General features: G+C 70.5%; 52 protein-coding genes and 1 pseudogene (1 of these 53 cut by a window edge). 22 read left to right on the top strand and 31 right to left on the bottom strand.

Annotated features, from left to right (window positions below):
* From HQ603_RS13420 to HQ603_RS13400, 5 genes and pseudogenes are all read left to right on the top strand, one after another.
* Window positions 1-432, top strand: partial view of a pentapeptide repeat-containing protein gene (locus HQ603_RS13420; protein ID WP_222685017.1) — the 3' portion only. It extends 402 nt beyond the left edge of the window; 432 of the gene's 834 nt are visible here — the last part of the coding sequence; the start codon falls outside the window, past its left edge; its stop codon occupies window positions 430-432.
* Window positions 429-2615 (top strand): annotated as a pseudogene (secA2, locus tag HQ603_RS13415) (accessory Sec system translocase SecA2); the annotation flags it as partial. The gene HQ603_RS13420 and the pseudogene secA2, both read left to right, overlap by 4 nt.
* Window positions 2616-2830: 215 nt before the next feature.
* On the top strand, window positions 2831-4639 hold the full coding sequence (locus HQ603_RS13410) for an N-acyl-D-amino-acid deacylase family protein (RefSeq protein WP_222685015.1): 1809 nt from the start codon (window positions 2831-2833) through the stop codon (window positions 4637-4639).
* Window positions 4636-5241, top strand: a complete 606-nt coding sequence (locus HQ603_RS13405) for a TetR/AcrR family transcriptional regulator (protein WP_308126521.1) — start codon at window positions 4636-4638, stop codon at window positions 5239-5241. Before HQ603_RS13410 ends, HQ603_RS13405 begins: the two co-directional genes overlap by 4 nt.
* Window positions 5238-6101: an alpha/beta fold hydrolase gene (locus HQ603_RS13400; protein ID WP_222685014.1), complete on the top strand. Its 864-nt coding sequence runs from the start codon at window positions 5238-5240 to the stop codon at window positions 6099-6101. Before HQ603_RS13405 ends, HQ603_RS13400 begins: the two co-directional genes overlap by 4 nt.
* Here the strand turns inward: HQ603_RS13400 and HQ603_RS13395 are convergent.
* From HQ603_RS13395 to HQ603_RS13370, 6 genes are all read right to left on the bottom strand, one after another.
* The gene (locus tag HQ603_RS13395; protein ID WP_308126520.1) at window positions 6092-6898 is read right to left on the bottom strand and encodes an SDR family oxidoreductase; all 807 of its coding nucleotides are present in this window, start codon (window positions 6896-6898) and stop codon (window positions 6092-6094) included. The two genes, HQ603_RS13400 and HQ603_RS13395, sit on opposite strands and share 10 nt — an antisense overlap.
* A 104-nt stretch (window positions 6899-7002) precedes the next feature.
* Window positions 7003-8115 (bottom strand): ABC transporter ATP-binding protein, encoded by a 1113-nt coding sequence (locus tag HQ603_RS13390; protein ID WP_222685013.1) that lies wholly within the window; start codon window positions 8113-8115, stop codon window positions 7003-7005.
* A gap of 11 nt (window positions 8116-8126) precedes the next feature.
* Entirely contained in the window at window positions 8127-9008 is an 882-nt protein-coding gene (locus HQ603_RS13385) for a carbohydrate ABC transporter permease (protein ID WP_222685012.1), read from the bottom strand.
* On the bottom strand, window positions 9008-9955 hold the full coding sequence (locus HQ603_RS13380; protein WP_222685011.1) for a carbohydrate ABC transporter permease: 948 nt from the start codon (window positions 9953-9955) through the stop codon (window positions 9008-9010). The genes HQ603_RS13385 and HQ603_RS13380 overlap by 1 nt, the downstream gene beginning before the upstream one ends.
* Entirely contained in the window at window positions 9955-11304 is a 1350-nt protein-coding gene (locus HQ603_RS13375) for an ABC transporter substrate-binding protein (RefSeq protein WP_222685010.1), read from the bottom strand. Before HQ603_RS13375 ends, HQ603_RS13380 begins: the two co-directional genes overlap by 1 nt.
* A gap of 7 nt (window positions 11305-11311) precedes the next feature.
* A complete protein-coding gene (locus HQ603_RS13370) occupies window positions 11312-12334 on the bottom strand; it encodes a sugar-binding transcriptional regulator (protein ID WP_222685009.1) in 1023 nt (340 codons plus the stop codon).
* A gap of 69 nt (window positions 12335-12403) precedes the next feature.
* Here HQ603_RS13370 and HQ603_RS13365 point away from each other — a divergent pair, with 69 nt between their 5' ends.
* Together HQ603_RS13365 and HQ603_RS13360 are read left to right on the top strand one after the other, a co-directional pair.
* Window positions 12404-13426, top strand: a complete 1023-nt coding sequence (locus HQ603_RS13365) for an NAD(P)-dependent alcohol dehydrogenase (RefSeq protein WP_222685008.1) — start codon at window positions 12404-12406, stop codon at window positions 13424-13426.
* Window positions 13423-14913, top strand: a complete 1491-nt coding sequence (locus tag HQ603_RS13360; protein ID WP_222685007.1) for a mannitol dehydrogenase family protein — start codon at window positions 13423-13425, stop codon at window positions 14911-14913. The genes HQ603_RS13365 and HQ603_RS13360 overlap by 4 nt, the downstream gene beginning before the upstream one ends.
* On the opposite strand, the gene HQ603_RS13355 is transcribed toward HQ603_RS13360, so the two are convergent.
* The 5 genes from HQ603_RS13355 to HQ603_RS13335 all read right to left on the bottom strand — a co-directional run bounded on the left by HQ603_RS13355 (window position 14910) and on the right by HQ603_RS13335 (window position 20839).
* Complete coding sequence (locus HQ603_RS13355; RefSeq protein ID WP_222685006.1) at window positions 14910-16034, bottom strand: ROK family transcriptional regulator; 1125 nt, start codon at window positions 16032-16034, stop codon at window positions 14910-14912. The genes HQ603_RS13360 and HQ603_RS13355 overlap by 4 nt on opposite strands.
* Window positions 16031-17443 carry a sugar ABC transporter permease gene (locus tag HQ603_RS13350; protein WP_222685005.1) on the bottom strand — a complete coding sequence of 471 codons (1413 nt, stop codon included), beginning with the start codon at window positions 17441-17443 and terminating at the stop codon, window positions 16031-16033. The genes HQ603_RS13355 and HQ603_RS13350 overlap by 4 nt, the downstream gene beginning before the upstream one ends.
* Window positions 17440-18234 carry an ATP-binding cassette domain-containing protein gene (locus HQ603_RS13345; protein ID WP_222685004.1) on the bottom strand — a complete coding sequence of 265 codons (795 nt, stop codon included), beginning with the start codon at window positions 18232-18234 and terminating at the stop codon, window positions 17440-17442. The genes HQ603_RS13350 and HQ603_RS13345 overlap by 4 nt, the downstream gene beginning before the upstream one ends.
* A 5-nt stretch (window positions 18235-18239) precedes the next feature.
* Window positions 18240-19361 carry a sugar ABC transporter substrate-binding protein gene (locus tag HQ603_RS13340; RefSeq protein ID WP_222685003.1) on the bottom strand — a complete coding sequence of 374 codons (1122 nt, stop codon included), beginning with the start codon at window positions 19359-19361 and terminating at the stop codon, window positions 18240-18242.
* Window positions 19362-19435: 74 nt separating this feature from the next.
* Window positions 19436-20839 (bottom strand): xylulokinase, encoded by a 1404-nt coding sequence (locus HQ603_RS13335; RefSeq protein ID WP_222685002.1) that lies wholly within the window; start codon window positions 20837-20839, stop codon window positions 19436-19438.
* A gap of 64 nt (window positions 20840-20903) precedes the next feature.
* Between HQ603_RS13335 and HQ603_RS13330 the strand changes: the two genes are divergently transcribed.
* Complete coding sequence (locus HQ603_RS13330) at window positions 20904-21599, top strand: TetR family transcriptional regulator (protein ID WP_308126519.1); 696 nt, start codon at window positions 20904-20906, stop codon at window positions 21597-21599.
* On the opposite strand, the gene HQ603_RS13325 is transcribed toward HQ603_RS13330, so the two are convergent.
* Entirely contained in the window at window positions 21583-23622 is a 2040-nt protein-coding gene (locus HQ603_RS13325) for an acyltransferase family protein (RefSeq protein ID WP_222685001.1), read from the bottom strand. The two genes, HQ603_RS13330 and HQ603_RS13325, sit on opposite strands and share 17 nt — an antisense overlap.
* Before the next feature lie 152 nt (window positions 23623-23774).
* On the opposite strand from HQ603_RS13325, the gene HQ603_RS13320 reads away from it, so the two are divergent.
* Window positions 23775-24932, top strand: coding sequence for an acyl-CoA dehydrogenase (locus HQ603_RS13320; protein ID WP_222685000.1), 1158 nt, complete (start codon window positions 23775-23777; stop codon window positions 24930-24932).
* 60 nt (window positions 24933-24992) lie between these two features.
* Here HQ603_RS13320 and HQ603_RS13315 read toward each other — a convergent pair whose 3' ends face one another.
* Genes HQ603_RS13315 through HQ603_RS13305 form a run of 3 tightly spaced genes read right to left on the bottom strand, consistent with a single transcriptional unit; the run spans window position 24993 to window position 26600 of the window.
* The gene (locus tag HQ603_RS13315) at window positions 24993-25352 is read right to left on the bottom strand and encodes an RNA-binding S4 domain-containing protein (protein WP_068144612.1); all 360 of its coding nucleotides are present in this window, start codon (window positions 25350-25352) and stop codon (window positions 24993-24995) included.
* Window positions 25349-25840, bottom strand: a complete 492-nt coding sequence (locus tag HQ603_RS13310) for a metallophosphoesterase family protein (protein ID WP_222684999.1) — start codon at window positions 25838-25840, stop codon at window positions 25349-25351. The genes HQ603_RS13315 and HQ603_RS13310 overlap by 4 nt, the downstream gene beginning before the upstream one ends.
* Window position 25841: 1 nt before the next feature.
* On the bottom strand, window positions 25842-26600 hold the full coding sequence (locus HQ603_RS13305; RefSeq protein ID WP_222684998.1) for an SDR family oxidoreductase: 759 nt from the start codon (window positions 26598-26600) through the stop codon (window positions 25842-25844).
* Window positions 26601-26693: 93 nt separating this feature from the next.
* On the opposite strand from HQ603_RS13305, the gene HQ603_RS13300 reads away from it, so the two are divergent.
* Window positions 26694-27095, top strand: a complete 402-nt coding sequence (locus HQ603_RS13300) for a VOC family protein (protein ID WP_222684997.1) — start codon at window positions 26694-26696, stop codon at window positions 27093-27095.
* A 35-nt stretch (window positions 27096-27130) separates the two neighbouring features.
* Here HQ603_RS13300 and HQ603_RS13295 read toward each other — a convergent pair whose 3' ends face one another.
* Window positions 27131-27958 (bottom strand): lysophospholipid acyltransferase family protein, encoded by an 828-nt coding sequence (locus tag HQ603_RS13295; protein ID WP_222684996.1) that lies wholly within the window; start codon window positions 27956-27958, stop codon window positions 27131-27133.
* 121 nt (window positions 27959-28079) lie between these two features.
* Here HQ603_RS13295 and HQ603_RS13290 point away from each other — a divergent pair, with 121 nt between their 5' ends.
* Complete coding sequence (locus HQ603_RS13290) at window positions 28080-29465, top strand: NAD(P)/FAD-dependent oxidoreductase (protein WP_308126518.1); 1386 nt, start codon at window positions 28080-28082, stop codon at window positions 29463-29465.
* A gap of 15 nt (window positions 29466-29480) precedes the next feature.
* Window positions 29481-30284, top strand: coding sequence for a UbiA family prenyltransferase (locus HQ603_RS13285; protein WP_222684994.1), 804 nt, complete (start codon window positions 29481-29483; stop codon window positions 30282-30284).
* Between the two features lie 28 nt (window positions 30285-30312).
* Here the strand turns inward: HQ603_RS13285 and HQ603_RS19255 are convergent, their stop codons facing one another.
* Window positions 30313-30678: a hypothetical protein gene (locus tag HQ603_RS19255; RefSeq protein WP_371831053.1), complete on the bottom strand. Its 366-nt coding sequence runs from the start codon at window positions 30676-30678 to the stop codon at window positions 30313-30315.
* A 194-nt stretch (window positions 30679-30872) separates the two neighbouring features.
* Here HQ603_RS19255 and HQ603_RS13275 point away from each other — a divergent pair, with 194 nt between their 5' ends.
* Window positions 30873-31802, top strand: coding sequence for a pirin family protein (locus HQ603_RS13275; RefSeq protein ID WP_222684993.1), 930 nt, complete (start codon window positions 30873-30875; stop codon window positions 31800-31802).
* On the opposite strand, the gene HQ603_RS13270 is transcribed toward HQ603_RS13275, so the two are convergent.
* From HQ603_RS13270 to HQ603_RS13260, 3 genes are all read right to left on the bottom strand, one after another.
* Window positions 31793-32581, bottom strand: coding sequence for a putative protein N(5)-glutamine methyltransferase (locus HQ603_RS13270; protein WP_308126517.1), 789 nt, complete (start codon window positions 32579-32581; stop codon window positions 31793-31795). The genes HQ603_RS13275 and HQ603_RS13270 overlap by 10 nt on opposite strands.
* Window positions 32578-34014: a maltokinase N-terminal cap-like domain-containing protein gene (locus HQ603_RS13265; protein ID WP_222684992.1), complete on the bottom strand. Its 1437-nt coding sequence runs from the start codon at window positions 34012-34014 to the stop codon at window positions 32578-32580. The genes HQ603_RS13270 and HQ603_RS13265 overlap by 4 nt, the downstream gene beginning before the upstream one ends.
* 215 nt (window positions 34015-34229) lie before the next feature.
* The gene (locus tag HQ603_RS13260) at window positions 34230-34598 is read right to left on the bottom strand and encodes a VOC family protein (RefSeq protein WP_222684991.1); all 369 of its coding nucleotides are present in this window, start codon (window positions 34596-34598) and stop codon (window positions 34230-34232) included.
* A 63-nt stretch (window positions 34599-34661) separates the two neighbouring features.
* On the opposite strand from HQ603_RS13260, the gene HQ603_RS13255 reads away from it, so the two are divergent.
* On the top strand, window positions 34662-35117 hold the full coding sequence (locus HQ603_RS13255; protein WP_222684990.1) for a MarR family winged helix-turn-helix transcriptional regulator: 456 nt from the start codon (window positions 34662-34664) through the stop codon (window positions 35115-35117).
* Window positions 35118-35170: 53 nt separating this feature from the next.
* Window positions 35171-37150, top strand: coding sequence for a M13 family metallopeptidase (locus tag HQ603_RS13250; protein WP_222684989.1), 1980 nt, complete (start codon window positions 35171-35173; stop codon window positions 37148-37150).
* 22 nt (window positions 37151-37172) lie between these two features.
* Here HQ603_RS13250 and HQ603_RS13245 read toward each other — a convergent pair whose 3' ends face one another.
* From HQ603_RS13245 to HQ603_RS13225, 5 genes are all read right to left on the bottom strand, one after another.
* Complete coding sequence (locus HQ603_RS13245; RefSeq protein ID WP_222684988.1) at window positions 37173-38255, bottom strand: ABC transporter ATP-binding protein; 1083 nt, start codon at window positions 38253-38255, stop codon at window positions 37173-37175.
* An 18-nt stretch (window positions 38256-38273) separates the two neighbouring features.
* Window positions 38274-39602 carry an ABC transporter substrate-binding protein gene (locus tag HQ603_RS13240; protein WP_222684987.1) on the bottom strand — a complete coding sequence of 443 codons (1329 nt, stop codon included), beginning with the start codon at window positions 39600-39602 and terminating at the stop codon, window positions 38274-38276.
* Between the two features lie 42 nt (window positions 39603-39644).
* Entirely contained in the window at window positions 39645-40517 is an 873-nt protein-coding gene (locus HQ603_RS13235) for a carbohydrate ABC transporter permease (protein ID WP_222677006.1), read from the bottom strand.
* Complete coding sequence (locus HQ603_RS13230) at window positions 40514-41440, bottom strand: carbohydrate ABC transporter permease (RefSeq protein ID WP_222684986.1); 927 nt, start codon at window positions 41438-41440, stop codon at window positions 40514-40516. Before HQ603_RS13230 ends, HQ603_RS13235 begins: the two co-directional genes overlap by 4 nt.
* Before the next feature lie 149 nt (window positions 41441-41589).
* On the bottom strand, window positions 41590-42537 hold the full coding sequence (locus HQ603_RS13225) for a L,D-transpeptidase (RefSeq protein WP_222684985.1): 948 nt from the start codon (window positions 42535-42537) through the stop codon (window positions 41590-41592).
* 201 nt (window positions 42538-42738) lie between these two features.
* Between HQ603_RS13225 and HQ603_RS13220 the strand changes: the two genes are divergently transcribed.
* On the top strand, window positions 42739-44058 hold the full coding sequence (locus HQ603_RS13220) for an EAL domain-containing protein (RefSeq protein WP_308126516.1): 1320 nt from the start codon (window positions 42739-42741) through the stop codon (window positions 44056-44058).
* Between the two features lie 69 nt (window positions 44059-44127).
* On the opposite strand, the gene HQ603_RS13215 is transcribed toward HQ603_RS13220, so the two are convergent.
* Entirely contained in the window at window positions 44128-45138 is a 1011-nt protein-coding gene (locus HQ603_RS13215) for a zinc-binding metallopeptidase family protein (protein ID WP_222684984.1), read from the bottom strand.
* Between the two features lie 154 nt (window positions 45139-45292).
* Between HQ603_RS13215 and HQ603_RS13210 the strand changes: the two genes are divergently transcribed.
* Together HQ603_RS13210 and nhaA are read left to right on the top strand one after the other, a co-directional pair.
* Window positions 45293-45853: a Dps family protein gene (locus HQ603_RS13210; RefSeq protein ID WP_222684983.1), complete on the top strand. Its 561-nt coding sequence runs from the start codon at window positions 45293-45295 to the stop codon at window positions 45851-45853.
* Window positions 45854-45969: 116 nt separating this feature from the next.
* On the top strand, window positions 45970-47793 hold the full coding sequence (gene nhaA / locus HQ603_RS13205; protein ID WP_222685046.1) for a Na+/H+ antiporter NhaA: 1824 nt from the start codon (window positions 45970-45972) through the stop codon (window positions 47791-47793).
* Here nhaA and HQ603_RS13200 read toward each other — a convergent pair.
* Window positions 47790-48875, bottom strand: coding sequence for a DNA polymerase domain-containing protein (locus HQ603_RS13200; protein WP_222684982.1), 1086 nt, complete (start codon window positions 48873-48875; stop codon window positions 47790-47792). The genes nhaA and HQ603_RS13200 overlap by 4 nt on opposite strands.
* Window positions 48875-49921 (bottom strand): ATP-dependent DNA ligase, encoded by a 1047-nt coding sequence (locus HQ603_RS13195; RefSeq protein WP_222684981.1) that lies wholly within the window; start codon window positions 49919-49921, stop codon window positions 48875-48877. The genes HQ603_RS13200 and HQ603_RS13195 overlap by 1 nt, the downstream gene beginning before the upstream one ends.
* Before the next feature lie 52 nt (window positions 49922-49973).
* Here HQ603_RS13195 and lppU point away from each other — a divergent pair, with 52 nt between their 5' ends.
* Window positions 49974-50576: an LppU family putative lipoprotein gene (gene lppU, locus HQ603_RS13190; protein ID WP_222684980.1), complete on the top strand. Its 603-nt coding sequence runs from the start codon at window positions 49974-49976 to the stop codon at window positions 50574-50576.
* Between the two features lie 6 nt (window positions 50577-50582).
* On the top strand, window positions 50583-51947 hold the full coding sequence (locus HQ603_RS13185) for an MFS transporter (RefSeq protein ID WP_308126515.1): 1365 nt from the start codon (window positions 50583-50585) through the stop codon (window positions 51945-51947).
* Between the two features lie 2 nt (window positions 51948-51949).
* On the opposite strand, the gene HQ603_RS13180 is transcribed toward HQ603_RS13185, so the two are convergent.
* Complete coding sequence (locus tag HQ603_RS13180; protein ID WP_222684979.1) at window positions 51950-52567, bottom strand: sigma-70 family RNA polymerase sigma factor; 618 nt, start codon at window positions 52565-52567, stop codon at window positions 51950-51952.
* A gap of 233 nt (window positions 52568-52800) precedes the next feature.
* Here HQ603_RS13180 and ilvD point away from each other — a divergent pair, with 233 nt between their 5' ends.
* On the top strand, window positions 52801-54537 hold the full coding sequence (gene ilvD / locus HQ603_RS13175; RefSeq protein ID WP_222684978.1) for a dihydroxy-acid dehydratase: 1737 nt from the start codon (window positions 52801-52803) through the stop codon (window positions 54535-54537).
* 149 nt (window positions 54538-54686) lie between these two features.
* Window positions 54687-55148: a DUF6764 family protein gene (locus HQ603_RS13170; RefSeq protein ID WP_222684977.1), complete on the top strand. Its 462-nt coding sequence runs from the start codon at window positions 54687-54689 to the stop codon at window positions 55146-55148.
* Between the two features lie 175 nt (window positions 55149-55323).
* On the opposite strand, the gene HQ603_RS13165 is transcribed toward HQ603_RS13170, so the two are convergent.
* A complete protein-coding gene (locus HQ603_RS13165; RefSeq protein ID WP_222684976.1) occupies window positions 55324-55995 on the bottom strand; it encodes a S1 family peptidase in 672 nt (223 codons plus the stop codon).
* Window positions 55996-56050: 55 nt separating this feature from the next.
* On the bottom strand, window positions 56051-56389 hold a 339-nt coding region (locus tag HQ603_RS13160), incomplete at its 5' end, for a DUF6319 family protein (RefSeq protein ID WP_222684975.1).

Here is a 56389-nt window from a genome sequence, read left to right as displayed (position 1 = left end):
GCCGTCGTCACCCGCCTCGTCGGTGACGACCTCGACGTGATTCTGGCGGCGAACGTCGACCTCATCCACGCCGCGGTCGGCGGGGTTCTCGCCGAGGTGAGTGCCGAGGTCCGCGCGTCGTACCTCGCGGACCCGGACCGGTCGACCGGGGTGTCCCCCGGACGGGATCTCGCCGGAGCTCGGCTGCGCGGGCGTCGCCTGTGCGGAGCGGACCTGCGGGGCGCATGCCTCATCGGCGCGGACCTCCGGGACGCCGACCTCACCGCGGCCGATCTCCTCGGGGCCGACCTGCGGGACGCCCGGTTGGACGGCGCCGACCTCACCGCGGCACTGTTCCTCACGCCGTCGCAGGTGAACGCGGCGCACGGAGACGCGGCGACGGCGCTGCCGTCATCACTGTCGACGCCGCTGCACTGGCCGGGCCAGGCATGACCGTCGGTAGCCTGGCGGTCATGGCGTCACGGTTCTGGTCCCTGCTCGGTCGGTCGGTCGCGAAGGGACACGCGCGGTCGCGTCGAGCGGTGGAGGACTCCGGGTCGGTCGACGTCGACACGGTGACCGCCGAGGCGCTCCGTGAAAAGTTCGACCTCCCGCGGTTCCTCGCTCTCGCCCGGGAGTCCGCCGACTCCGCGATCGGACTGCGCCCGTTCGACACCCAGCTCTACGCGGCCGTGCGGCTGCTCGAGGGCGACGTGGTGGAGATGGGCACCGGCGAGGGCAAGACGCTCGCCGGGGCGATTGCCGCGGCCGGGTACGTCCTGCAAGGTCGCAGCGTGCACGTGGTGACCGTCAACGACTTCCTCGCCCGGCGCGACGCCGAGTGGATGGGGCCGTTCCACCGGGCCCTGGGCATCGACGTCGGCTTCGTCGCGGCGGACTCCACCGCCGACGAACGACGCCGCGCCTACGCCTGTGCGGTGACCTACGCGTCGGTCAACGAGATCGGATTCGACGTTCTCCGTGACCATCTGGTGGACGACCCCGCCGATCTCGTCGCCCCCACCGCGGACGTCGCGATCGTCGACGAGGCCGATTCGGTCCTCGTCGACGAGGCGCTGGTACCACTGGTCCTGGCCGGCGGCACCGAGCAGGACGGCGGCGCGGACGACGTTCTGGACGCCGTGCGCACGCTCGATCCCGACACCGACCACGCCACGGACGCCGAGCGTCGCAACGTCTTTCTCACCGACGCGGGGGCGGAGAAGGTCGAGGCGGCGCTGGGCGGCATCGATCTCTACAGCGAGGAGCACGTCGGAACCACCTTGGTGCGAGTCAATCTCGCGCTGCACGCGCAGGTGCTCCTGCGCCGCGACGTCGACTACATCGTGCGCGACGGGCGGGTGCAGTTGATCGACGCGTCCCGCGGGCGGGTGGCGGATCTGCAGCGCTGGCCCGACGGGCTGCAGGCGGCGGTCGAGGCCAAGGAGGGTCTGCGGCGCACCGACACCGGCCGCATCCTGGACAGCATCACCGTGCAGGCCGTGATCGGGCGCTACCGGCGGGTGTGCGGCATGACCGGTACGGCTCTCGCTGCGGGAGAACAGCTTCGGTCGTTCTACGGACTGGGCGTGTCGGTGGTGGAGCCGAACGAGCCGCTGATCCGCCTCGATCGACCGGACCGGGTCTACGCGACGGCCCCCGAGAAGACCGCGGCGGTGGTCACGACGGTCGCGGAGGCCCACGCCGAGGGTCGGCCCGTCCTGGTGGGCACGCACGACGTGGCCGAGTCCGAGGCGTTGTCGGAACGGCTGGCGGCACACGGGATTCCGGTCACCACCCTCAACGCCAAGAACGACGCCGAGGAGGCGGACATCGTCGCCCGCGCCGGGGAACGCGGGGCGGTGACCGTCTCGACGCAGATCGCGGGACGGGGCACCGACATTCGCCTCGGTGCGGGCGTGCGCGAGCTCGGCGGCCTGTTGGTGGTGGGCACCGGGCGCTTCGTCACCGAGCGCCTCGACAACCAGCTGCGCGGGCGCGCGGGCCGGCAGGGCGACCCGGGTGAGTCGGTGTTCTTCGCGTCCTGGGACGACCCCCTGGTCACCTCCTTCCTCGACGCGAAGGACCGGCCGGGCACCCCCGACGCGTCGGGCTTCGTCGCCGCACCGGCCGCGGCGTCCCGCATCGACCACGCCCAGCGCATCGCCGAGGGCGCCATGCTCGCCACCCACTCCTCGACGTGGCGCTACAACCGTCTGACGGCGCAGCATCGCGACATCCTCGACACCCGTCGTCACGCCCTCCTCACCACCGACGAGGCGTGGGATCTCCTCGCCGGCCGCCACCCGGAGCGGGCCGAGCAGCTCGCCGAGGACGTGCCGCACGACGTGCTGGTCGTCGCCGCGCGGCGCATCGTGCTGCACCACCTCGACCGCGCCTGGAGCGACTACCTGGCGCACCTCGCCGACGTCCGGGAGAGCATCCACCTGCGCGCCCTCGGCCGGGAGAACCCGCTCGACGAGTTCCACCGCATCGCGATCGACGCCTTCGCCGAGGTGCAGTCGCGGGCTCTGGACGAGTCGGACCGCACCTTCCGCACCGCCGACATCGGTCCGGACGGGGTGGACCTGGAGTCGCTGGGGCTCGTGCGGCCGTCGTCCACCTGGACCTACGTGCGGGAATCGGAGCGTCCGTCCTTGTTCTGACCGCCCGTCCCGGGTGGTCCGTGCTGCACCGGAGCACACAGGTGCGCCCGATCGACGGGATCCCGGCCGTCGCGGCGACGTCTGTGCGGCGAGGCATGGCGCGCCCGCCGACCGTTCTCGGCGAACCATTGCGAGCGAGCACTCGCTTTCTGTAGCGTGACGCCATCCCACGTGATGGAGGTCACATGAGCGGCTACGACGTCATCCTGTCCGGCGGCACGGTCTTCGACGGGAGCGGCGGGCCCGGCGTCCGCGCCGACGTCGGCATCACCGACGGGGAGGTCCGCGCCGTGTCGTCGACCCCGCTCGAGCCCGGCCCCGACACCGAGGTGATCGACGCCGCCGGACAGTGGGTGATGCCGGGCTTCGTGGACGTGCACACGCACTACGACGCCGAGGTGCTCGTCGGCCCCGGCCTCACCGAATCCGTTCGCCACGGCGTGACGACGGTCCTGCTGGGCAACTGCTCGCTGTCCACCCTGTACTCGACACCCGTCGACATCGCCGACCTGTTCAGCCGCGTCGAGGCGCTCCCCCGGGACCACGTGCTGAAGGCCGTCGACACGCACAAGACGTGGTCGAGCCCCGAGGAGTACATCGCCGCGCTCGAGCGTCTCCCGTTGGGCCCCAACATCGCCGCGCTCGTGGGCCACTCGGACCTCCGGGCGAAGGTCATGGGCCTCGACCGGTCCACCGACCCGAGCCAACGGCCCACCCGCCGGGAGAGCGCGCAGATGGCCGAGGCGCTCGACCGTGCGCTCGACGCCGGCCTGCTCGGCCTGTCGACCATGACCAACCCGTGGGACAAGCTCGACGGCGACCGATACCGCTCGCGCTCCCTGCCCTCGTCGTACGCGTCGTGGTCGGAATTCCGCCGGCTGCACCGCATTCTGCGTCGCCGCGGTCGGCTCCTGCAGTCGATCCCGAACCTCAACACCAAGTACGACATGATCTTCTTCCTGGGTGCGGCCACGGGCCTCGGGCGGAAAGCGCTCAAGGTGTCCCTGCTGGCGGCCGCCGATGCCAAGGCCTCGCCCTGGATCCACCACATCTTCGGTCCGCTCGCAGCGCTGGTGAACGGGCCCGGACGCGGGGACTTCCGCTGGCAGCACCTGCCCACCACGTTCGACGTCTACTCCGACGGGATCGACCTGGTGGTCTTCGAGGAGTTCGGTTCCGGCCGCGCCGCGCTGCACCTGCGAGAAGAGCTGGGCCGCAACGAGTTGCTGCAGGACGAGGCGTACCGACGGTGGTTCCGCGCGGACTTCGAGAAGAAGTTCTCCTCCCGCGTGTGGCACCGCGACTTCGCCGACGCGCAGATCACCGAGTGCCCCGACGCGTCCGTGGTGGGCAAGAACATCGCCGAGGTGGCCGCGGAACGCGGGATCCACGTGGTCGACGCGTTCCTCGACCTGGTAGTCGAGCACGGACGAAAGCTGCGCTGGCACACCACGATCGCCAACCATCGCCGCAAGCAGATGGACAAGCTGATCACCCGACCGGGCGTCACGGTCGGCTTCTCCGACGCCGGCGCGCACCTGCGGAACATGGCGTTCTACAACTTCGGCATTCGCCTGCTGCGTCGGGTGCACGACGCGCGGGAGGGCTTCCTCACCGTCGCGCAGGCCGCGCACAAGCTCAGCGGCGAGTTGGCGGACTTCTACGGCGTCGACGCCGGCCACCTGCGCATCGGGGACCGGGCGGACATCGTCGTGGTCAACCCGGCCGGCCTCACCGACGACGTCGACGCGTACCGGGAGGAGACCATGCCGGAGTTCGGCGGTCTGAGCCGCATGGTGAACCGCAACGACGACGCGGTCACCGCGACGCTCGTGGGCGGGCGGGTGGTCTACCGCGGCGGTCGGTTCGCGTCGTGGTTCGGCGTCTCCGAGCGCGCGGGACAGTTCCTGCGCGCCGGAGTCCGGACGCCCGCCGCAGGTATCACCCGGCGACCGGCCCCTGCGGGCGACGCCCGCCGATCGGCGGCGGTGTGAGGCGGACCCAGGAGGAACGTCGCACCGCCACCGTCGGCAAGCTGCTCGACGCCACCATCGCCTCGCTGTGCGAGAAGGGCTACGCCGCGACGACGGTCAACGAGGTGGTCACCCGCGCCGGCCTGTCCTCGGGTGCGCTGTTCCGGCACTTTCCCACTCGGCTCGATCTCGTGGTGGCCGCGGCGGACGAGGTGCGCCGCCGCCAGTTCGAGGAGTTCCGCACCGGTCTGTCGTCTTTCGGCGCAGCGTCGGTCGAGCACTGCCTGACCCTGCTGCGCGCGGCGTGCCGGGCGCCGATCAACGGCGCCTGGTACGAGCTGCTGGTGGCGGCCCGCAGCGATCCCGACCTGCGCGAGCGGCTGGTGCCGTTCACCGAGCGCTACCACCGCGAGATCGTCGCCCTCGGGCGCACGCTCCCCATCGCCGGCACGTTGCCGCCGGCCGAGGTGGATACCGTGCTGTTCTCGGTGGTACTCCTCCTCGACGGAGAGGCCCTCTCCGCCGTCGTGCACCCGCAACCGGAGCAGGAGGACCTGCGGCTCGCCCTCGTGGCGCGGTTGCTGCGCGGCGAGTCCCTCTATCGGCGGAGCGAGGCGAGTTGACCACCCACCAGGAACCACCCCGGCCGCACACGCAGTGGACGGTCCGGTCCACCGGCGCCACCGTCGCGGTCGTCGAGTACGGCCGCCGCGACGCGGACACCTCCGTCGTCCTGGTTCACGGCTATCCGGACGATCACCGCATGTACGAGCCGCTGATCGCCGCGATCGGCGACCGCGCCCGGGTGATCGCGTACGACACCCGCGGCGGCGGCGACACCGTCGTCGACACTCCGGACCGCACGTCGTCCTACGCCATCGAACGGCTGGCCGAGGACTTCTGGGCGGTGGTCGACTCCATCCCGGATCGCGACGGCCCGGTCCACGTGTTCGCGCACGACTGGGGGTCGGTTCAGATGTGGGAGCCGTTGCGCGACAGTCGGGCTCGCGGTGACGTCGCCTCCTACACCTCGGTGTCCGGACCCAGCCTCGACCATCTACGGGAGGTGTCGCGTCGGCGGGGTCTGCGCCCCTGGCAGTGGCCGTCGCTGCTCGGTCAGCTGGGTCGATCCTGGTACGTCTGGGGCTTCCACGTTCCCGTGCTGGGCAAGTACGTGCCGACGGCGTTCGTGAATGCCGGGCCGAACGACCCGGCCCCCGCGGCCACACCGGAGAACATGGCGCGCGGTGTGGAGCTGTACCGCGCCAACATCGTTCGCCGCATGATCTCCGGTCCGGCGCCGCGATGCGCCGTGCCGACGACGATCGTCGTTCCCCGGCGGGACCGCTTCCTGTCCCCGCACCTCGTCCAGGACGTGGAACGGTGGGCGCCCGACCTCCGCATCGTCGAGGTCGACGCCAAGCACTGGTGGCCGTGGACCCACCCCCGCGACGCGGCGGAACTGCTGCTCGGTCAGGCGTAGGGCCCGCGCCGGAACCCACCCTCGGAGTCGACGACCTGCCCGGTGATCCACGCGGCGTCGTCGGTGCAGAGCCAGGCGATCAGCCGCGCGGCGTCGTCAGGGGTGCCGATGCGGCCGGTCGGGAAACGAGCCGCCACGGCGGCGTGGTCGGCGGGCGACAGGTAGCCGGTGTCGGTCGGGCCGGGGTTGACGGTGTTGACCCGGATGCCGGCGTCGGCCAGTTGGTCGGCGATGGTCGTCGTCACCCCGGCGAGCGCCGCCTTGGCCGCGGCGTACGCGATCTCGCCGGGCATCGGCCCGAGGTGCTGGCCGGAGGTGAGGAAGACGATCGAGCCGGGTCGATCCGGGACGTGGCGCGCCGCGAACCCCTGGGCCAGCAGGATCGACGTGCGCGCGTTCACCGCGAAGTGTCGGTCCAGCGCGGCGGCGGTCAGTGCGCCGAGCGGTCCGTCCGAACCGGACAGGGCCTGATTGCAGACGAGGATGTCGACTGCGCCGAATTCCGCTGCGCCGCGGTCGATCAGCGCCTCGGGCGCATCGGGGTCGGTGAGGTCACCGGACACGTCCAGGAGCCGGGCGCCCGCCGTGAGCCGGGAGCGCACGCTGTCCACGACCGCCGCGACGTCGTCACCGCCCCACGGTTGCTCGTCGTCGTGGGGTGAGTGGTGGTGGCACACGACGTTCGCCCCGAACTCCGCGAGCCGGCGGGCGACGGCATGGCCGATCCCTACCCGCCTGCTCACCCCGGTGACCACGGCGGTGCGACCGAGCAACAGGTACGGGTCTCGCACGCTCACGCCGGCCAGTACACCAGACCGCGCGAGTATCGCCACACGATCGGCGCGGAATCCGCGGATTCGCGGATCGGCATCCGATCGTGTGGCAGAACTCGCGCCGACCCCTACGCCCCGATGCGCTCACCGGTCTCGGGATGGAACAGGTGCGCCGTGCCCTCCCGCTTCCGGAGCGTCACCGTCTCACCGATGCGCGCCGGGGCCCGCTGCGGGGACCGCGCGACGATGGTGGCCGAGGTGCCGTCGACCGCCCGGATCTCCCGGTCGGGGAAGCTCGCGTAGAGATAGCTCTCGTTGCCCAGCTCCTCCACCAGATCCACCTGCACCAGCAGCCCGTCGTCGTCCGCGCTGCCGATCTCGAGCTGCTCGGGCCGCAGACCCAGGGTCACCTCGTCCAGACCGGCCGCCGCGATGGCGGTCAGCTGATCGCGCTCGAGCGCCACGAGGCGCTCGCCCACCTGTACCCCACCGGACGCGACGGGCACCGTGAACAGGTTCATGGCGGGCGAACCGATGAAGCCGGCCACGAAGGCGTTCACCGGGTGGTCGTACAGCTCGGTGGGCGACGCGAACTGTTGCAACCGACCGTCTTTCAGGATCGCGACGCGATCGCCCATCGTCATGGCCTCGACCTGGTCGTGCGTGACGTACACCGTGGTGGTGCCGAGTCGTCGCTGCAGAGCGGCGATCTGCGTGCGGGTCTGCACGCGCAGCTTGGCGTCGAGGTTGGAGAGCGGCTCGTCCATGCAGAACACCTGCGGCTCGCGCACGATCGCCCGACCCATGGCGACGCGCTGACGCTGACCACCGGAGAGCTTGCCGGGCTTGCGGTCCAGATACTCGGTGAGGTCGAGCAGCTTCGCGGCCTCCTGCACCTTGCGATTGCGCTCCTCGAGGCCGACGCCGCGCATCTTCAGCGCGAAACCCATGTTCTCCCCGACGGTCTTGTTGGGGTAGAGCGCGTAGTTCTGGAACACCATCGCGATGTCGCGGTCCTTGGACGGCACGCCGACCATGTTCTTCCCGCCGATCTCGATGGCACCGCCGTCGATCTCCTCGAGGCCGGCGAGCATGCGCAGCGCGGTGGACTTGCCGGATCCCGACGGCCCCACCAGGACGACGAACTCGCCGTCCTGGATGTCGAGATCGAGCGAGTCGACGGCCAGTTTGTCCGCGCCCTCGTAGATGCAGGACGCGTTCTTGTACGAGATTGCAGCCATGATCGTTTCTCCTACTTGATGGCGCCGAAGGACAGGCCGCGCACGAGCTTGTTCTGCGCGAACCATCCGGCGAGGACGACGGGAAGGGCTGCGAACGTCGCAGCGGCGGAGAGCTGGGCCCAGTACAGGCCCTGCCCGGTGATGAAGCCGACCAGGTAGACCGGAATGGTCTGGGCCTGAACGGCGGTGAGGTTCACGGCGAAGAAGAACTCGTTCCACGAGAAGATGACGCAGATCAACGACGTCGCCGCGATTCCGGGCGAGACCAACGGCAGGATGACCTCCCGCACCGACGTCCACAGCGAGGCTCCGTCCATGCTCGCGGCCTCGAGCAGCTCGCTCGGCACCTCGAGGAAGAACGAGCGCATCATCCACACCGCGATCGGCAGGTTCATCGCCGTGTACAGGACGATCAGCGCCCAGATGTTGTCCAGCAGGCCGATGTCGCCGACGATCACGTACAGCGGCACGATCGCCGCGACGACGGGAAGCATCTTGGTCGAGATGAAGAAGAACAGCACGTCCTGCGTCTTCTTCACCGGACGCAGCGACAACGCGAACGCGGCCGGAACTCCCAGCAGGAGAACGAGAAGCGTCGAGACCACGGTGGCGAACGCCGAGTTGGCGAGCGTGGTGCCGATCCCGCTCTCGAGCACCCCGCGGTACTGATCGAGGGTGGGCGTGAAGAAGATCTTCGGGGTGGAGGTGTAGGCGTCCGCCTCCTGCTTGAACCCGGTGATCACCATCCACAGCACCGGGAAGAAGAAGGCGATGCCGGCGATCCAGGCAACGAGGGACCAGATCGACCCCGGTCCCCATGTCCGCTTGCGGGACACCGGGGCGGACGTGCTCGGGGCATTCCGGTCGGTGCCCCGCTCGGTGGTGGTGCTCATCAGGCCGCCTCCTCTTTCCCGCTGAAGCTCGTGAAGATCAGTCGCAGCGCCAGGGTGCTGACGACGATGGTGGCCACCACGGTGACGACGCCCATGGCCGCGGCCTGCCCGATGTCGAAGCCGAGGAACGCCCGTTGGTAGATGTAGAACGGCAGGTTGGACGACGCGACGCCCGGGCCACCGGACGTCATCATGTAGACGGCGTCGAAGGTGTTGATGAGGTAGATCGCACCGAGGACCGCGCCGAGTTCGATGAAACGCCGCAGGTGCGGCAGCGTCAGCTCGCGGAACAGGGCGATCGGCCCGGCGCCGTCGACCCGCGCGGCCTCCGCGATGTCCTTCGGCATGGACTGCAGACCCGCGAGGATCAGCAGCATCATGAACGGGGTCCACTGCCAGACCAGGTTGGTCATGACCGCGGCGAGCGGGAAGCGCGAGACCCAGTCGATCTCGCCCACCCCGAAGGGACTCAGGACGAAGTTGATCAAGCCGAACACCGGGTCGAACATGGTGGTCTTCCAGATCAGCGCGCCGGCGACCGGGGTCACGAGGAACGGGGTGATGAGCAGCGTGCGAACGAGACTGCGCCCGATGAACTTCCGATCGAGCAGCAGTGCGAGCGCCAGACCCAGCACCACCGAGATGAGCACCGTGCCCACGATCATGATCACGGTGTTGAACGCGACCGTCCGGAACTGGCTGTCCCGGAACACGTCGACGTAGTTGTTCAGGCCGTTGAACTCTCGCGATCCGGGACGCACCAGGTTCCACGACTGCGTCGAGTAGTAGAGCGTGAACAGGAACGGGATCTGCGTGACGACGATGGCGAACACCATGGCGGGCAGCAGCGGCCCGCGGCGGCGCCACCCCTCGGCCTTCGAGATCACCCGTTCTCGCGGAACGACGGTGGACTCGGTTCTCCCCGAGTCGACTTCGGTCGCGGTCATCACTGATCCTCCTGGTACGTCTTGCCGACCACCTCGGCGTACTGCTGCGCCTGAGCGAGCGCGTCCTGGACGCTGATCTGTCCTGCCACCGCGGCGCTGATCTGTTGGCTGACCCGCGTGCCGAGATCCTGGAATTCGGGGATCGTGAGGAACTGGACTCCGGTGTAGGGCACCGGGTCCACCGTCGGGTCCTGCGGATCGGCCCCGTTGATCGAGTCCAGCGTCACCTGACCGAACGCGGCCGACGCCTCCCGGTACTCCGGGATCTCGTAGGTGGACAACCGACTTCCCGGCGGCACGCGCTCCCACCCGAGCTCGGTACCGACCTTCTGCAGGTACTCCCTGTTCGTCATCCACGAGACGAACTTCCAGGCGTCGTCCGCATTCTCCGACGTCGTCGGGATCCCGAGCGCCCACGAGTACAGCCACCCGTTGTCGCCCTTGACCGCCGACGGCGCCTTCGCGTAGCCGATCTTGCCGACGACGGTGCTCGACGTCGGATCCTCGAGGACCGACACCGCCGAGGTGGCGTCGTACCACATGGCCGTGTTGCCCTGGGCGAGCTGCGTTCCGCATTCGCTGAAGCCGCTCGTCGCCGCGCCGGCCTGCCCGTGTGCTCGCACCAGGTCGACGTAGAACTGCACGGCCTGCTCGACCTGCGGGCTGTCCAGCTGCGCGTTCCAGTTCTCGTCGTACCAGCGTCCGCCGAACGCGTTGATCACGGTGTTCAGCGGAGCGAGCACCTCACCCCAGCCGGGCTTGCCGCGCAGGCAGATACCCGACATGCCGGGGCGGTCGAGCGCCGCGGCGGCCTCGGCGACCTGATCCCAGGTGGGCTCGGCCGGCATCGTGATGCCCGCCTCCTCCATCAGATCCTTGCGGTACATGAGGAACGACGATTCGCCGTAGAACGGAACCGAGTACATGCTGCCCTCGTAGGAGAGCGACTCCTTCAGCGACGGGATGAAATCGTCCTCGTCGTAGCCCGGGGTGGCCTGCGCGTACTCGGACAGGTTGGTCAGCCACCCGTTCTCGGCCCACTGCGGCGTCTCGTAGTTGCTGATCATGACCACGTCGAACTCACCGCCGCCCGTGGCCACCGACGCCGTGATCTTCGCGCGGGCCTCGTTCTCGGACAGGGACACGAACTTCAGGTTCACACCGGGGTTCTCGGCCTCGAACTCCGGCGCGAGCGAGATCGCGTCGGACATCTGCGAGTTCGAGACGATGGCCACGGTGATGGTCGTGCCGTCACCGTCACCGCCGAACGATCCCGCGCCCGCGCAACCGCTCGCCGTCAGCACGGTGGCTGCGGCGAGGGCGACGAGTGGGACGAATCGTGATGTCACGTCGGTACTACCTCGATTCCTTCGTGGGGGTGCTGCCGGGCTCGTCGAGAAGGTCGAGAGCGCAGGCGATATCGGTCACCAGGACGGTGGCCAGGCGGCCGCGCAGAGCGGCCCGGACGGCGGCGTGCTTCCGCGCGCCGCCGGAGATGAGCAGAGTGGTGGCGCAGTTCCGGATGTCGTCCAGCGGGACCGAGACGGTGCGGTCGGCCAGCGAGCCGCCGACGTCGGCACCGTCGGCGTCGAAGAACCGCCCGCCGATCTCGCCGACCGCACCGAGGCGGTCGAGTTCGAGCAGCAGATCCGCGTCGAGGAAACTGCCCTCGAACAGCGTCGTCGAGGTCGAGACCGGGCCGAGGCCGAAGAACATGAGGTCCGCGGTGCGGCCGGCGTCGAGCGCCTTGGACATCAGCGAATCCTGCTGCAGCGCCACGACGGTCGCGGGGTCGGCGTACAGCGGGGCGTTGAGCCGCATCGGCGACGCCTGCAGTTGTTCGGCGCAGCGCGCGAGCACGAAGTCGACCCCGGTCTGGTAGTCCGCCGTGCTCATGGACCCGTCCAGCTGCACCACCCGGGCGCACCGACTGCCGCGGCCCTGCAGCGCCTGTGCCACCGCGACCGTCTCCGGCCCCCAGGTGAAGCCCAGGGTGTGAGTGGGCTGTACGCGCCGGGTGAGCACCCCCGCGGCCGCTCGGCCCACCGCGTCGTACCGCCCGCCGGCGTCGTCGATGCTCGACGTGACCACCAGCGCCTCGTCTAGTCCGTACCGCTCCTCGAGCCGCCGTTCGAGGTCGGTGTGCACCGAGCCGCTGATCTCCTCCGGAACGTGGATCTCGATGCGCACCAGCCCGTTCGCCCGCGCACGAGCGACCAGCCGGCCCGCCGTGGGCCGAGAGACGCCCAGCTTGGCGGCGATCTCCGCCTGGGTCGCGCCCTCGACGTGGTACATCGTCGCCGCACGCAGCGCCAGCCTCAGCTCGTCGCTCCCGTTCGGCGTCGTCACGATGTCGCTCCCGACCGTCGGGGTGAGCATCTGCTCACCTGGTGTTCATCTGCTCACTTACGCTAACATCGAGGTGTGATCCACACAACAGTCGAGTCCATGCGTGCTGCAGTTCTCACCGAGCCCGGGCATCTGGAGACGCAGACGCGGCCCGTCCCGGCCCCGTCGGCCGGCGACGTCCTGATCCGCGTGGCCTCCGTCGGGGTCTGCGGCTCGGACACGCACTACTACCGGGAGGGCCGCATCGGGGACTTCGTCGTGGAATCCCCGCTCGTCCTCGGCCACGAGGCGTCGGGCGTGATCGTCGCCGTCGGCGTCGGCGTCTCCCCCGAGCGCGTCGGATCGCGGGTCTCCATCGAGCCGCAGCGACCCGACCCGCACAGCCGCGAGACGCGGTCGGGCCGCTACAACCTGTGCCCCCACATGGAGTTCTACGCGACCCCGCCGGTGGACGGAGCCCTCTGCGAGTACGTGACCATCGGATCGGAATTCGCGCACGACGTTCCGGACTCGGTGTCCGACGACGCCGCGGCCCTGTTCGAACCCCTCTCCGTCGCCATTGCGACCGCCCGTAAGGCCGGAATCACCGGGGGCTCGCGGGTTCTGATCGCCGGCGCCGGCCCCGTCGGGCTGCTCACCGCTCAGGTAGCCCGGGCGTTCGGAGCGACGGAGATCGTCGTCTCCGACGTCTCGACCACCCGACGCGACGGCGCCGGCCGGTACGGCGCCACCCGCGTGATCGACCCGGCCGCCGAGTCGGTCCACGGCCTCGACGTCGACGCCTTCGTCGACGCGTCGGGCGCACCCCGTGCCGTCCAGGACGGGCTACGCGCCGTGCGTCCCGCGGGCACCGTCGTGCTCGTGGGCATGGGCGGCGACGAATATCCGCTTCCGGTGTCGGTGATCCAGAACCGCGAGCTCTGGGTCACCGGCGTCTTCCGTTACGCCCACACCTGGCCCACCGCTCTGGACCTGGTCCGCACCGGCCGCGTCGACCTCGACAGCATGGTCACCGCCCACTTCGACCTCGATCACGTCGAGGACGCGCTGAACCACGACCGCACCGACGGCAGCATCAAGGCCGTCGTCACCGTGACCCCCAGTCAGGAGACCCTCTCGTGAAGCTGTCCGCCGCCGCCCTCGACCGGCTTCCCGACGACGTCGACGTGCCCCGCTACGACCGGTCCGCGATCACCACCGGCATCGTGCACTTCGGTGTCGGCGGCTTCCACCGCGCGCACCAGGCGATGTACGTGGATCGACTGCTGCGCACCGACTTCGAGTCCGCGTCCCGGTGGGGCATCTGCGGTGTGGGTGTGCTGCCGGGCGATCGCCGGATGAAGGACGTCCTGGACGCCCAGGACTGCCTCTACACCCTGGCGCTCCGGCACGCCGACGGATCGTGGGACACCTCGGTGATCGGATCGATCACCGAATACCTCTTCGCGCCGGACGATCCCGAGGCGGTGATCGAGAAGCTCGCGCACGCCGACACCCGCATCGTCTCCCTCACCGTGACCGAGGGCGGGTACAACTTCTCGGCCACCACGGGTGAGTTCGACGCCGAGAACCCGTCCGTCCGAGCGGATCTCGCTCCGGGCGCGGTGCCGGGCACCACCTTCGGACTCGTCTGCGAGGCCCTGTCGCGCCGGAAGGCCCGCGGTCTCGCGCCGTTCACGATCATGTCGTGCGACAACATCGAGGGAAACGGCCACATCGCCCGGTCGACCTTCACCGCGTTCGCGCGTCTGAAGGATCCCGCACTGGCGCAGTGGATCACGGACAACGCCCGGTTCCCCAACTCGATGGTGGATCGCATCACCCCCGTGACCACCCCCGACGTCGTCGACGAACTCGCCGCGCGGTACGACCTGGAGGACGCCTGGCCCGTCGCCGCGGAACCGTTCACCCAGTGGGCCCTCGAGGACTCCTTCACCCTCGGACGGCCGGCGTTCGAGGACGTCGGTGTGCAGGTGGTCGACGACGTCACCCCGTACGAGCTGATGAAGCTGCGGCTGCTCAACGCGAGCCACCAGGCCCTCTGCTACGTCGGGTACCTCAGCGGGTACCGGCTCGTCCACGACGTCACGCAGGACCCGCTGTTCGCCCGGTTCCTGTTGCGCTACATGGACGAGGAGGCCACACCCACCCTGCAGCCGGTGCCCGGAATCGATCTCGCGGACTACAAGCGCACACTGATCGAGCGCTTCTCCAACCCGGAGATCCGGGACACCGTGGCGCGCCTGTGCGCCGAGTCGTCCGACCGGATCCCAAAGTGGCTGGTGCCCGTGGTGCGCGCGAACCTCGACTCCGGCGGTCCGATTACGCTGTCCGCAACCGTGATCGCCAGCTGGGCGCGCTACGCCGAGGGCGTCGACGAGCAGGGCGAGCCCATCGAGATCGTCGACCGGCTGAAGGACTCACTGGTGCCGACGGCCCGATCGCAGCACGACGACCCGCTCGCATTCGTGCGCAACCGGGACTTGTTCGGCGACCTGGTCGACGACGAGCGTTTCAGGGCCGCCTACCTCGCCGCGCTCGACGGATTCCACACGCGCGGAGCCCGCGCCGTCGTCGAGGAGCTCGTGAACCGACCCGATCGCACCTAGAGGCGCGGGAGTACCTGCGCGAAGGCCAGTTCCGCCGCCCCGATGACCGAGATGCGGCGGCCGAGGCTCGACACGTGCAGGGCCACGCCGTGCTGACGGCCGACCAAGCAGTCGTTCACCGCGGCACGGACGTGGTCCATCACGGACGGCACCCCCAACACGTCCGCGAACAGTCCGCCGAAGACGACGGCGCGGGGATCGACCATCGTGACGATGGTGCACACCCCGGTGGCGAGGTCCTCGACGTACGCGTCGGGAAGCGCACCGCCGCGAGCGGCGAGGTCCGCGATGGCCCGCGCCAGGGCGGCGGGGCGGGCCGGGCCGGCCAGCCCGAGCGCGTCGCGCAACGCCTCCTGGCCGACCGAGAGCTCCCAGCAGCCGTCGCTGCCGCAGCTGCACCGACGGCCCCGGCGGGTCGCCCGCATGTGGCCGACCTCGCCGGCGTATCCACCGGACCCGCCCAGCAGCGTTCCGGCGCCGATGATTCCGGCGCCGACACCGAACTCCGCGAACAGGTACACCACGTCGTCGATTCCGCGGGCGCAGCCGCGCGTGTGCTCGGCGACGGCGCCGAGGTCGGACTCGTTGGCCACGGTGCACGTGGCCCCCACGGCGTCGCCGACCAGCCGGCCCAGCGGCACGTCGCGCCACCCGAGGTTGGGAGCGACTCGCACCATGCCGTCCGAGGACCGGACCAACCCCGGCACCGCGACGCATACCGCCCGCGGCGGGGTACCGACGCGCGCCGTGAGGTCCTCGGCCGCCGCCGCGATCCGGTCGACCAGGTCGCCGGGCGCCCGGCCCGCCCCGGTCTCGTGGTCGATCTCCGCGAGAGTCGTTCCGCCCCAGCCGATCGCGGAGAACGCGACCCAGTCGACGGCGGCGTCCACCGCCAGCACCCACGCCGACTCGGCGACGGGGTCGACGACGAGCGACGGACGTCCCGCGCCGCCGCCCGTGGACGGGTGCTCGGTGACCAGACCGTCGGCCACGAGGTCGTCGACGAGGGACTTGACCGTGCTCCGATTCAGCGAGAGGTCCTCGGCGAGTTCCGCCCTCGTCCGCGCGCCACCGAGGTGGACGGCACGGACGAGGGCGGAACGAGCGGAGCGGTCTCTCACCGACCCGTCGGTGCGCGGCGTCGGGACAGCGCGTCGACGCTGGCGGCGAGCAGCAGCACCAGGCCGGTGACGATGGAGACCACCGCGGCCGACTGCCCCTGCAGGCGCAGGCCGTTGTCGATCACGGCGATCACCGCCGCGCCGATGACCGCGTCACGCACGCGGCCCCGACCGCCGAACAGCGAGGTGCCACCGATGACGGCCGCACCGACCGCGAACAGCAGCGTGTTGCCGCCGCCCGCCTGCGGATCCACCGAGCCGACCTTCGACGCCGCCACGATCGCCCCGAGTGCGGCGATGGTGGAGCTGACGACGAACACGCTCATCCGAATCCGGCGGACGTCGATACCCGCACGCCGCGACGCCTCGGCGTTGCCGCCGACCGCGTAGACGTGCCGGCCGTACGACGTGCGGTCGAGCACGAACGTCGCGAGCACGAGCACCGCCAGCACGATCGGCACCACGTACGGGATGCCGGCGATCGACAGCACCGCCGGGTTGGGGCTGCGGTTGACCGTCATCGCCCACGTCGCCAGCGCCGCGAAGACTGCCAGCGCGGCGATCTTCACCAGCAGCAACGCCGTCGGCGGGGCGGTGAGCCCCTTCTTCAGCCGAGTGCGCTGACGCCCGAGGTTGATCGCCGCGAACCCGCCGACCACCACCACGAACAGCACCCAGCTCGCCCACACCGGCAGGGACCGGTTGGCCACGGCGAACAGCACCGGGTTGTCCGAGATGCCGAGCGTGCCGCCCTCGCCGATCAGCTGCAGGACCACACCGCCCCAGGCCAGGAACAGCGCCAGGGTGACCACGAAGGACGGAATGCCGACCCGCGAGACCAGGAATCCGGTGAGGCAGCCGATGGACGCGCCGACGCAGATCGCGAGCACGATCTCGATCCACGGGTTCGCCGGAACCCCGAGCACCGCGATCAACAGCGCGATCGCGGCGGGCACGATGGCCACCCACAGACGGGTCAGTCCGGCCAGCACTCCGGCGAGCACGAGCACCAGGCAGAAGGTGTAGAACACCCCGGATCCCATGCCGCCGAGCAGGTTTCCGCCCTCGGTGTAGTGCAGTGCGAGCACCGCCGCCGCCACCCCGGAGCCCGTGCCCGCCGAGAGGTCGATCTCGCCGAGCAACAGCACGAACACCAGGCCCATGCCGATCAACGCGGTCGCGGCCCCCTGCGAGAGCAGGTTGGCGACGTTGTTGAGCGTGAGGAACTGCTCGGAGAGCGACGAGAACACCACGAGCAGCACGACCAGCCCGGCGAGGGCCGGGAGAGCGCCCAGTTCTCCGCCGCGCAGACGCGCGACGTAGTCCTGCCCGGCCTGCCCGAGCGTCCGACGCTCGGTGTCCATCGAGAAGTCCGAGCGCGCTCGGTCCTGTTCCGGTGCGGCGGTCATATCGTCACCGCCTTCGCCTCGGCGGACGGCAGGCCGATGTCGCCGCTCCGACCGGTCGTGATGAGTTCGACGATCTGCGGAACCTTGACGTCCGCCGTCCGCACCTGTGCCGCCATGCGGCCCAGGAAGAGCGCCGCGACGGAGTCCGACACCTCCACCACGTCGTTCATGTTGTGGCTGATGAGCAGCACGCCGACGCCCGAATCCGCCAGTCGCCGAACCAGATCGAGCACCTGACGGGTCTGGGCGACACCCAGGGCCGCGGTGGGCTCGTCGAGCAGCACCACCTTGGACTCCCACAGCACCGACTTCGCGATCGCGACGGTCTGGCGCTGTCCGCCGGACAGCGCCGCCACCGGGGTCCGCACCGACTTCACGGTGCGGACCGACAGCGACGCGAGCGTGTCACGCGCCGCCTGCTCCATCGAGGCCTCGTCGAGCAGTCCCTTGGCCGTGCGTTCGCGGCCGAGGAACATGTTCTGCACGATGTCGAGGTTGTCGCACAGCGCGAGGTCCTGATAGACCACCTCGATGCCGAGCGCCGCGGCGTCCTTCGGGTTGGACACCGACACGGGCTCGCCGCCGAAGCGGACCTCGCCCGAGTCGGTGCCGTGGATGCCGGCGATGCACTTCACCAGCGTCGACTTGCCCGCACCGTTGTCCCCGACCAGGGCGGTGACCTCACCCGCCCGGACCGTCAGGTCCACGTCGTGCAGCACGTGCACGGGGCCGAAACTCTTGTTTATCTCCCGCAGTTCGAGCACCGGGGGAGCCTGGACGGTCTCCGCCATGCCGGTCAGGAGATGCCCGCGTCGGCGCACGCCTGTGCGACGTCGCCGGTGCACAGCGCGTCGGCCGTGACGGCACCGCCGTCGACGGCGACCTTCACGTTGTCGCGCGTGATGGTGACCGGGTCCAGCAGGACCGACTTCACCTGACGGTTGCCCTCGGGGTCCTCCGACGTGGCGGTCGCCTTCGCGTCGGCCGCGGCGGTGTCGCCGTTGGCCAGGTCGATCGCCAGCTCCGCCGCGGCCGCCGCTTCCTTGGCGACGTCCTTGAACACGGTCATGCACTGATCGCCGCGGAGCACCGCGCGCAGGCCGTCCTCGGTCGCGTCCTGCCCGGTGACGGGCACGGTGCCGTTCAGGCCGTTCTTCTGCAGCACGGTGATCACGGCGCCGGCCAGACCGTCGTTGGCGGCGAGAACGCCGTCGACGCGACCGCCGTTGGCGGTGAGCAGCTGCTCGAACGTGGTGGCACCGACCTGATTGTCCCACTCGGGAATGGCCTGGTCACCCGCCAGCCGGAGCTCGCCGGAGTCGTACTTCGGCTGCAGCACCTCGAGCGCGCCGGCCTTGAACAGCGTCGCGTTGTTGTCCGTCGGCGAGCCGCTGATCTGGATGATCTGGGCGCCCGGCTTCGCGCCGACGCAGTCGACCAGGCCCTGACCCTGCAGGTTGCCGACGGTGGTGCTGTCGAAGGAGACGTAGTAGTCGGCCGAGCCGCCCAGCGTCAGGCGGTCGTAGTCGATGGTGGCGACGCCGGCCTCGGTGGCCTTCTTCTGCACGGCCGCACCGGATTCCGACGACAGGTTGCTCATCAGGATCACCTTGGCGCCCTGGCTGATCATCGAGTCGGCGATCGACGAGAACTTGGTGGTGTCGCCCTCGGCGTTCTGGATGATCGGGTCGAGACCCGCGTCGCTGAGAGCCTTCTGCAGGAGCGGACGGTCCTGGGACTCGTACCGCGCGGAGGACTTCGTGTCGGGGAGGATGACCCCGACCTTGGTGCCGCCGTTGTTCGATCCGCCGCTGTCTCCGCTGCCGGTGTCGCCGCCGCTGGAGTTGCTGCCGCACGCCGTGAGTGCCATGACGAGACCGACGCCCGCCGCGGTGAGGGCGAGCTTGGTGTTCTGCATCGATCGTCCCTTCGGTTGTATGTTGCGAAGCACAACATATTCCCGCGGGTGTGATCCACGCAATAGGGCTCCTGTCAGGTGTTGCGCGCCACTCCATCGGTGAGATCCCGAACCTCGGCGTACCGCGCCCGCACGTCGGGGGTCGGCTCCGCCTCGTAGCGAGGCCGGTCGGCGACGCTCCACACCGGCGGCTCCGCGCCGCCGGCCAGCACCCACGCCGCCTGCCGCGCCGCCCCGTCCGCCACGTACTCGCCCGGCGCCGGGACGTCCACCGGCATCCCGAAGATCGCCGGCGCCAGCCGCCGCACCGCCTCGGACCGCGCGCCCCCACCCACCATCAGCACCCGGCGCACCGACGCGCCCTGATCGCGGAGGTGGTCGATGCCGTCCGCCAGGCTGCACAGCAGACCCTCCACCGCGGCGCGGGCCAGGTGCCCCGGCGTCGACGTGCCGAGCCGCAGGCCGTGCACCGCGCCGGTCGCGTCGGGACGGTTCGGGGTGCGCTCGCCTTCGAGGTACGGCACCATCACCAGCCCCTCGCTCGCGGTCGACAGCGCCAGCCGGGACAGCTCGTCGTGGTCCACCCCGAGCAACCGGGCCGTCGCGTCCAACACGCGCGCCGCGTTCAGCGTGCACACCAACGGCAGTTGGCGGCCCGTCGCATCCGCGAATCCCGCGACCAAACCCGACGGGTCCGCCGCGGTCGCCGTCGTGACGGCGGAGACGACGCCCGACGTCCCGATCGACACCACCAGATCGCCCTCGCCGGCGCCCAGAGCCAGTGCGGCAGCGGCATTGTCACCCGTTCCCGGCCCCAGGATTGCGCCCGACGCGGTGGTCCCGATCCGCTCCGACGGACTCGCGACCCGGGGAAGACGCGGACGCCGTCCACGGAACGCCAGCTCGAGCAGATCGAGTCGGTACTCGCCCGTCGCGGCGGAGAAGTACCCGGTACCGCTGGCGTCGCCCCGATCGGTCACCAGCGCGTCCGGATTCGCCGCGCCGCCCAGCTGCCACGTCAACCAGTCGTGCGGAAGACACACGGCCGCAGTCCGATCCGCGTTCTCCGGCTCGTGATCGGCGAGCCAGCGCACCTTCGACGCCGTGACGGCCGCGACGGGCACCACCCCCACCGCGTCCGCCCACGCCTGCCCGCCGCCGAGCTCCGCGACCAGGTCACGGGCAGCGTCGGCGGAGCGAATGTCGTTCCACAGCAGCGCCGGACGCACCACCTCGCCGTCCTCGTCCAGACACACCATGCCGTGCTGCTGCGCCCCGACCGCCACAGCGGCGACGTCGTCCAGTCCGCCCGCGGCGTCGACGGCCGTGTGCATCGCGTCGCGCCAGTGCCGGGGATCGATCTCGGTGCCGTCCGGATGCGACGCGCGGCCCTCGCGGACCAGCGCGCCGGAATCGGCGTCGCGAACAACGACTTTGCAGGACTGGGTGGAGGAATCGACACCCATAACCAACGCCACGACTGGTCCTCTCCCGTACCGCTTCGAGCCCCCGGCCTGCAGGGTTTCACGCTACCGTGGTCCCGTGCCCGCCCACGACGAGTCCGGCGAATCGGACCGATTCCGACTCGACGTCATGAGTGCCGCACTCGAACTGTTCGAGAAGCGCGGCTTCGACGCCACCACCGTCGACCAGATCGCCGACCGCGCCGGAATCTCCCGCCGTACCTTCTTTCGCCAGTTCGGCTCGAAGGACGACGTGGTGTTCGTCGACCACGACGTCACGCTCGCCGCGGTGCGAGACTTCCTGGCCCACAGCGAACTCTCCCCGTACGACGCCGTCTGCGACGCCGCGGCGCAGGTCTACGAGCGTTTCGCCGGAACCCCCGACACCACGCGTCGGCGGTACCGCGTCGTGCAGGCCGTACCGGCGCTTCGCGAGCGGGAACTGGTGATGGTGCTGCGGTACGAGCAGGTCTTCGTCGGCACCCTCCGGGACCGCACGCCGGACGCCGATCCCTTGACCACGGTGCAGTTCGCCGCCGCCGTGACGGCCACCCACAACTACCTGCTGCGCCGGTGGCTCCGCGACGCGACGGCCGTCTCCGCCGCCGACGTGCGCACCGCCCTCGCCGCCGTCCGGGCGCGCTTCACGGCACCCACGGCACACTCCGCGCCGACCGCCGGGCCCACCGTCGCGATCCTGCCGGCGGGCGTGCATCCGGACGACGTCACCGCCGTCCTCACCCGGCACTTCGGCGCCGTCACCACCACCGAGTGACGTCGCCGACCGTGCGGTCCACCACCGGCACGAGCGACCGCACGTAGGACACCGACAGGTGGTGGGAATCGTGGTAGATCAGCACGTTTCCCTCGACGACGCGGCAGCGGTCCGCCCGACAGACCGCGTCGGAGAAGTCCACCGGCACCACGCCGGGGAACGGTGCCGACGCGTCCGCGGCGGGGTCGACCTCCGCCAGCACCTCCGCCCTCGGCAGACCGCAGGACTCGGCGTCCCCGCCGTCGGCGAGGCAGTCCGCGGCGCGGTAGGGCACCCCGTCCACGCTGAGCCACGGGGTGTCGCGGATGCCGATCACCGACAGGCCCGCCGCCTCGAGGCGACCCCACACGTCGGTGTACGCGGTCGGGGTCACGTCGCCGAACTCCGTCGGCGACGGGCGCGTCGAGGTGGTGACCACCCAGTCGGGTCGCTCGTCGGCCAGACGCGTCAGCACGTCCTCGGACCAGTCGCGGCAGTCCGGGTACGGGTTGCCCTCGAGCAGCAGCGGTTCCCCGATGTCGAGCGGGCAGCCCATCTTCAGATACGTCACGACGGCGACGCCGCGGGCACGCCCGATCTCGTCGAGGGCCGGCAGCCAGTGCTCGGCGTGCGATCCTCCCGCCAACGCGAGGGTGCGGTCGGCGTCCGGATCACCGTAGGTGCAGGTGATCACCTCCCGCTGGGTCATGTCGGCGATGCAGCCGTCGAGGGTGGACTGCGGCAGGTCCATCGCGGCGTCGAGCACGGTCGGCCGCATCGGCGCGTCGGGCACGTCGGCGCCGTCCGTCAACGCCGCCGCGCCGGGGTACAGGCGCGCGTCCAGGGTCGAGTCGGTCGGTCCGGTCGTCCGCTGCAGATAGCCCTGCCAGGTGGTCGCCGTCAGCGCGAGCACGGCGAAGCCCACCACCACGGCGCGACCGACGACGCGCGACCCGGCGGTCACCCGTCGTTCGACGAGGTTCCGGGTGACCACGGCGAGACCCACCGACGCCGCCACGATCAGCGCGCCGGTCAGCGGCGTCACCGTGCCGCCTGCGCCGAGGACGGCGATGAGAATCGGCCAGTGCCACAGGTAGAGCGGGTAGGCGATGGAGCCGAGGAACAGCAGCGGCCGTGACTGCAGCGCGGCGGTGACGGACGTCGGCGCGGCCGGATCGGTGCCCGCCGCGATCACCGCCAGCGCGGCGCCGACCGGGACCGACGCCCACGGGCCGGGGAACAGGGCCGCCCCGTCGAGGACGAAACCGCCGAAGCACAGCACCGGCAGACCGACCGCGCCGAGCACCGCTCGCACGCGCCCGGAGATCGCCACCCGCCCGATCAGCAGGCCGGCGAGCGCGCCCACCCCGAGTTCCCAGAACCGGGCCGTCGTGTCGTAGTACGCCCAGCCCTGCCGAACGGTCCCCAGGTGCGCCGCGTGGACGAACGACAGCAGCGAGGCGACCGCCAGCGCCGCGATCAACAGCGGACGCACCGCGTCGGGGCGACCCACCCGCCGGGCGGCCGCCACGATGCCCGCCACCAGCAGCGTCACCACCACGTAGAACTGCACCTGCACCGACATCGACCACAGGTGCTGCAGGGGACTCACCGACGCGTCCGCGGCCGCGTAGTCCGACGCGGTCGCGGCCAGTTCCCAGTTCTGGACCTGGGCCAACGTCGCGACGATCTGCCGCGTCGTCTCGTCCCACGTCGTGAACGGCAGGCGCGCCACCGTCCACAGCCCCACCGCGGCCAGGACGACGACCATCGCCGGATACAGCCGGCGGGCCGTGCGGGACGCGACGGCGCTCACGGCCCCGCTCTCGGCCCGCCGGAGCACCATCGTCGTGAAGAAGAAGCCGGACAGGACGAGGAAGACGTCGACGCCACCGGACACCCGGCCGAACCAGATGTGGAAGACCACCACGAGCGCAATGGCGAGTCCGCGGAGCCCGTCGAGGTCGGCGCGGTGGACCGCGCGGGGCTCGCGCGCGGGTGGGGCACTGCGTGTCGACGGGACGTCGGCCGTGGGGCTGGTCATGCACCCGCCTCTCGATCGTCCGGTCGAACCAGGGTACCGGGCACGCCCGATTTGGCATCGCGTGCCACACGTCTCTGGTGTGGCCAGGGCCTGCGCTGGTAAGGTCACCGACAATCCCCGGCACCGAGTGCCACATCTGTGAAGGAGCCACCATGGCCGGCAACCCCGACTTCGACCTGTTCCAGCTTCCCGACGAGCACAACGAGCTCCGCGAGGCCATCCGCGCGCTGTCGGAGAAGGAGATCGCGCCCTACGCGGCCGAGGTCGACGAGCAGGAGCGCTTCCCCGAGGAGGCCCTGAAAGCCCTCAACGCCTCCGGCTTCAACGCCATCCACGTGCCCGACGAGTTCGGCGGCCAGGGTGCCGACTCCATCGCGGCCTGCATCGTGATCGAGGAGGTCGCCCGTGTCTGCGGGTCGTCCTCGCTTATCCCCGCCGTGAACAAGCTCGGCACCATGGGTCTGATCCTGAACGGCAACGACGAGCTCAAGCAGAAGGTGTTGCCGTCCATCGCCGAGGGCGAGATGGCGTCCTACGGACTGTCCGAGCGCGAGGCCGGCTCCGACGCCGCGGGCATGAAGACCCGCGCGAAGGCCGACGGCGACGACTGGATCCTCAACGGCACCAAGGCCTGGATCACCAACGCCGGCAAGTCCAGCTGGTACACCGTCATGGCCGTCACCGACCCGGAGAAGAAGGCCAACGGCATCTCCGCCTTCATGGTCCACAAGGACGACGAGGGCTTCTCCGTCGGCGAGAAGGAGCGCAAGCTCGGCATCAAGGGCAGCCCCACCCGCGAGCTGTACTTCGAGAACTGCCGCATCCCCGGCGACCGCATCATCGGCGAGCCCGGCACCGGCTTCAAGACCGCGCTGGCCACCCTCGACCACACCCGCCCGACCATCGGCGCGCAGGCCGTCGGCATCGCGCAGGGCGCGCTCGACGCCGCCCTCGCGTACGTCAAGGAGCGCAAGCAGTTCGGCAAGCCGATCAGCTCGTTCCAGGGTGTCGAGTTCATGCTCGCCGACATGGCGATGGAGATCGAGGCCGCGCGCCTGATGGTGTACTCCTCCGCCGCTCGCGCCGAGCGCGGCGAAAAGAACCTGGGCTTCATCTCCTCGGCCTCCAAGTGCTTCGCCTCGGACGTCGCCATGAAGGTCACCACCGACGCCGTGCAGCTCTTCGGCGGCGCCGGCTACACCCGCGACTTCCCCGTCGAGCGGATGATGCGCGACGCCAAGATCACCCAGATCTACGAGGGCACCAACCAGATTCAGCGCGTCGTGATGTCGCGCGCGCTGCTGCGCTGACCCGCTCGGACACTTCGGTGCAGTGGTCCACCGTCACGGTGGACTACCGCACCGAGTTCGTCAGGCCTGGCCCCGGAGCCGATCGATCTCCCGCCGATCCCGCTTGGTCGGCCGCCCCGCGCCCCGATCCCGCACCGGTACGGCCGCGAACAGCTCCTTCGGCGGGGGCGGCGGGCTCCGGTCGACGTAACACTCCGCGGCGGCGGGGGCGCCGACTCGCTTGCTCACCAGCCGGGCCACCTCCACGATGCGTTCGCGCCCGCCCGCCCACACCCGCACCTCGTCACCGGGCACCACGGGTTGCGCGGGTTTCGCGGTGGCGCCGTTGATCTTCACGTGCCCGCCCCGGCACGCCGACGCCGCCGCCGAGCGGGTCTTGAACAGCCGCACCGACCAGGTCCAGGCGTCCACGCGGGTCACAGCGACACCAGCCGGACGTCGTGAATCTCGTTGTCCGCCAACCGCAGCGTCATGTACGTACACGCCGGTTGACGACGGCGGTCGGTCGGCGATCCCGGGTTGAGCAACCGCATCCCGCGCTCGGTGACCGTGTCCCACGGAATGTGACTGTGGCCGAAGACGAGCAGGTCGACGTCGGGATACGCGGCGTCGGCGCGCTTCTCGCGTCCCCTCTTCGACCCCGTCTCGTGCACGACGGCGACGCGGACGCCCTCCACGGTGCGGCGATCGACCTCCGGGACGAGCGCCCGGAGGTCGTCGCCGTCGTTGTTGCCCCAGCACGCCAGGAGGTCCGACGCCCGTTCGCGCAGTGCGTGATACAGCTCCACCGCCATCCAGTCACCGGCATGGATCACCAGGTCGGCGCGGTCCACCTCGTCCCACACCGGCGCGGGGAGGTCCTTCGCGCGGGTGGGGACGTGGGTGTCGGCGAGGAGCAGCACCTGCATGTCAGTCCTTCGGACCGCCGGCGACGTAGATCACCTGACCGGAGACGAATCCGGCTCCCTCGCTGCAGAAGAACGACGCCGTGTGGGCGATGTCCTCGGGCTGGCCGACGCGGTTCACGGGGATCTGCGACGCCGCGCCCTTCTTGAAGTCCTCGAAGGGGACGCCGACGCGCTCCGCCGTCGCCGCGGTCATCTCGGTCTCGATGAATCCCGGGGCGATCGCGTTGACCGTCACGTTGTAGCGGCCCAGCTCGATGGCGAGCGTCTTGGTGAAGCCCTGCATGCCGGCCTTGGCGGCGGCATAGTTGGCCTGCCCGCGGTTGCCCAGCGCCGACGTCGACGACAGGTTCACGATGCGGCCCCACTTCTCCTCGACCTGGTGCTTCTGCACCTCGCGGGACATGAGGAACGCGCCGCGCAGGTGCACGCCCAGCACGGCGTCCCAGTCGTCGACCGACATCTTGAACAGCAGGTTGTCGCGCAGGATGCCGGCGTTGTTGACCAGAATGGTGGGCTTGCCGAAGTCGGTCGCGATGCGCTCGACGGCCGAGACGACGGACTGCTCGTCGGCGACGTTCGCCCCGACTCCGATGGCCTGGCCACCCGCCGCGGTGATGGCGTCGACGGTGGTGGCGCACGCGGACTCGTCGAGATCGACCACGGCCACGCCGTACCCGTCCGCCGCGAGCCGCTTGGCCACGGCTGCACCGATTCCGCGCGCACTTCCCGTGACGATTGCCGTCCTGACCTGATCGCTCACAGCTACCCTTTCGTCGTTCGGCACCGAAACCCGCGTCGGCTCTCGTTCTTTCTATCAGCGCACCCGGCGCGCCCCGACGGAAAGGCGTGCGCCATGCCCTCGCGACTCAACCCGTACCTGTCCTTCCGCGACACCGCGCGCGAGGCCATGGAGTTCTACCGGGACGTCTTCGGCGGAGACCTGACCGTGTCCACGTTCGGCGAGTCCGGCATGCCGGTCGAGCCCGCCGAGAACGATCTGGTCATGCACGCCCAGCTCGAGACCCCCACCGGTTTCCTGCTCATGGGCGCGGACACGCCGTCGTCGATGTCGGTGTCCACCAACGGCACCGTCTCGCTCAGCGGCGACGACGAGGCCGACCTGCGACGCTGGTGGGACGGTCTCTCGGACGGCGCGACGACGGGCGTGCCGCTGGAGAAGGCGCCGTGGGGCGACACCTTCGGCATGCTCACCGACCGCTACGGCATCGGCTGGATGGTGAACATCGCCGGCTGAGCGGTCAGTACTCGCTCACCGCGCGTACTGATCGATCAGTACTCGCTCACCGCGAGTTCGACGGCGACCTGCAGATACTCCGCGACGGTGCGGGCGATGGTGATCGGCTTCTCCGGCAACGTCAGATCGGGCACGTCGATGTGCACACTGGCGCTCCGGAACCGGCCGGGCGGCGGCCCGTAGTGCAGCCCCATCACCACCAGGGTGGGCTCGATGCCCTTCGCCCGAGCGCGCACGACGATGTGTCCGATCCCGCTGCCGACGTGCTGCAGCACCGCCGGGCAGCCCTCGTTGCACGTGCCCTCGGGGAACAGGGCGAGATCGTCGCCCCGCCGGAGTCGCTCCGCGCAGACGTCCATCATCAGGTTCCCGGCGCGCGCGGCGGCCCGCAGGCCGTGGTCCTTGCCGCGGAACACCGGGATGCCGCCCATCATGTCGATCCGACGGCGCTGGGATATGTCGATGCCACGACGGCGCTGGGATATGTCGATGCCACGACGGCGTTGCGACGTCCTCTCGGCCAGCGCACGGCCACGGCCCGGCTCGGTCTCCCCGAACAATTCGTCCTTCGCCAACACGCGGGTCCGGCCGATCACCGGGCGCAGCGCGCTCGACCACGCCGCGGCGGCCACCGTGTAAGGGTCGGTGTCGCTGACGTGGTTCACCGCGACGATCAGCCGGCGGTCGTCGTAGATCAGGCTGCGCAGCCGCTCGCGGGCGCCGATTCCGTAGTGCACCCGCGGGCGGAAGCGCCGCGCGAGGGTGCCGTACGCGAGCCGCGCGACCCGTCGATTCTGCTGATGCGCGAGGTAGTAGTCGTAGACGGCGTCGGCGTTCTCCAGCGCGACCACGGGGCGGTCCATGTCCCGAATCCTAAGCGTCGATGCTGTTCCTGCCGTTTGTTCTGACATTTGGAGCGAGCCGTGTATGGTCTGGGTCACAGGTGGAGACCCCACTCATGTCCTGACATGGAAGGTGCGCATCGTGACCACTGCCCCGCATCGCGTCGTCGTCATCGGCTCCGGCTTCGGCGGCCTCTTCGCCACCAAGGCACTCCGCCGTAGCGACGTGGAGGTCACGCTCGTCGCGCGCACCGCGCACCACCTGTTCCAGCCGCTGCTCTACCAGGTGGCCACCGGGATCCTCTCCGAGGGCGAGATCGCGCCGTCCACGCGCATCGTGCTCCGCGATCAGCGCAACGCCAACGTGCTCATCGGGGACGTCACCGACATCGACCTCGACGCCCGCACGGTCACCTCGAATCACCGCGGCCGCGTCACCGTGACGCCGTACGACAGCGTGATCGTCGCCGCGGGCGCCGGCCAGTCCTACTTCGGCAACGACCGGTTCGCGGAGTTCGCGCCCGGCATGAAGACGCTCGACGACGCGCTCGAACTCCGTGGCCGCATCATGAACGCCTTCGACGCCGCGGAACTGGCCACCGACCCCGACGAGCGCGCTCGCCTGCTGACCTTCGTCGTCGTCGGCGCCGGACCGACGGGTGTCGAGATGGCGGGGCAGATCGCCGAGCTGTCCAAGCGGACCCTCGCCGGCACGTTCCGCACCATCGACAGCCGCGACGCCCGCGTCGTCCTGCTCGACGCGGCCCCGAAGGTGCTGCCCCCCTTCGCCGATTCTCTCGGTGAGCACGCCCGCCGACGGCTCGAATCCCTCGGCGTCGAGGTCACCCTGAACGCCGCCGTCACCGATGTCGACGCCGAGGGCCTGGTGGTGCGCACCGGCGACGGCACCGAGCAGCGCATCGACGCGGCCACCAAGGTGTGGTCCGCCGGGGTGGCCGCGAGCCCGCTCGGCGCGATGCTGGCCGAGAAGTCGGGCGCGGAGATCGACCGCGCGGGACGGGTTCTGGTGCAACCGGACCTGACGCTGCCGGGCCATCCGAACGTCTTCGTCGTGGGCGACATGATGGCCCTGGATCGGCTGCCGGGCGTCGCGCAGGTGGCCATCCAGGGTGGCCGGTACGCCGCCCGCGCCATCGCGGCCGAGGTGAGCGCCGAGGGGAAGGGGCGACCGGCCCCGGAGCGCCGCCCGTTCCGCTACCACGACAAGGGCAGCATGGCGACGGTGTCGCGCTTCTCCGCCGTCGCGCAGGTGGGCCCGGTGAAGATCACCGGATTTCTCGCCTGGCTCATGTGGTTGGTGGTCCACGTGGCCTACGTGGTGGGGTTCAAGAGCCGCCTCACCACCGTCTGCAACTGGGCGTGGACCTTCCTGGGCCGCACCCGGACTCAGCTGACCGTCACCCATCAGCAGACGGAGGCACGCCTCGCGCTCGGGCGCCTGGTGTCGCTCGAGGACGCCCGCGCCGCCCGCGAGACCCCCACGCGGACGGAACAACTCGCGGGCTGACTCTAGGCTGGGAGGATGAGCGAACCGTCGCGCGCGCAGTCGCTCCTGATCTCCTCCCATCCGGGGCCCGCCGTGGCCGTCACGGCCATTGCCGCCGTCCTGACCGCTCGTCTGTCGCCGTCGCCCGCGCAGGTGATCGTCGTGGTGGTCGCCGTGGCCTCCGGGCAGTTGCTGACCGGGTGGACCAACGACCTCGTCGACGCCGACCGTGACCGTGCGGTGGGCCGGACCGACAAGCCGTTGGCGCGAGGGGTGTTGTCGCGCAGGGCCGTTCGTACGGCCATCGCCGTCTCCGCCGTCGTCTGCGTGGTGGCGTCGCTGCTACTCGGCGTCGTGCCGGGACTGCTGCACCTCGTGCTCGGCGTCGGCGCCGCCCTCGCCTACAACGTGGGTCTGAAATCGACCGTGGTGTCCTGGTTGCCGTACACGATCGCGTTCGGCGCGCTGCCCGCCGTGGTGTCCCTCGCGATCGACGACGCGTTGCCACCCCTCTGGACGGTCGCGGTCGGATCGCTCCTGGGATTCGGCGCGCACCTGGTGAACGTGCTGCCCGACCTCGCCGACGACCGCGCGACGGGCATCTCCGGGTTTCCCCACCGACTGCCCCCGGCCGCCGTCGCACCGACCGCCGTCGGCGCACTGTCGCTCGCGTCGATCGTCGGCGTGGGCGGGGCCCGCGGGTTCGACGCCGTCGGGGTGCTCGCCCTCGTCGCCGTGGGGGTGTGTGCCCTGGTGGCGCTGACGGGGTCCGGACGGCGGCCGTTCCAGGCGGCGATCGCGATCGCCGCGGTGGACGTGGCGGTGCTCGTCACGGCGTGATGTCGCCGGACGCGGCCGAACGCGCGGGCTACTCCGCCTCGACGACCTCGAGGTCGTCGTCGTCCCGGAAGACCAGACGGCCGTCGTCGAGGGCCACGGCCCAGCGGTGCGGGACGGCCCACGTGCGGCCCCCGGTGTCACCGTCCAGCGTGCCGGCGTAGTCGTCGACCACGCGGCCGAGGGGCGCGTCGGCGTCGGACCCGGTGTCGGACCCGGTCTCGCCGCGTCCCGCGGCGTCGTCGGCCGACTGCACGAGGCGCACCCGGGCTCCGACCTGCAGCGACGCCGCGACGGCGTCGTTCGAATCGGCGTCGTTCGAATCGGCGTCGTTAGGGTCGATACCGTCTGCACCGTCGACGGCGGGCGTGGTGGGCTTCTCGGTGATGGCAGTCATGGCGACCTCCTGGATCCTGCGTTTTCCCGACCGGAGCGAGTTCCCCGCACTCCGGGAAATCACACCTCGATTGTCATCCTATTGTGACCTGTCACCGGTGGCGAGGGGCGGAATACCGGGCGAACACCGACGGTTCAGCCGATATAGTTGACTCGTCAATCACTTGTCGAGTCGCCGGACCCAGGAGGAACCCCATGCCCGCCGTGACCGTCGACAACGTCCTCGCCCTTCCCCGCCTCGGCGTGCCCGGCCCGGACGCCGTCCCGCGCACCGTTCGCTCCGTCACCACCGCCCCCACCGGCTACGAGGGCGAAGGGTTCCCCGTCCGTCGCGCCTTCGCCGGGATCGACATGGCCCGCCTCGACCCGTTCATCCACATGGACCAGATGGGTGAGGTGAACTACGCCCCCGGTGAGCCGAAGGGCACGCCGTGGCATCCGCACCGCGGGTTCGAGACCGTCACCTACATGATCGACGGGATCATGGACCACCAGGACTCGCACGGCGGCGGTGGCTCCATCACCGGGGGTGACACGCAGTGGATGACCGCGGGCAGCGGCATCCTGCACATCGAGGCCCCGCCGGAGCACCTGGTGATGTCCGGCGGCCTGTTCCACGGAGTGCAGCTCTGGGTGAACCTCCCGCGGACCGACAAGATGGCCGCTCCGCGCTACCAGGACATCACCGGCGGGCAGGTGGCCCTGCTGTCCAGTCCCGACGGCGGCGCCCTGGTTCGCGTGATCGCCGGCGAGATCGACGGCCACGCCGGACCCGGGTCGACCTACACGCCGATCACCCTGTCCCACACCACCGTTGCGCCCGGCGCGTCGGTGACGCTGCCGTGGAATCCCCGCTACAACGCGATCGCGTACGTGCTGGCCGGAACGGGCACCGTCGGCGCCGAACGGCGTCCGGTGCGGATGGGGCAGACCACCGTCTTCGGGTCCGGGGACACCGTCACCGTCGCCGCGGCCGACGGCCGGGAGCCCCTCGAGGTGTTCCTGCTGGGTGGCGAGCCGATCCGCGAGCCCGTCGCCATGGCCGGGCCGTTCGTCATGAACACGAAAGCCGAAGTGCTGCAGGCGTTCGAGGACTTCCAGTCGGGGCGGTTCGGTCAGCCCTGAGCGGAGCCGACCACCACGGTGGCGTCCCGCTCGTCGTCGTGGTGAACGTGCGGACGCAGGCCCGACGCCTGCATGATCTCGGCCGCGGCGTCGGCCTGCGCCGCGGAGGTCTCGACGAGGAGTGTGCCGGTGGGCGTCAACCACCGGGCCACCTCTGCGGCGACGCGGCGCTGGACGTCGAGACCGTCCGCGCCGCCGTCGAGCGTGACGCGGGGCTCGCTCTCACGTGCCTCCCGCGGCATCGACGCCACCGCGGCCGTGGGCACGTAGGGGGTGTTGGCGCAGACGACGTCGACGGTGCCGCGCAACGCGGCGGGCAGCGCGTCGAACAGATCACCCTCGAACACCCTGTCCGGCGGCAGGTTTCGTCGCGCACACGCCACGGCCAGCGGATCGACGTCCGCGGCGTGGACCGTCGCGACGTCGGCCAACGCCAGGCCGATCGCACCGGATCCGCAGCACAGGTCCACCACCACGCCACCGGTCCCCAGCAGGCCGCGGGCCACGTCGACCAGCGCCTCCGTCCGGCGGCGAGGGACGAACACCCCCGGTGCGACCACGACACGGTGCCCGTGGAACTCCGCCCAGCCGACAATCGTCTCGAGCGGCTCGCCCGCCACGCGGCGGCGCACCCGGTCCCGGAGTACGTCGTCGTCCGGCGACTCGGCGCGCAACAACCGCGCCTCCTCCTCGGCGAAGACGCAGCCCGCCCGCCGCAACCGGGCCGTCAGGTCCGCCAGGCGCAGCGGCGCCGCCGTGTCGTCGTCGGGCGCGGTCACCCGTCGACGAGCCGCTCGATCGCGTGCATCGGGATGGTGAGCCACCCCGGCCGGTTGCGCGCCTCGTACACCGCCTCGTACACCGCCTTGTCCAGCTCGTAGGCCCGGAGCAGCGCGAGGTTCTCGCGCGGATCGTGGCCCGCCTCCTCGGCGTAGCCGTCGAGGAATGCGGTGACCGTCCGGTCGACCCAGTCGCGCGCGAGCCGGTCCGCCCTGGTCCGCTCGGTGTCGTCGTCGATCTCGACCACGCGGCTCATCGCGGCGTAGTCGACGGAGCGGACCATCCCGGCGACGTCGCGCAGGGGACTGTCCGGCGTGCGCCGCTCCTCGACGCTGCGCGACGGTTCGCCCTCGAAGTCGATGAGTACCCACAGGTCCGGCGTACGGAGCACCTGGCCGAGGTGCAGGTCGCCGTGGATGCGCTGCGTGTCGACGGCGGTCTCACCGGCGGCCTCGATCAGCGCCCGGACGCGGGGCAGCGCGGCGTCGAGCCCCTCGACCACGGGCAACGCGGACTCGACCCGCGCGGAGATCGCGGCGGTGGTCTCGGCGGCCGGCGCGATCGAGGTGCCGAGCACGCGGGCCAGATCCCGGTGCACCGACGCGACGGCACCGCCGAGCGAGCGCGCCTCACCGGTGAAGTCCCCCGCGCCGACGTCGCCGGCGGCAAGCACGGCGTCGACCGCCGCGAGGGCCGCGGTCCACCCCTCGGATGCCCCGGACACGAAGTCCTGCATCATGCCGAGGGTCGTCTCGTCGTGCCGGACGTCGGCCTCGATCCATCCGCGCAACGTCGCGACGTGCGCACTCTCGGCCCGTCCGAGCGCCTGGTGCAGCTCGACGTCCGGGTTCACCCCCACCGCCACCCGGCGGAACAGCTTGAGCAGGAACCGATCCCCCACGATCACCGACGTGTTGGACTGCTCGGCGCCGAGAACGCGCCCCGGCAGACCGGTGGGCAGGTCCGCGCCGGGAACCGCGAGGAACCGAACATCGCCGCTGCCGCCCGTGGCCACCAGGTCCGAGAGCAGCCCGATCACCGCCGGGTCACGCAGTCCGTCGTAGACCACCGCCCCGCCCGTGCGGAGCAGCACCCAGGGGTCGAGATCGTCGTCCACCTCGGCCCGCACACCCACCGGAACCTGGAACAGTTGCGCCTCGGCGCCGTCGAGATGCACCTCGACCAACAGGTGCACGACGGTGAGGTCGGCGGTGGTCGCCAGGGTCTCGCGCGCCACGATGTCGACGCCGGTCACGGTGTGCCCCTTGGCGGAGAACCACCGTTGTTCCGGCAACCAGTCGCTCAGTGCGGCCGTCAGTTCGGCGTCGGACGGGGACGCAGGAGCCGTGGCCTCCGGCTCCGGGGTCGCGGACTCGGCCGTAGTGGACGGGTCCGGCGCGGACGGCGTCGAGGAGGACGTCGAAGAAGACATGGCCCACCTGTACCCGGAAATGTCGGCCCGTGCACCCCGAGCCTCGATCCCGCGCGAGTTCTGCCACACGATCGGGCGGGATTCGGCGGATCCGCGAGGTTCGGGGCGATCGTGTGGGAGAACTCGCGGGCGCGAGTGCCCGCAAGTCGGCCGGATCGACGGGATCCCGTCCGGACGGGCGACTTGCGGGCAACCACGCCCGCTCGTTCTCGGCGTCAGGCGCGGTCGTGGAGCGTGAGGTGGCATCCGTCCGGGTCCGCGAGCGTGAACGTTCGGCCGAAGGGACCGTCGAACGTAGGGGTGACGATGGTGGCGCCGTCGGCCACCAGCCCGTCGTGGATGGCCTGGACGTCGTCGGCGTGGAACCACAGCGCCACTCCGAGTCCGGGCTGCGAGACGCTGTCGAGGTCGGTGCCGGGAACGACCTCGCGGAGTGCGAAAGGGATCGGGGTGGTGGTGAAGACGACCGCGTGGGGCGGGCCCGCCGGCGAGCGCTGGAGTCCGAACCACCGCTCGTAGAACGCCTGAGACACGGCGAGATCGCGGACCTGGAGGGAAACGAAGTCGAGACCGGTGACCGTCATGGGTGTGCTCCTGTTCATGCGTGTCAGTTATCTGACAAACACAAGCTATGTCAGAATACTGACATGAGTCATGCAAGCGATGGCATCGACCTCGAGGCGTCCGTGGGATATCTGCTCAAGGAGGCGGCGACCGCGCTGCGACTCGCGATGGAGCAGGTGCTGCGACCCCTCGATCTCACCGTCACCCGGTACTCGTGCCTCGAACTGCTGTCCCAGCGGCCAGGGCTGTCGAACTCCGATCTCGCCCGCGGCGCCTTCGTGACCCGGCAGTCGATGAACGTCCTGCTGCGCGCGATGGAGGCCGACGGCGAGGTGGTCCGCCCCGACCAGGCGTCGATCGGCAAGGTCCTGCCCGCCCGGCTGACTCCCGCCGGCGCTGCCACGCTGGCCGCGGCCAGTGCTGCCGTGCGAGGGGTGGAGGAGCGGATGCTGAGCGGTCTCGACGACGTCGACGAGGCCCGCCGGATGCTGCGCGCCATGATCGGGGCGCTGAGCGATCCCGAGCCCGATCCGGCCTGACGACGGACCGGCGCCCCGTGCGGGGCTCGCGGGCTTTCGGCAGGATGGGGCTCATGACCACGGCAGAGTCCCCCACCCGCGAATCCCGCCCGTCCGGCCTCGACCTGGCCTGGGTCGACCCGTCCACCCGTGCGCAGGACGACCTGTTCGAGCACGTCAACGGGCGGTGGCTCGCGGAGTACGAGATCCCGGCCGACCGCGCCGTCGACGGCGCGTTCCGCACGCTGTACGACCGCGCCGAGGAACACGTCCGCGACATCGTGACCGAGTGCGCGGCGTCGAACCCGGCGCCGGGCAGCGACGCCGCGAAGATCGGCGACCTCTACGCCGCGTTCATGGACGCCGAGGCGATCGAGGCCGCGGGCATCTCCCCGATCGCCGACGAGCTCGCGGCGGTGGCCGACGCCGCGGACCGCGCTGCCCTCGCGCACGTCCTGGGCGGCCTGGCCCGCACGGGTGTCGGCGGCGCCCTGGCGCACTACGTGGACACCGACTCCAAGCAGTCCGATCGCTACCTGATGCACGTCACGCAGTCCGGCCTCGGGCTGCCCGACGAGTCCTACTACCGCGGCGACGAGCACGCCGAGCTGCGAGAGAAGTACGTCGCCCACATCGGCCGCATGTTCGCCCTCGCCGGCGTGTCCTTCGACGCGGCCACCGTCCTCGAGGTGGAGACGGCGATGGCGGCCGGGCACTGGGACGTCGTGAAGCGTCGCGACGCCGACCTGTCCTACAACCTCCGGACATGGGCCGAGTTGACCGCCGAGGCACCCGGATTCGACTGGGACGCCTGGGTGTCGGGTACCGGTGCCACGCCGGAACAGTGGGCAGAGGTGGTGGTGCGGCAGCCGTCGTTCGTCACCACGGCGGCGCAGGAGTGGTCCGGCCGCAGCCTCGACGACTGGAAGGCGTGGGCCACCTGGCGCATCGTCCACTCCCGAGCCCCGTACCTCGCCGCCGACCTGGTCGACGAGAACTTCGACTTCTACGGCCGCACCCTCACCGGTACCGAGGAGAACCGCGAGCGGTGGAAGCGCGGCGTGTCCCTGGTGCAGGACCTCATGGGCGAGGCCGTGGGACAGCTGTACGTGGAGCAGCACTTTCCGCCGGAGTCGAAGGCGCGGATGCAGGACCTGGTGGCCAACCTGGTCGAGGCCTACCGCCGCAACATCACCGACCTCGAGTGGATGAGCCCGGAGACCCGCACCGCTGCCCTGGCCAAGCTCGACCGGTTCACCCCCAAGATCGGCTACCCGGACACCTGGCGTGACTACTCCGCACTCGAGATCGACGCCGCGGACCCGGTGGGCAACTACCGGCGGGGCTACGAGTTCGAGTACCGACGCGATCTGGGCAAGCTCGGCGGGCCGGTCGACCGCGGCGAGTGGTTCATGACGCCGCAGACCGTCAACGCCTACTACAACCCCGGCATGAACGAAATCGTGTTCCCCGCCGCGATTCTGCAGCCCCCGTTCTTCGATCCCGACGCCGACGACGCCGCCAACTACGGCGGGATCGGCGCGGTGATCGGGCACGAGATCGGCCACGGGTTCGACGACCAGGGCGCCAAGTACGACGGCGACGGCAACCTCGTTGACTGGTGGACCGACAGCGACCGCGCCGAATTCGGTACACGCACCACGGCTCTCATCGAGCAGTACGACGCTTTCGAGCCGAAGGCCCTGCCCGGCCACCACGTCAACGGCAAGTTCACGATCGGCGAGAACATCGGCGACCTCGGCGGCCTGTCCATCGCGGTCGAGGCCTACCGCATCTCGCTCGAGGGCCGCGAAGCACCGGAGATCGACGGGCTGACGGGGCTGCAGCGCGTGTTCTTCGGCTGGGCGCAGGTGTGGCGCACCAAGGCTCGCGACGCCGAGGCCCTGCGCCGTCTGTCGATCGATCCGCACTCGCCGCCGGAGTTCCGGTGCAACGGTGTGGTGCGGAACCTCGACAGCTTTCACGAGGCGTTCGGGGTGACCGAGGGCGACGCGCTGTACCTCGATCCGGCGGAGCGCGTGCGCATCTGGTGATATCGCGGCACGGGGACCGCGGTCAGCGAATGCGGTCCCCGGACTCCGCGTCGAAGAAGAACACCTCGTCCGGAGCCGGACGAACCCGCAGGCGCTGACGCGGATCGACCACGGTGCGGCGATCCACCCGCACCACGACGCGTCCGCCGCGCGCCGTCCACCCGGCGTCGGCCGCCGGGGTGGAGTAGGCGAAGGACTCGGCCCCGAGCTCCTCGACCAGGTCGGTGACCAGCTCGACGGACTCGGTGTCGTTCTCGCCGACCAGGTCCCAGCTCTCCGGGCGCACGCCGACGAGGATGCGGCCCCCGTGTCCGGACGGAACCGGCACGCGCAGACCGCCCAGCACGGCGTGGCCGTCCTGCACGTCGGCCTCGAGCAGGTTCATGGCCGGCGAACCGATGAACGACGCCACGAAGTCGTTGACCGGATTCGCGTACAGCTCACGGGGACTCGCGACCTGCTGCAGATGCCCGGCCTTCAGCACGGCGACGCGGTCGCCCATGGTCATGGCTTCGACCTGGTCGTGGGTGACGTAGACGGTGGTGGTCCCCAGCCGCCGCTGCAACCCGGCGATCTGCGAGCGGGTGCTCACCCGCAGCTTGGCGTCGAGGTTCGACAGCGGCTCGTCCATGCAGAACACCTCGGGGCGACGCACGATCGCGCGCCCCATGGCGACGCGCTGACGCTGACCGCCGGACAGCTTGCCCGGCCGCCGGTCGAGGAGCGGCTCGAGCTCGAGCATCCGAGCCGCCTCCTCGACCCGAGAGCGGGTGTCCTCCTTGCTCATTCCCGCGTTGCGGAGCGCGAAGCCCATGTTGTCCGCGACGGTCATGTTGGGGTACAGCGCGTAGTTCTGGAACACCATGGCGACGTCGCGTTCCTTAGGCGCGAGGCCGCTGACGTCCTTGCCGCCGATCTCGATGCGGCCGCTCTCGACCGCCTCGAGGCCGGCGAGCATCCGCAGGGACGTCGACTTCCCGCATCCCGACGGGCCGACGAGCACCAGGAACTCGCCGTCGGCGATGTCGAGGTCGAGGCCCTCCACCGACGGGTGCGGGGCGCCCGCGTAGCGATGGGTGGTGCCGACGAAGTTGACCGAAGCCATGGTGGTGGGTCCCGTTCCTTACTTGGGCAGCTTGGGCGTGATCTGGCGATCGATGATCTGCTGCAACTGATCCTGCATGCCGCTGAACGTCGAGGCGACGTCGGCGTTCTGCAGGGCGATCTGCTCGAGGCCGGTGCCGATGATCTTGTCACCGCCGGGCACGAACACCCGGGCGTAGTCCTGCGAGCGGGTCCGCGAGAGCTGGTCGACGGCGGTGCGCGAGCGCGGGTTCTGCTCGAGGAAGGCCACCTCGGACGGATCGCTCGCGGCCGCCTTGCGCACGGGCATGTAGCCGACGTTCTGGGAGAAGTAGACCGTCGACTCGGTGTTGGTGACGAAGTCGATGAACTTCAGCGCGTTGACCTTGCGCTCGTCCGGGATGTTCGCCGGGATCGCGAGACCCGCACCGCCGGTGGGGCATCCGGGGGTGCCGGCCTCGGCGGGCAGGAACGCGGTGCCGAAGTCGAACTTCGCGTTGGCCGTGATGCCGGAGAGGTCACCGGTGGAGGCGATGGTCGACGCGAGCAGCCCGGCACCGAAGTCGTTGGCGATGTCGTTGGAGACGGCCGCGTACTTCTTGGTGTGGATCATCTCCTTGAGGAAGTTGCCCGCGGCGATGGTGCGCTCGTCGGTGAACTTCAGGTCGAACTGGTCGGAGTAGCTGCCGCCGAAGGTCCAGATCGGTCCCTCGTAGGTCCAGCCGAGGTAGTCCTCGGCGTTGCCCCACCCGTGGGCGAGCTTGCCGTTGCCGACCACGCGCTGCAGCTCGGGGCCCCACTGGTCGAACTCCTGCCAGGTGGCGGGCCCGCGATCGGGCAATCCGGCCGCCGACCAGACCTCCTTGTTGTAGTAGAAGAGCGGGGTCGACCGCGCGTAGGGCAGCGCCCACGTCTTGTCGTTCCAGTTGTAGTCGGCCACCAGCGAATCGACGTACTCGCTCGTGTTCACCCCGGCCTGCGAGAACAGATCGTCCAGCGGCGAGATCGCCCCCAGCAGAGCGAAGTTGAACCACCACACGTCCGAGAGCAGGACGACGTCGGGCAGCGACCCGCCGGAGAGCGCCGCGTTGAACTTCTGCGCGATCTCCTCGTAGTTCTTGCCGCCGTCGATCATCTGGACCGTCAGGTCCGGGTTGGCGGCCTGGAAGCGCGAGATCAGCTCGTTCTCGACGTCCTTCGAGCTACCGGGGTGCGACGACCAGAAGGTGATCGTGTTGGCGTCCCCACCCGAGCCCGAGCCGGACGACGACGTGGAACTGGTTCCGGCGCAGGCGGTGAGGGCGGCGCTCGCCGCGACGGCGCCCGCCGCTCCGGCGGCTCCGAGGAAACCCCGACGAGAGAGATGCATGTCGACTCCTGTGTTGGTGGTGTGCGCGAGAAAAAAGGCCGGTCAGCCCTTGACGGCGCCGGAGGTCAAGCCCTTGATCATGTGCCGCTGCAGGGCGAGGAACACGATCAGGATGGGGATCATCGTCAGGACGGTGCCGGCCATCACCGGCCCCCAGTTGGTGACACCGTCGTTGTTCTGCAACTGCGTCAGGCCGACGGGAAGCGGTGCGACGGAGGAGTCGTCGGACATCAGGAACGGCCAGAGGTACTCGTTCCACTCGTTGACCACGGTGATCGTCGCGAACGCGACCATGGTCGGACCGGACAGCGGCAGGACCACCCGGAACAGCAACCGCACGGGGCCGGCAGCGTCCATGCGCGCGGCCTCGATGATCTCCTGCGGTATGGACAGGAAGTGGTTGCGCATGAGGAACGTGCCGAACGCGACCCCGGCCAGCGGCACGATGATGCCCTGGAAGGTGTTGCGCCACCCCAACTGTGCGACGAGGGCGTAGTTGGAGATGACCGTGATCTGGTTCGGCACCATGAGGGCGGCGATGATGACGAGGAACACGATGGTCTTGCCCGGGAAGCGCAGGAACACCAGGCCGTAGGCACTGAGGACGCCGAGGACGAACTTCACCACCGCGAGAATGCTGGTGATGATCAGCGAGTTCTTCAGGAAGGTCCAGAACGGCACCGTCGAGGTGGCGTCCGCGTAGTTCTCCGGCCGGAAGACACTGGGCCACCAGATGGACGGCTGCACGTAGATGTCGCCGCGTTCCTTGAACGAGGTGACGACGATCCAGAACAGCGGCAGTCCGATGATGACGATGACGACGACCATGGCGGCGTAGCCGAACAGGCTGGAGAGCCGACGGCGTCGGTCCGCGTCGAGCTGCGCCGGCGGGACCGGCGTGGTGGTGGCGGTCATCGTGCGTCACCTCGATCCATGACCCGCACCTGGAACACCGTGATGATCAGCAGCACCAGGAACATGACGGTGGCGACGGTGGCACCGTAGCCGGCTCGGAAGTTGCGGAAGGACTCCTCGTACACCTGGTAGACCATCGTGGTGGTGCCGATGCCCAGGGGGCCACCGCGGGTCATGACGTTGATGATGTCGAAGACCTGCAGGGAGTTGAGCATCACCGTGATCGACAGGAAGAACGTCGTGGGCCGCAGCTGCGGCAGGGTGACCTTGCGGAACGTGGTCCAGCGACTCGCGCCGTCGATCTGCGCGGCCTCGGTCAGATCCTGCCGGAGGCCCTGCAGCGCAGCGAGATAGATGACGAAGGCGTAGCCGAGGTTCTTCCATAGGTAGGTCACCGTGACCATGAACAGCGCCCACCCGGGGCTCTGGTAGAAGTCCGGCACGCTGTCGAACCCGATGCGGCGCATCAGATCCTGGATCAGGCCGAAGTTCGGGTCGAAGACGAACTGGAAGGCCACGCCGATCGCGGCACCCGAGATGACGAACGGCGCGAAGACGGCCGAGCGAACAACGTTCCGGCCCCGTAACTTCCGGTCGAGCAGCATCGCCAGGATCAGGCCGAGCAGCATGCTGCCCGCGACGGCCGCGATCGTGAAGATCACGGTGTTGGACACGATCTGCCACGTGTCGCTGCGGCCCCACCACTCGCGGTAGTTCGCCAGTCCGATGAACGTCGAGGTCGGCGAGCTGATGTTCCAGTCGAAGAACGACAGCCGGATGTTGTCCACCAGCGGCCGGTAGGTGAAGACCCCGAGCAGAACCAGATTCGGCCCCACCAGCACCAGGAACAGGGCGTAGTCCCGCCACGGACGACGCAGGAAAGAGCGTTGCGCCGGAGGAAGATCCGGCAGCGTCCGCTGCACGACGGGTCGGCCCCGACCGACCGGTCGCCGGGGGCTCCGAGAAGCCGCCCGCCGAGGGAGAAGTGCTGTCACCGATGGGACATTAGCCTAGATAAAACGAACTAATGGTGAACTGGAACGGATCCGCACCTGTCCGGACGGTGGCGTTTCTACAGCTGCCAGTCTCCGAGGCCGTCGTAGCCGCTCAGAACGCCGCCCGCGGTGTTCTGCACCACCACCGGATCGCCCTTCTGCACGGTCTCGTAGAACCATTTCGCGTCCTCGGTGCTGACGTTCAGGCAGCCGTGACTGACGTTCTCGACGCCCTGGCTGGTCACCGACCACGGGGCGGCGTGGACGAAGATCCCGCTGTTCGACATGCGCGTCGCGTACTCGACGTACGTGCGGTAGCCCTCGGGAGCGTCGACGGGCACACCGTAGGTGGACGAGTCCATGTACATGTCGCGGTAGCGCTCGCCGATCACGTAGGTGCCGTTGGGCGTCTCGTGACCCGGCTTGCCCATCGACGTCGGCATGGTGCGCACGACGGCGCCGTTGCGCGTCACCGTGATGGTCTTGGTGGCGTCGTCGGCCGTCGTGACGATCGCGTCGCCGACGGTGAACGTGCTCGTCAGATCCCCCGCGCGCACGGTCACGTCGGTGTTGGCCGGCCAGAAGGCGTCGGGACGCCACCGCACCTGACGATCGGAGAACCAGAAGAATCGGCCGGGGACGTCGCCCGCCGAAGTCGTGACGTCGATGGCGCGTTCCGCGACGGCGCGGTCGGCGATCGGTGCGGAGAACCGCAGGATCACCGGCTGCGCGATGCCGACCACCTCACCGGCGGACGGGTTCACCGCGGGGGTGGCGAAGTTGGCCGGGCCGCGCTGGGGTTCGACGGGCAGCTGCGGGACGGTCGGCAGCGACGGCGGTGCGGGCAGTCCGGGCAGAGTGGGCAGCTCGGGCGCCGGCGGCAGGCCGGGCAGCGAGATGTCGGGGCCACCGGGCCAGAGCGGCGCGGCCGCGGCCGGTGCTGCGGCGGCGATCAGGCCGGCGGTGACGACGACGGCGCCCACCGCTGCTCGCGCCACGGAACCGGACGTACGACGAACTCCCATGAGCGTGAACCATCCCTGTCGGTCTCGAATCGAGTCGTGTTCCGCCATTAACACACAGAGGCGACGGCCGTCGCCAGTCGGGTATCGTGGCAAGACACGCGAGACCGATGTCAAGCCACGGCGACGGTCGAGGTTCACCCGTGCTGCGCGGACGACGACGTGTCGGTCCGATGCACACGACGAGAAGAAGGGCCGCACGCCGTGGTGGTCGACGACCGAGGACAGGAGTCCGAGCGACCCCTGCCTGCGACAGCGGGCGATCGGATACAGCCTGCGGCACTGTTTCCCGAGCGCGCCGAGAACGGCCTCAGTGCACTGCTCGGACCGGACAGTCTGCACACGTCCTTCCAGCGCATCATCGATCTGCAGACCGGGTCCATCGTCGGCTACGAGGCCGTGGTCGGGGGTCCCGCCGACTCGTCGTTCGCCGAGCCCGCGGCCCTGGCTTCCGCCGCTCGCGCGATGGGCATGACGCCCGATCTCGACGCCGCTCGGTGGAACGGCGCCCTGGCGGCCGCCGCGCGCGAGGACAAGCCGCGCGAGGTTCCGCTGTTCATCGCCGTCGATCCGGACTCCCTCACCGACCTGCCGGACCTGCACGATCAGGACGCGGGCGGCGCGGTGCTGCAGTTCGACGAGACCGCTCTGATTCGTCGCCCCGCCCACCTCATGCGTGTCGTCGCCGAGGTACGCCGGCTCGGCTGGGCCATCGCCGTCGACCACGTCGGCGTCCGGCCGGAGTCGTTGGCGCTGCTCCCGCTGCTCGAGCCGGACGTCGTCAAGCTCGACCGCACGCTGCTCGCGACGCGCCCCAACCGTTTCACCGCCCGCGTGGTGAACGCCGTCGCGGCGCAGGTGGAGCGCACGGGCGCCATCGTCATGGCGGAGGGCATCACCGACGAGGCCTCGGCGCTCGCCGCCCTCGCCATGGGCGCCCGGGTGGGCGAGGGTCCCCTCTACGGCTCGACGACGACGCTCTCCGGCGACAGTCCGGTCGGCTCGCCCCTCGAGTTCGGCACGGCCCGCGGGCGCGGCGCGACGCCGCTGTCCACGCCGTACAACCTGGCCGCGGGCGGTCTCGACGTGCGGCGGGCGAGCAAGCGGCTGCTCATCGAGATCAGCAAGAACCTCGAGTCGATGGCCACGGACAGCCGTCAGACCGCGCTCATGATGGGCGCGTTCCAGCACATCCGGCACTTCACCGCGCTGACCGGTCGGCGCTGGGAGCTGATGGCGCAGAACGCGGCGCTGGTGGGCGCGCTGGCCGAGAACATGGGCACGGAGCCGGCACCCAAGATTCGCGGCGCGGGCCTGCCCGCCTCGGACGCGCTGCGCGAGGAATGGGACGTCGTGGTGCTGTCACCGCACTTCTCGGCCGTGCTCGCGGCCCGCGATCTGGGCGACGGCGGCCCGGACATGGACCGTCGTTTCGACTACGTCCTCAGCCACGACCCGACGCTCACCATCGAGTGCGCGCGGTCGCTGGTCGCCCGGCTCCCACCGGAGCGCAGCGGGAGCTGACCTGGAGGACTTCGGGCACGACCACCCTGCCCGGGTCAGCCGACTTCGGGCACGACCACCCTGCCCGGGTCAGCCGACTTCGGGCACGACGACACTGTGGACGAAGCGCATCTTCTCGAGCACGCGGGCGGGCAGGACGAAGGGGTAGAGGTCCTGGTGCCCCATGGACCGGTTGAGCTGGTTGAGGGCCCAGGTGAGCGGCAGCCACCAGTCGATGATGCGGTCGAAGCCGACGTCGCCGGCGAGCGGCGCCTCGAAGGTCGAGCCGGCCGGCGCGAAGGCGTAGGCCGCGGCGGTGTCGAGGGTGTCCCGGATGTGCAGGTAGTGGGCGAAGGTCTCGGCCCAGTCCTCGGCGGGGTGCATCGTGGCGTAGGACGACACGTGGTTCTTCCGCCAGCCCTCGGGGGCGCCCTCGCTGTAGTGCCGGTCGAGCGCGGCCTGGTAGTCGTCGTCGGGGTTGCCGAACAGCTCCTCGAACCGCGCCCGGTGCTCGCCGGTCCCGATGAGCACGGTCTGGTAGTAGTGCCCGATCTCGTGGCGGAAGTGGCCGACGAGGGTGCGGTAGGGCTCGTCCATGGACACGCGCAGCTGTTCGCGGTGCGCGTCGTCGCTCTCGGCGAGGTCGAGGGTGATGAGGCCGTTGGCGTGGCCGGTGATGACGTGCCGGTTGGCGCTGGAGAGCAGGTCGAACCCCAGGCCGCCCGACGGGTTCTCGTCCCGTCCGACGATGGGCAGGTGCAGCTCGTCGAGCTCGAGGATCACGCGCCGTTTCGCGGTCTCGGCGGCGGCGAACTCCGCCATCGCGTCGGTGTCGCTGTCGGCGGGCCGGGTGCGGGTGAGGGCGCACGACGCGCAGAGCGTGGCCCCGGTCGAGAGGTCGACCAGCCAGTTGCACCGTGCCCGTTTGATGTTGGCGCAGCGGCCCCACTCGACCCCGTCGACGGTGACGGTGAGGTCGTCGCCCAGGACCTGGATGCTGCGGCCGGGCAGGTGGAAGCCGAGCCGACTGTCGCAGGACAGGCAGATCGAGTTCTCGAAGGACAGTTGCTGACCGCACTTGCGGCAGAAGAACACTCGCATGGATTCCGGGAACCTTCCTCACGCCGTCGGGCGTCGCCGACAGCGACACCGCCGTCCGGGCGAGCGTCGGATACCCAGCGTAGTCGCCGTGACACGCGCCTCGAACCGCCCGCTCGGGTGTTTGGAAACGGGGGGCTCGGTCAACTCTGCGGCCATGACTGATTCGACGCAGAAGACGGCTTCGTACACGGTTCCGGGCATGTCCACCGAGGACGGCGCACGCGTGGCAGAGATCCTGCAGGATCGGCTGAACGCGCTGAACGATCTGCACCTGACGCTCAAGCACGTGCACTGGAACGTGGTGGGCCCCAACTTCATCTCGGTGCACGAGATGCTCGACCCGCAGGTCGAGGCCGTGCGCGGCTTCGCCGACGACGTCGCCGAGCGCATCGCCACCCTCGGCGGGTCGGCCAAGGGTACGCCGGGAACCATCGTCTCCCAGCGGACCTGGGACGACTACAGCATCGGCCGTGCGCCGGCCATCGAGCACCTCGGTGCCCTCGACCTCGTCTACACGGGGGTCATCTCCGACTACCGCGAGGCCATCGAGAAGACCGGTGACGTCGACCCCGTCACCGAGGACCTGCTGATCGGCCACAGCGGCCAGCTCGAGTTGTTCCACTGGTTCGTCCGCGCGCACCTCGAGAACGCCGGTGGCCAGCTCTCCACCGCGGGCGCGACCTCGGAGAAGGAAGCCGCGGCCGACGCCGGCTGACCCGTCTCCGCACGGACTCGGCGCCGCATTCCCCGACTCGGGGGTGCGGCGCCGTCGTGCGTCCGGTGTAGTTTCCCCGGGTGACCGAGTCGCCCATCACCACCCACCGTGAGCGCATGCGGAGCTGGGTCGAGTGCATCGCCGAGGCACGCCGCGGCGACAGCAGCGAGACCCTCGCCGCGGCGTTCCTGCTCACCGCCACGGTGTTCGCGCTGGTGTGGGCCAACTCGCCGTGGGGCGAGACCTACCAGGCCTTCTGGCACACGCCGCTGTCCGTCACCGTCGGCACCCACGGCATCGAGCTCGACCTCCAGCACTGGGTGAACGACGGCCTGATGGCGCTGTTCTTCTTCGTCGTCGGCCTCGAGGTGAAACGCGAGTTCGCCATGGGCGAGTTGCGGGACACCTCCCGCGCGGCGGTGCCCATCGTCGCGGCGCTGGCCGGACTAGCTGTTCCGGCGCTGCTGTTCCTGCTGCTCAACCCGTCGGGCCCGGCGTCCGCGGCCTGGGGCGTCGTGATCTCCACCGACACGGCCTTCGTGCTGGGTCTGCTCGCCGTCGTCGGCCCGACGCGTGCCCTGCGCCTGCGCGTGTTCCTGCTGACCCTCGCGGTGGCGGACGACGTCGGCGCCCTGGCGATCATCGCCGTCGTCTACACCGACGACCTGCGCGTCGGCCCCCTCCTGGTGTCGTTCGTCGGCCTCGCTCTGGTGTTGGTGCTACGGCGGATGCGCGTGTGGCGCGGTGCGGGGTACCTCGTCGTCTCGCTCGTGACCTGGACGGCGATGTACCTCTCCGGTGTCCACCCCACCCTCGCCGGCGTGATGATCGCGCTGCTGCTGCCGGTCTACCCGCCCCGGCGACGGGAGGTCGAGCACGCCGCGGCACTCACGCGGGCGTTCCGTCAGTCGCCGAACCCGGAGTACGCGCGGGCCGCCCGCCTCGGGCTCGAGCGGGCGGTCTCGGTGAACGAGCGGCTCATGCGCCTCTACCAGCCCTACACCGCGTTCCTGGTGGTGCCGATCTTCGCGCTCGCCAACGCCGGGGTGGTCCTGAGCCGCGAGACCCTGTCCGCGGCGGCGACGTCCCCGCTGACGTGGGGCATCGTGCTCGGACTGGTGATCGGCAAGTTCGTCGGCATCACCGGCGCCAGCGCAGCGTTCGCCCGCATCCGGCCCCGGGCGCTGGCCCCCGGCCTGACCTTCCCGCAGATCGCGGGCGGCGCCGCGTTGTCCGGCGTCGGCTTCACCATTTCGCTGTTCATCGTCGACCTGGCTCTCGAGGACCCGCTGCTGCAGGACGAGGCGCGCGTGGGCGTGCTGTCGGCGTCCGTGATCGCGGCACTGCTCGGCTGGGGCGTGTTCGCTCTCGGCAACCGCCTGGCACCCCCGCCCGCCGGACCGCCGAAGAAGCTGCTCCGGCCGGTGGGTCGACGCGACCACGTCCGCGGCCCCCTCGGTGCGCCGCTCACCGTCGTCGAGTACGGCGATTTCGAGTGCCCGTTCTGCAGCAAGGCCACCGGGGTCGCGCGGGAGTTGCGCGAGCACTTCGGTGACCGATTGCGCTACGTCTTCCGGCACTACCCGCTGGACGATCACCACCCGCACGCCCGCTACGCGGCGCAGGCCGCGGAGGCCGCCGCGGCCCAGGGCAAGTTCTGGGAGATGCACGACACGCTGTTCCAGCACAGCGACGACCTCGAACGCGACGCGGTCGACGGCTACGCCGCCGCCGTGGGGCTCGACATGGACCGGTACGAGGACGACATGCGGACCGGCGACTTCGTCACCCGCGTCGAGGACGACGAACTCGACGCGCTCACCAGCGAACTGCCGGGAACGCCCGCGTTCTATCTGGGTGGCGCCGACACCCCTCGCCGGCACGACGGCCCGCACGACACGGCGACGATGATCCGCGAGCTGGAGAAGCTGCTGACCTAACGGTGGTCCGGGACCCGATTGCCCTCGTCGTCCCAGTGCTCGGCCACCTTCTTCGACGGCTGCACGCGCGGCGGCTCCCCGGGCATCTTGGGGTAGTCGGGCGGGAAGTTCAGCTCGCCGCCGGGCAGGGTCTCCCACAGCTGCAGCAGGGGATCCAGCGAGAACGCCTCGTCGTCCATGTCCGCCCACGGGTCGCCGTCCGCCAAGTAGTCCGGGACGGTGTGCAGCGTGTAGGCGCGCGGGTCCGTCGTCTCCGCCAACGTCGCCCACGTCATGGGGGTGCTGACGGGCGCGCCGGGCCGGGCGCGCAGGCTCCACGCGCTCGCGATGGTGCGGTCCCGGTTGTTCTGGTTGTAGTCGAGGAAGATGCGCTTCCCGCGCTCCTCCTTCCACCAGGCGGTGGTGACGCCGTCGTCCCGCCGTTCGAGTTCGCGGCCGAGTCCGATGGCGGCGTGCCGGACGTCCTCGAAGGTGTACTCCGGGCGGATGCGCACGTAGACGTGGATGCCGCGGTTGCCGCTGGTCTTGGGGTAGCCGCGCAGGCCCAGCTCGGCGAGCAGTTCCCGCGTCACCTCCGCCACGCGCTGCGCGTCGGCGAACGTGGTGCCCGGCTGCGGGTCGAGGTCGAGGCGCAACTCGTCCGGCCGGTCGACCTCGGGACGACGGACGGGCCACGGGTGGAAGGTCAGCGTCCCCATCTGCGCGGCCCAGACGACCGACGCCGGCTCCGACGGGCACAGCTCGGCCGCCGTGCGTCGACTGGGGAAGGTGATGTCGACGGTCTCGATCCAGTCGGGCGCGCCCTTCGGCAGCCGCTTCTGATAGAAGCCGTCGCCGCCCTTGTCCTGCGGCCCGGTGGCCAGCCGCATCCCGTCGCGGTAGCCGTCCGGCCACCGCTCCATCGCCGTCGGGCGATCGCCGATCGCGCGCATCATCGCCGGCCCGACCGCCGAGAAGTACTCGCACACCTGATGTTTGGTGATCGCCGGGCCGGCGTCGGTGGCCTCGTAGATCACTCGGTCGGGGCTGGTGACGCGAACGTCGCGCTCGCCCGCCCGCACCGACGCGGCCGACGTCGCCATCACGCACCCGCCAGGATGTCGGCGACGTCGTACCGCTCGGGAGTGTCGAGCTGGTCGTAGGTGCAGCTGAGCGGGTCGCGGTCCGGCCGCCACCGAAGGAACCGCGCCGCGTGCCGCAGCCGGTCCTTCTCCATCTGGTCGTACGCCACCTCGAGCACGCGCTCGGGCCGCACGGGGATCCACGTGCGGTCCACCCCGGACCGCCACCGGGTCTGCTCGCCGTCGGAGACGACGTCCTCGCCGAGCCGCAACGGTTCCAGTTCCTTCTGGTACTCGATCCGCTTGGCGTCGGTGAACGCCGACGCGCCCCCGATCATCTGCAGCCGGTCCCCGTTGTAGAGCCCGAGGAGCATGGACCCGATGCCGGTGCCGGACTTGTGGATTCGGTACCCGATGAGCACGCAGTCGGCCGTCCGGGCGTGCTTGACCTTGACCATCTCGCGCTTGTTCGGCAGGTACACCCCGTCCAGCCGCTTGGCCACCACTCCGTCGAGACCCGCGCCCTCGAAGCGGTCGAACCACTCCGTGGCCAGCGCGGCGTCGTCGGTCACGCGGGTGACGTGACACCGCGGCGCCTCCCGCGGCTCGAGAATGCCCTCGAGCGCGGCACGGCGCTCGGCGAAGGGGCGGCCCGTCAGGTCCTCGTCACCCAGGGCGAGGAGGTCGAACGCCACGAACCGCGCCGGCGTCTTCTCGGCCAGCATGCGAACCCGACTGTCCGCGGGGTGAATTCGCTCCGACAGCGAGTCCCAGTCCAGCCGCCACGACCCGTCGCGCTCGAGGGACACCACCAGTTCCCCGTCGACGACGCAGCGGGTGGGCAGTTCCTTCTTGACCGCCGCCACCATCTCCGGAAAATAGCGCGCCAGGTCCTTGCCGCCGCGTGACCCGAGCACCACCTCGTCCCCGTCGCGAAAGACGATGGTGCGGAACCCGTCCCACTTCGGCTCGTAGGACCAGACCGCATCCGGGGAACCCTGATCCGGCACCACCTTCGCGGCCTTGGCGAGCATGGGCTGCAGCGGCGGCGTCACGGGGAGGTCCACGCCGTCAGTCTCGCACGAGACGCCGACGTCCCACGGGCATACAGTGACCGCCATGCCTCTACTCCGGACTCGCCGCACGCGCCCCGCCGCGCTGCTGCTCGGCGCGGTCGCGGCGGTGCTCGTGGCGACCGGATGCTCGTCCACCGTCACCGGCACCCCGGTCGCGGCGCCGACCACGTCGACGGCATCCACCACCTCCGAGCTCCCGAACGACCGCCTCGTCCCCCCGACCACCACGTCGTCGGGCGGAGACGTCTCCATCGACGTCGCGCCGGGTGACTGCGTGCGCCTCGGCGGCACGGTGGACGACGCGACCATCGAGGAAGCCACGTGCGGCTCGGACGAGTCGAACTACGTGGTGGTGGCGTCGTCGCCGACGTCGAGCGGGTGCCCGTCCGACGTGGACCAGACGTACTACGAGACGCTCGGCGGCATCGAACAGGGCGCGCTGTGCCTCGACATCGACTTCGTGGTGGGCGGGTGCATGGACCTCGGCGGTGAGGATCCCGTCCGCGTCGACTGCTCCGAGCCGATGATCGACGGCGTCCGGGTCGACGAGATCATCCGGAACTCCGTGGACGAGTACGACTGCAACACCGACCGCGCGTACGTCTACGACGAGCGAGAATTCGTCGTCTGCTTCGACACGCCCTGACCCGCCGTGCTCGATGCCCCGCGCCTCCGCACCGCTCGCGGACGGTGGATCGTCGCCGCGACGGTGCTCGGCTCGTCGCTGACCATGCTCGACGGCACCGTCGTGAACATCGCGCTGCCCGCCGTCGCCGCCGATCTCGGTGCGGACGTCTCGGGGCTGCAGTGGACGGTGACCGGCTACACCCTTACGCTCGCCGCGTTCGTGCTGCTCGGGGGCTCACTGGGCGACCGGTACGGCCGCGCCCGACTCTTCGCGATCGGAACGGTGTGGTTCACGGCGGCGTCGGTCGCGTGCGCGCTCGCCCCGTCCGTCGACGCGCTGGTCGCCGCCCGCGTGATCCAGGGAATCGGCGCCGCGCTGCTCACGCCCGGGTCGCTGGCGATCCTCTCGGCGTCGCTCGACCCGCGCGATCGCGGCGCGGCGATCGGGCTGTGGTCGGGGCTCGGCGGCGTGGCCGCCGCGGTGGGACCCGTCCTCGGCGGGTGGCTGGTCGACGTCGCCGGGTGGCGGTCCGTGTTCTGGATCAACGTGCCGCTCGGGATCGTCGTCCTGGCGGTCACCGCCCGCCACGTCCCCGAATCCCGTGATCCCGACGCCACGGGTCGTCTCGACTGGGTCGGCGCGACTCTCGTCGTGGCCGCGTTGGCCGCGGTCACCGTCGGCGCGATCGGCGCGAATGCGGTGGCGGTGGGACTCGGGCTCGTGGGCGTCGGTGTGTTCGCGGCGTGGCAGCGCCGCGTTCGGCATCCGTTGGTGGCGCCGCCGCTGTTCGCCTCGCGCACGTTCGTCGGCGCCAACGTGGTGACGGTCGCGGCGTACGCGGCGCTGGGCGGCGTGTTCTTCCTGCTGCTCCTGCACCTGCAGACCGCGCTGGGGTACGACGCGATCACCGCCGGGGTGGCGACGCTGCCGATCACCGCCGCGATGCTGCTGCTGTCCTCGCGCACGGGAGCGCTGGCGGACCGGATCGGCCCGCGCCTGCCGATGACGGTGGGGCCGGTGGTGGCCGCGGTCGGGCTCGCACTGATGACCCGGATCCACCCCGGCGCGACGTACGCCGGGGCGGTGCTGCCCGCGGTCGTGGTGTTCGGCGTGGGGTTGTCGATCCTGGTGGCGCCCCTGACCGCGGCGGCCGTCGGATCGGTGCCGAGCGAGCACGCGGGCGCGGCGTCGGCGGTGAACAACGCCGTGGCGCGCACGGCTCAGTTGCTGGCGGTGGCCGCGCTGCCGGGCCTCGTCGGCATCACCGGAACGCTGGATGCGGACACGGTGAGCCGGGGCTTCACGTCCGCGATGTGGATCTGCGTGGCCCTGCTTCTCGCGGCGGGCGCCGCGGCGTTCGCGCTGGTCCAGCCGTCGGTGCGGGCCTGAGTTCAGTCGGCGAGGCAGGCGACCTGCGGGTCCACCCGCAGCTTCGCCAGTGCGCTGCGGATGCGCGACTTCATGGTGGAGACGGGCACGCCCATGCGGTCGGCGGCCTCGGCGTAGGTCAACCCCTCGAAGAACGCCATGAACAGGCACTCGCGCTGCCGGCTCGACAGTTCGGCCATCGCGTCGAGCACGGGTCGTCGGTCGAGGAAGCGGTCACCGCCGTCGGCGGTCCCGATGGCGGCGTCGAGCATGGCCCACTTGGACTCCCGGTCCGACCGAGACTGCTCCGACCGCACGCGATCGATGGCGCGACGATGGGCCATGGTGACCAGCCACGCGGCCGGCGAGCCCTGCGACGGAGAGAACGTGGGCGCCTTCTGCCAGACCTCCAGGTAGACGTCCTGCACGCATTCCTCGGAGAATCCGCGATCGCGCAGTACGCGCAGCACGGCGCCGTAGACGCGGGAAGACGTGAGGTCGTAGAACCGGGCGAAGGCGGCCCGGTCGCCGCGGCCGACGGCCACGAGCAGATCCACCAGTTCGCCGGTGGCAGTCTCGGGGCGCCGGGCGGGAACGGACACGGTCCGGTCGACGACGCGCTTGTCCGCCGGCTGGTCCATCGTGCTGATGGTGCCCGTATCGGGTTGTGCGACAAGAGTATTCACGGTCATCACCTCGGTCCGCGGAGCACGGGATCGTGCTCGATGTCTCCGACAGTGCCAGCGCTTCACGGCGGTACCGCGACGCGCATGTCGCAATCGGGACACCGAACGGTAACGGATGCATAACGGCGATCGAGTGGCCGCGCACCACCCGGCTCGACCCCGCCACCGGCAGGTCTAGGGTTTTCGCCATGAGCAGCACCCCCGGCAGCACTCCTTCCGGCACCACCCCCACGACCGACCCCGACGTCAAGCCCCGCAGCCGCGACGTCACCGACGGCCTCGAGAAGACCGCCGCCCGCGGCATGCTCCGCGCCGTCGGTATGGGCGACGCCGACTGGGGCAAGTCGCAGATCGGCGTCGCGTCGTCGTGGAACGAGATCACGCCGTGCAACCTCTCCCTCGACCGTCTGGCCAAGGCGGTCAAGGAGGGCGTGCACACCGGCGGCGGCTACCCGCTGGAGTTCGGCACCATCTCCGTCTCCGACGGCATCTCGATGGGCCACGAGGGGATGCACTTCTCCCTGGTCTCCCGTGAGGTCATCGCCGACTCCGTCGAGACCGTCATCAGCGCCGAGCGCCTCGACGGATCCGTGCTGCTGGCCGGCTGCGACAAGTCCCTGCCGGGCATGCTCATGGCCGCGGCCCGCCTGGACCTCGCGTCCGTCTTCCTCTACGCGGGCTCGACGCTCCCCGGCTTCGCCACGCTGTCCGACGGCAGCGAGCACCAGGTCACCATCATCGACGCCTTCGAGGCCGTCGGCGCCTGCTCCCGCGGCCTGATGTCCCGCGAGGACGTCGACACCATCGAGCGCGCCATCTGTCCCGGCGAGGGCGCCTGCGGCGGCATGTACACCGCGAACACCATGGCCAGCGCGGCCGAGGCGATGGGCATGTCCCTGCCCGGCAGCGCGGCGCCGCCCGCCCCCGACAAGCGTCGCGACGGGTTCGCCCGCGCCAGCGGTGAGGCCGTCGTCGAACTCCTCCGCCGCGGCATCACCGCGCGCGACATCATGACCAAGGAAGCGTTCGAGAACGCCATCGCCGTCGTCATGGCGTTCGGCGGGTCGACCAACGCCGTCCTGCACCTGCTGGCCATCGCGCACGAGGCGGACGTCGAGCTCACCCTCGACGACTTCATCCGCGTCGGCTCCAAGGTCCCGCACCTCGCGGACGTCAAGCCGTTCGGTCGGCACGTGATGACCGACGTCGACCGCATCGGCGGCGTGCCGGTGGTCATGAAGGCCCTGCTCGACGCCGGTCTGCTGCACGGCGACTGCCTCACCGTCACCGGCCGCACCGTTGCCGAGAACCTCGCCGACATCGCGCCGCCGGATCCCGACGGCCTGGTGCTGCGGGCGATGTCGGAGCCGATCCACCCCACCGGCGGCATCACCATCCTGTCCGGCTCGCTGGCGCCCGGCGGCGCCGTGGTGAAGTCGGCCGGCTTCGACTCCGACGTCTTCGAGGGAACCGCCCGCGTCTTCGAGCGCGAGCGCGCCGCGATGGACGCGCTCGAGGACGGCACAATCACCGCCGGTGACGTCGTCGTCATCCGTTACGAGGGCCCCAAGGGCGGACCCGGCATGCGCGAGATGCTCGCCATCACCGGCGCGATCAAGGGCGCGGGTCTGGGCAAGGACGTGCTGCTCATGACCGACGGCCGCTTCTCCGGCGGCACCACCGGCCTCTGCGTCGGCCACATCGCGCCCGAGGCCGTCGACGGCGGACCCATCGCCTTCGTCCACGACGGCGACCGGATCCGTCTCGACGTGGCCAACGGCACGCTCGACCTGCTGGTCGACGAGGCCGAGCTGGCGTCGCGTCGCGAGGGCTGGGCGCCGCTGCCCCCGCGCTACACCCGCGGGGTGCTGGCCAAGTACTCCAAGCTGGTCGGCTCCGCCTCGCAGGGTGCCGTCTGCACATAAGCCCCCTAGGCCACGCCGCTCGAGACCGACCCGAGGCCCCACCGTGATCGATTCGTGACGCGGTGGGGCCGAGGTCGTCATCGGGACGGGGAACCCTTCCTCGTGAGGGGGCAGCGCTGGGCTGTCCGAACCATCGGGAGGCAGCAGCCATGTCCATCATGAAGAAGTCCATCGCAGGTGCGTTCGGTGTGGCGCTCGGTGTCGCGGCGTTCCTGCCCGCCACCGCCTCGGCCGCTCCGGTCGACGCATGTCAGGCCCCCTTCGGCCGGGACGCCGTCACCGGTGAGTGCTCCGCCACCAGCGACGCCTCCAGCGCCGCCGCGGCGTACGGCGACGCCTCCGCCGACGCCAGCCGCAACGCTCTCGCCCTGGCCCTGGGCCTGAACGGCGGCTCCGCCACCTCGTCGGCCGTCGGCCTGGCCGCTCCCGCCGCCATCGCGTTCGGACCGGGCAGCGTCGCGGAGGCCATCGGCCTCAACCCCGGCCTGTCCATCGCCATCGCCGGCCCCGGCGCCACCATCTCCGTCGATTCCGTCGGCGGCGTGACCTGCGACGGCCCCGGCTTCGCGGGCGACCTCACCACGCTGAAGGCCTGCATCGGTCAGAACTGAGGCCAGAACCGAGGTCAGGTCCGCTCGAAGTGAGCAGCACGTGCGGCTCGGCGCCGGATCCTCCGGATTCCCGTCCGCCGACGCTCCGAGTCGCACACTGCGCTCCGAGACGGAACCCCCGTGACACACACGAGCCCCGCACCGAGATCGGTGCGGGGCTCGTGTGTGTGATCGATCAGGGAGTGGGAACGAAACCCGTTCCGACGCCGCCGCCACGGTTGATGTCGTCGAAGACCGCGCGGATGTTGGTGCCGACCTCGGGGCCGATGCACGGGATGCCCAGGTAGGCGTTCACCATGCCCACCAACGTGGTGCCGGCGACCACGGGTCCGCCCGAGTCACCCTGCTGCACGCAGATCTGGGTGTAGGTGCGGTCGTTCTGGAACAGCTCGCCGTACGTGATGCCGCAGGTGTTGCCGGTGGTCCGGCCTTCCTTGCACATGATGCCGGGGAACGTCGCGGGCTCGCCGACACCGGTGATGGTCACGTTGCCGACGCGGTTGGTGGGGGCCACCCGGTTCCGGTCGAACTCGATCACGGCGTAGTCCAGGCCGCCCACCGAGGACACGATGCGTCCCACGGCTCCCGCCTCCGGCAGGTACTCCGCGCCCACCAGGTCGCCCGGAACACCACAGTGACCGGCGGTGATGCCCACCAGCCGTCCGGCGTTGTCGGTGCCGACGGTGGTCAGCGTGCAATCGAACTTGCCCTGGCCCGAGCTGTCGGCGATCAGGATGCCGGACCCACCGCCGAGCACGGCGACGGGTGCGGCGGACGCGGTGCCCACGCCGACACCGGCGGTCAGGGCGAGAGCCGCGGCAGCCGCGACGACGAGTTTCTTCAGCATGTATTCCCCTCCGGAGGTCCCGCACACCGTAGCAATCTCCGGCGGAGGGGTCGTACTACTTGCCCTGCTCCGTCAACCGGTCCAGAACTCGGCGGGCGTCCTCGAGCTCGCGGCTGAGCGCGTCCACTCGCTCGCGGGCCGCCGCGCGGGCGGCCTCGACCTTCTCCTCGACCGCTTCCGAGGCCGCCGGATCGCCCAGTGCGCGGACCGCCTCGAGCACGCGATCGGCCGTCACCGACGCGGGCTTGCCGGACTTGCGGGCACCGTGCGAGACGGCGACCGTCCAGGTGTCGTCCGGTCCCGACGCGAGAGTGACGGTGACCGGCGCCGGGCCCGACTTCGATCGACGCGGCCGAGCCGGGGCGGGCGCTGGGGTCGGTGCGGGAGCGGGGGT

Origin of the sequence: Rhodococcoides corynebacterioides, from assembly GCF_019834675.1 — a bacterium.
GTDB classification, from domain to species: domain Bacteria; phylum Actinomycetota; class Actinomycetes; order Mycobacteriales; family Mycobacteriaceae; genus Rhodococcoides; species Rhodococcoides corynebacterioides_A.
Note: the sequence above shows the minus strand (reverse complement) of the source record. Positions and strands in the feature narration are given on the sequence as shown.

What these genes read in the sequence shown, in the direction of transcription:
- HQ603_RS13410 (WP_222685015.1), top strand. Translation starts at nt 2,831, where the DNA reads ATGAGCGGCTACGACGTCATCCTGTCCGGCGGCACGGTCTTCGACGGG.
- HQ603_RS13390 (WP_222685013.1), bottom strand. Translation starts at nt 8,115, where the DNA reads ATGGCTGCAATCTCGTACAAGAACGCGTCCTGCATCTACGAGGGCGCG.
- HQ603_RS13385 (WP_222685012.1), bottom strand. Translation starts at nt 9,008, where the DNA reads ATGAGCACCACCACCGAGCGGGGCACCGACCGGAATGCCCCGAGCACG.
- HQ603_RS13380 (WP_222685011.1), bottom strand. Translation starts at nt 9,955, where the DNA reads ATGACCGCGACCGAAGTCGACTCGGGGAGAACCGAGTCCACCGTCGTT.
- HQ603_RS13370 (WP_222685009.1), bottom strand. Translation starts at nt 12,334, where the DNA reads ATGCTCACCCCGACGGTCGGGAGCGACATCGTGACGACGCCGAACGGG.
- HQ603_RS13365 (WP_222685008.1), top strand. Translation starts at nt 12,404, where the DNA reads ATGCGTGCTGCAGTTCTCACCGAGCCCGGGCATCTGGAGACGCAGACG.
- HQ603_RS13350 (WP_222685005.1), bottom strand. Translation starts at nt 17,443, where the DNA reads ATGACCGCCGCACCGGAACAGGACCGAGCGCGCTCGGACTTCTCGATG.
- HQ603_RS13345 (WP_222685004.1), bottom strand. Translation starts at nt 18,234, where the DNA reads ATGGCGGAGACCGTCCAGGCTCCCCCGGTGCTCGAACTGCGGGAGATA.
- HQ603_RS13340 (WP_222685003.1), bottom strand. Translation starts at nt 19,361, where the DNA reads ATGCAGAACACCAAGCTCGCCCTCACCGCGGCGGGCGTCGGTCTCGTC.
- HQ603_RS13325 (WP_222685001.1), bottom strand. Translation starts at nt 23,622, where the DNA reads ATGACCAGCCCCACGGCCGACGTCCCGTCGACACGCAGTGCCCCACCC.
- HQ603_RS13320 (WP_222685000.1), top strand. Translation starts at nt 23,775, where the DNA reads ATGGCCGGCAACCCCGACTTCGACCTGTTCCAGCTTCCCGACGAGCAC.
- HQ603_RS13310 (WP_222684999.1), bottom strand. Translation starts at nt 25,840, where the DNA reads ATGCAGGTGCTGCTCCTCGCCGACACCCACGTCCCCACCCGCGCGAAG.
- HQ603_RS13300 (WP_222684997.1), top strand. Translation starts at nt 26,694, where the DNA reads ATGCCCTCGCGACTCAACCCGTACCTGTCCTTCCGCGACACCGCGCGC.
- HQ603_RS13295 (WP_222684996.1), bottom strand. Translation starts at nt 27,958, where the DNA reads ATGGACCGCCCCGTGGTCGCGCTGGAGAACGCCGACGCCGTCTACGAC.
- HQ603_RS13285 (WP_222684994.1), top strand. Translation starts at nt 29,481, where the DNA reads ATGAGCGAACCGTCGCGCGCGCAGTCGCTCCTGATCTCCTCCCATCCG.
- HQ603_RS19255 (WP_371831053.1), bottom strand. Translation starts at nt 30,678, where the DNA reads ATGACTGCCATCACCGAGAAGCCCACCACGCCCGCCGTCGACGGTGCA.
- HQ603_RS13275 (WP_222684993.1), top strand. Translation starts at nt 30,873, where the DNA reads ATGCCCGCCGTGACCGTCGACAACGTCCTCGCCCTTCCCCGCCTCGGC.
- HQ603_RS13265 (WP_222684992.1), bottom strand. Translation starts at nt 34,014, where the DNA reads ATGTCTTCTTCGACGTCCTCCTCGACGCCGTCCGCGCCGGACCCGTCC.
- HQ603_RS13260 (WP_222684991.1), bottom strand. Translation starts at nt 34,598, where the DNA reads ATGACGGTCACCGGTCTCGACTTCGTTTCCCTCCAGGTCCGCGATCTC.
- HQ603_RS13255 (WP_222684990.1), top strand. Translation starts at nt 34,662, where the DNA reads ATGAGTCATGCAAGCGATGGCATCGACCTCGAGGCGTCCGTGGGATAT.
- HQ603_RS13250 (WP_222684989.1), top strand. Translation starts at nt 35,171, where the DNA reads ATGACCACGGCAGAGTCCCCCACCCGCGAATCCCGCCCGTCCGGCCTC.
- HQ603_RS13245 (WP_222684988.1), bottom strand. Translation starts at nt 38,255, where the DNA reads ATGGCTTCGGTCAACTTCGTCGGCACCACCCATCGCTACGCGGGCGCC.
- HQ603_RS13240 (WP_222684987.1), bottom strand. Translation starts at nt 39,602, where the DNA reads ATGCATCTCTCTCGTCGGGGTTTCCTCGGAGCCGCCGGAGCGGCGGGC.
- HQ603_RS13235 (WP_222677006.1), bottom strand. Translation starts at nt 40,517, where the DNA reads ATGACCGCCACCACCACGCCGGTCCCGCCGGCGCAGCTCGACGCGGAC.
- HQ603_RS13225 (WP_222684985.1), bottom strand. Translation starts at nt 42,537, where the DNA reads ATGGGAGTTCGTCGTACGTCCGGTTCCGTGGCGCGAGCAGCGGTGGGC.
- HQ603_RS13215 (WP_222684984.1), bottom strand. Translation starts at nt 45,138, where the DNA reads ATGCGAGTGTTCTTCTGCCGCAAGTGCGGTCAGCAACTGTCCTTCGAG.
- HQ603_RS13210 (WP_222684983.1), top strand. Translation starts at nt 45,293, where the DNA reads ATGACTGATTCGACGCAGAAGACGGCTTCGTACACGGTTCCGGGCATG.
- nhaA (WP_222685046.1), top strand. Translation starts at nt 45,970, where the DNA reads ATGCGGAGCTGGGTCGAGTGCATCGCCGAGGCACGCCGCGGCGACAGC.
- HQ603_RS13200 (WP_222684982.1), bottom strand. Translation starts at nt 48,875, where the DNA reads ATGGCGACGTCGGCCGCGTCGGTGCGGGCGGGCGAGCGCGACGTTCGC.
- lppU (WP_222684980.1), top strand. Translation starts at nt 49,974, where the DNA reads ATGCCTCTACTCCGGACTCGCCGCACGCGCCCCGCCGCGCTGCTGCTC.
- HQ603_RS13180 (WP_222684979.1), bottom strand. Translation starts at nt 52,567, where the DNA reads ATGGACCAGCCGGCGGACAAGCGCGTCGTCGACCGGACCGTGTCCGTT.
- ilvD (WP_222684978.1), top strand. Translation starts at nt 52,801, where the DNA reads ATGAGCAGCACCCCCGGCAGCACTCCTTCCGGCACCACCCCCACGACC.
- HQ603_RS13170 (WP_222684977.1), top strand. Translation starts at nt 54,687, where the DNA reads ATGTCCATCATGAAGAAGTCCATCGCAGGTGCGTTCGGTGTGGCGCTC.
- HQ603_RS13165 (WP_222684976.1), bottom strand. Translation starts at nt 55,995, where the DNA reads ATGCTGAAGAAACTCGTCGTCGCGGCTGCCGCGGCTCTCGCCCTGACC.